Raw genomic sequence first — 57,671 nt, 5'->3', positions numbered from 1 at the left:
AATTAATGTCTTCTAATGATGATAGTGCTCAATTGAAATATTTACCAGCTCAACCGGATGCAAATCCAATTTATGAAACTGTCATTTTTGGTACACGAACTGAATATAAAGTGAGTTCTGTTTTGGTAAATAAATTACAAGCATTAGCAGATCCTAGATTAGCTGTATATGCACAAAAAAATAATGCTGGATTATATGTTGGAAATACCCCAGGTGTTGAAAATTCAGGGAATTATCTTGGATTTTCATCTATAGGGACCTTTTATCTAAATCCTACTTTCCCTGGTGTTATTTTATCTTACGCACAATCCGAATTTTTATTGGCTGCAGCAATCAACGAAGGATATGTTTCCGGAGGTAATGCAGCTGCATTACTTCATTATAAAAACGGCATCACTGCTAACTTTAAATTCAACGGGATTGAAGCAAGTGCCGCAGCTTATGTAGCGCTGCCTAACATCGAATTTAATAATCAGGCTGATGCGAGGATTAAAATTGGTGAACAAACTTGGTTTGCTTTGTTTGGTCAGGGTTTTGAAGCTTGGACAGAATGGAGAAGAACAGGGTATCCAGCTTTATCCCCGGTAGTTGAAGCAAAAGAAGCTAGTATTCCTTCAAGATTATATTTTAATTCACAGGAAATTTCACTTAACAGAGTAAATTATGATGCTGCAACTGCAACATTAACAGGTGGAGATAAATTAACATCTCGTCTTTGGTGGATGAAATAATAATATTTAAAAAGAAAAAAATGAAAAAATTTAAATTATATTCTTTAGCTCTTTTAGTCTTAGCTGGTCTTTTTTCATGTGAGAAAGACAGTGATGCACTAACAGGTGGAGCAGAAACTGGTGGCTTATTAACTGTAAATTCAGGATTAGTAGGATATGTGGTTGGAAACGGAAACGACTTCAAATATCCGGTAAAACTTACGGTTTTTCAAGGTGCGGTTTTAACTACAAAAATTGAAATTTACAAATCATTCACAAATGTGGCTGGCGTAAAAAGCAACGAAGTATTATTCAAAACAATCGATATTCCAGCTACACCAAAAAATCAAATTATTGATTTTAACGTTACATACAATGAATTAAAAACGGGTCTAACTGTAGGTGGTCAACCACTTCCAACAGATGACAGTTTATTAAAAATTGGAGATGCCTGGACTTTGAAATATGTAACGACAACTTCTGAAGGAACTGTCCATAATAATTCTAAAACTACAAAAATTGCTGTAGGAACCCGTTTTGCAGGAACTTACAGAGTTATTGAAAGTAATTACTGGAGACTTGGCGCGACTCCAAGTTCATGGAACGGAGATGTTCGTGTAATAGAATCTGTTGATGCAACAACATACAGATTTGTTGATTACGCTGGTCCTTTTCAAGCAGCTACCAATACACATTATTTTACAATTAGTCCTGCAGGTGTGGTTCAAACGCCACAATCTTACAAAGGAGCACTACAGTTGCTGAATGGCCAGCCATTAATTAACTGTGTGGAAAGCCCGACTTCATTCCTAAAAGCATGTGCATTTCCAGGGCCTCAAAACACGGTAACTAAAGATGATCTTACTAAAAAAGACAGAATCTACAGAACTTACGGTTACTTTACTGCTGGTTCTGGACCACGTGAATTTTATGAAGTTTTAGAAAGAATAGTCGAATAATATAAAAAAAACGATAATGAAAAAAATAACCAAACAATTTATATTTTCAGCACTTTCAATGACTGCACTACTTTTTGTAGGATGTCAGGAAGAGCCAGAACTTACAGGTCAAAGCACCATTGAAGTTGCTCAAAATGTTACGAGTACTGTTGCTTTTGTTGCGCCATTGGCGGCAACACAAACAGTAAATGAAAAAGCTGCAGGGAAATATCAGTATAAAGTTACTCTCTCTAATGCCCAACCCGTTGATATTTATTTACATGTGAAAGTAAAATCAGGTACAGCAACTGTACATACGGATTTTGAATTTGATGACATACTTTTAATTAAAGCGTATACTACATCTGTAACAGGAAATATTAGCATTTTAAGTGATGGTGTTTATGAGCCAACTGAAAATTTCGTCTTAGAAATAGGTGGTGGTGTAAACATTTCTAATGCTTCCGTTCCTGCAACTACTATATCATTTACTATAGTTAATGCTTTATCTGATAATCTAGACTTAAAGTTTAATTTTAGCAAAGCCTTTTCAGATGGAGCAGTAGCTAAAACTTTATGCGGTATCGGATATGACTTAGATTTCTATGTATTAAATGCAAATTTAGTAGATCTTGGAATATACCAAGCAGCTGCATCTGGATGTCCTGAACTATTAACAGTTACGCCTGCTAAATTCCCTAATGGTACTTATCATATCTATTATGACCTTTGGGATAATCATGGGCTTCATACAATGAACACTCCTCAATTCACCATTCCTATTACTGTAGATTACTCTAGGGGTGGTAGTAATGTTTCTGGAACATTCGCTCAAGAAGCTCAGTTTGCGCCAAATTCAAAAACTTTAGGTCATGAACAAGGAAATATAACTGCGCCATTAAAATATGTAGTAACTATAGTAGTTCTTAATGGAGTTTATACCTTGAAAAATAGCATTCCTACTACGATAGCTACTCTTAAAACAGCTAACACCCTACTAGATGCTACAAAACATGCACGATTAAATAATAAAAAATAGTAAGTTATACTCAGTTTTAGAAAACTATACTACTAATTAATTTTTTAAAAAACCATCACTTTCATTAGTGATGGTTTTTTTTTGTCTTTGAACCATGGAAAAAGAACTTCAAATATTGGGGATTATAGCTATAATCGACACTTTAAAATCCGGAAAAAAAATAGCAAAGAAAAAAAATCATTAGGAAAACCCAACCTCGTATGAATTTTAAATCGAAAAAGAGATAATTGATTTATAGTTTAATACTTTTGATAAATAAATTGTCTCTCTAAGAGAACCAAAATGAGTACAACCGAAATAAAACTTTACACCAAATATAAAAGCGAGTTGCAGTCTGACTTCCAAAAATGGAAATACAATTGAGAACTGAAAATAAAAGATACCAAAAACGATAAGATAAAAATAGTCTTTTGCTTTTGTTACATTGGTTTTATGATTTTAGTGTTATACGCAACCATAATTACTAAAATAAAAATTATTACATACTAATTAAGAACCGCTCCCATCTGGAGCGGTTTTTTTATACAAACCTTTTTTATATCTTTGCACCATGGAAAAAGAACACCAAATATTCGGGATTAGAGCAATAATTGAAGCCATACAAGCAGGCGCAACGGTAGACAAAGTATACATTCAAAAGGAAGCAAGCAGCGAACTGATGAAAGACTTAATGAAAGTGATGAAGCGTGGCAACATTAACTTCTCTTACGTTCCTGTTGAAAAGCTTAATAGACTTACGCCTAATAACCATCAAGGTGCAGTAGCAACCATTTCTCCTATCTCCTTTTTTGATTTAGAATCGTTGATAGAATCTGTAATTGAAAATGGAAAGAAACCTTTATTTTTAATTTTGGACCAAATATCTGATGCACGTAATTTTGGTGCTATAATCAGAACTGCCGAGTGTACTGGTGTAAATGGAATTATTGTGCAAAAGGCTGGTTCCGCTCCCGTAAATGGAGATACCGTAAAAACTTCAGCCGGAGCCGTTTTTAACATTCCTATTTGTAAAGTAGAACACATCAAAGATGCTATTTTTCTTTTACAGGCCAGTGGCATTAAAACAGTAGCCGCTACAGAAAAAACAGATCAAAATATCTATGACATTTCATTAAATGAACCTGTAGCGATAATTATGGGATCTGAAGATCGTGGTGTAAACCCATCGGTTTTAAAAATTGTTGATGAGAAAGCAAAACTGCCTATGTTTGGAACTATTGGCTCTTTAAATGTTTCGGTAGCTTGTGGTGCCTTTTTATATGAAGCAGTACGACAAAGAAGTTAAAATATTTTTTATTTTAAAAATAATCAATTTGTTAAAAAATGAATTAAGACTCCGGTTTTGATTCATTTTTTTTGTTTGAAACTATTGTATAATCTATAGGAAGCGATGAAGAATAATAAGCCCACAATTCTTCTGATTCTTCAGGTGGCGGAAGATTAACGAAATTTCCATCCGTATCAAAACGCTCCATGAAAGGGTCACCATCAGGGTTATAATCTGGTTTTTCCCAATCGTATTTGATTACCTTTTTATACTCCGGTGTTTTATAAAATAAAGATAAAACAAAACCAGTTATCAAGCCAGCCAAATGGCCTTCCCAAGAAATTGTCTTATCAACTTTTGGAAAAGCATACCAAACCAACCCCCCATAAATAATAATAACCGCAAGTGACAAAGCCACCAAGCGATAATATTTTGTTTGTAAGCCTTTAAAAAAAATAAAACTCACCAAGACATAAATCAAACCACTAGCACCAATATGATAATTGTCCCTGCCAATAACCCAAGTAATCATTCCCGAAAGCAAAATTCCAAATCCAATAACTTTGACAGATTGATTGGCATAAAAAAATTGTAAAGCCGCCAATAAAATCAGTAACGGAATTGAATTATTATAAAGATGCTCAATATCACCGTGAATAAATGGGCTAAAAAAAACACCTTGTAAACCCGAAAACGATCTTGGGTAAATCCCGTTTTCAACAAAATCAAAATCAAATCGGATTTCAAGCCAAAAAACAAACCACAGGAATACTACAAAAAAAAGGGGAAGTCCAACAACAGCATTAGTAAATTTGAAATGATTATCCATCAGTTTATGGTTTCGGGTTCTAGTGAATTAAGCTCAAAAATTTATCCAAAAGCAATTTAATGCTATTTTGTCATATTAAAACCAAAAGACATTTTAAAATACAGTCCTCTAGCCCAGATGATCCCGAAGTTTCGGGAGGTATCCTTTTTATCTCGTTTTTTTTAACGAGATAAAAAGATATAGTGGACAGCTGGAAATAGCTCCAAATAAAAATAGTAATTTTACAAAAGTCATATTTTCATTTATGATTGAAGAGTAACGATTTCAGATTTAAAATACAAATGGAAGCACCACTTGCAGAACGCATTCGACCTCAAAAATTAGAAGACTATATCAGTCAATCCCATTTGGTAGGACCAAGTGGCTCATTGACTCAACAAATTATAAAAGGAATAATTCCTTCTCTAATTTTTTGGGGACCACCAGGGACGGGAAAAACGACTTTGGCACAAATTATTGCGCAGGAATCAAAGCGACCGTTTTATATTTTAAGCGCTATCAATTCAGGTGTAAAAGACATACGTGATGTTATTGAAAAAGCAAAACAAAGTGGTGGTCTTTTTACTGCAAAAAACCCCATACTATTTATTGATGAGATTCATCGTTTTAGCAAATCACAGCAGGATTCCTTATTAGCAGCAGTGGAAAAAGGCTGGATTACACTGATTGGTGCAACCACAGAAAATCCTAGTTTTGAAGTTATCCCTGCATTACTTTCGCGTTGCCAAGTTTATGTTTTAAATGCTTTTACTAAAGCTGATTTGGAAAGCTTATTAGAGCGTGCCATGAAAACGGACGCCTTTTTGGCAACGAAAAATATTGTTTTAAAAGAAACGGAGGCACTTTTGCGACTTTCTGGAGGTGACGGACGCAAGCTATTAAATATTTTTGAACTTGTCGTAAACGCCTCTAATGAAGCCGAAATTATAATCACCAACAATCGCGTTTTCGAATTGGTACAACAAAATACCGTTTTGTATGACAAAAGCGGCGAACAACATTATGATATTGTTTCGGCTTTTATAAAATCAATTCGCGGAAGCGATCCAAACGGAGCCGTATATTGGCTAGCAAGAATGATTGAAGGTGGTGAAGATGTAAAATTTATAGCCAGACGAATGCTTATCCTAAGTAGTGAAGATATAGGAAATGCAAATCCTACCGCTTTTATCATGGCTAATAATGCATTTCAGGCAGTTTCAACAATTGGCTACCCTGAAAGCCGAATTATATTAAGCCAATGTGCTATTTACTTAGCAACTTCCCCTAAAAGTAATGCTTCGTATCTTGCTATTGGAACAGCACAACAACTAGTGAAACAAACAGGCGATTTGCCTGTTCCAATTCATTTGCGTAACGCTCCTACTAAATTAATGAAAGAATTAGGTTATGGCGAAGAGTATAAATATTCACACGATTTTGCCAATAATTTTGCTGAACAGGAATTCCTACCAAACGAACTAAGTAACAAGCCAATTTATAATCCAGGAAACAACTCCCGCGAAAATACCATGCGAGAATTTCTAAAAAACCGTTGGAAAAATAAATATGGATATTAAAAATAAAGCGATGCAGTGCATCGCTTTATTTTTAATATCTCTTTTAAATTCTAAAATTTTACGTTTATTTTTTCCGAAATTAATTTGTCATTTAGGTAATATTCAAAAAACCACTGATTACCAATTGCAATTAAAACACCTTGTGTATTTCCTTTTGTGGCAATGAAAGAATCTTTTCTAGAAGTATTATAGACTTTCATCATCACTTTTGGCGTGCTGTCTATTAATTGAAAACCCGTAGCTGTAGGTTGTGCATAAAACATTTTCGAATTATCAGCAATTGTATTCTGTGACGTTACAACTTGTTTTATAGGCTCTGGCGTTGGACTAACCTCGACTATTCCTTTAGAAACATTTGGTACATCTGGTTTAGGGACTGCAATTGAATTACTTATACCTGCAACATTATATTTATATTGCAAAGCATAAACAGATACAAAAGCCTTATTCAATGCTTCGGTGTAAGCCAGTTGATAGTCTTTTTCTTTACTTATACCAATATCCGATTTAAAAATAATTTTTCTATCACAATCCTTAAAAATAATATAGACTTTGGTTGTTAAAAATGATTTTTCTTTCACAACGTCAAAATACAACAAACTACATCTATCATTATTTCCTTTTGGCAATTGTTCATTATCATAATATGCTTGAAAACCGGCTTTATTTAAATTAAACTTAGATAAAGTAGCGAGTCTATATTGATTATCTGTTTTAGTGAAGTCAAATTTTAATGGAATAAGCACCGCCTTATAATCATTTACAGATTGCGAGAAACAGTAACTTGAAATTAATACTACTAGAAATAGGAATCTTGTTTTCATATATATAATATTTGTTTTTTAATGTAATATGGTATCGCCATTCTTCATTTATGATTGTTGTTTTTTTGAATCATGGAGATTTCAATTTATAAATATTTTTTTAGTTCTAATAAATGATTTACTTGTTTAATATTCTGTTCTACATCAACATTACTTTCATTAAAAAAAATGGCATCTAACCCCGCATTCAGCGCACCTTGAACATCTGCTTCAATACAATCCCCAATCATAACACTGCTTTCTTTTTTGGCTTTGGCCAAGTCAAGAGCATATTCGAAAATAATAGGATTTGGCTTTTTTACGCCTGCCATTTCAGAATTGGTAATCGTTTGAAAATAACTACCAATATTGGAATTACTTATTTTTTTAAATTGCACCTCCGCAAAACCATTGGTAATAATATGCAGTTTATATTTTTGATTTAAATATTCCAAAACCTCAAAAGTCCCGTCAAAAAGATGATTGTTCTCCGGCAATCGCTGAATGTATTCTTGAGCAATATCTTCAATCTGTTGATCGGAAATAGTATAATTTATTGCATCAAAAGAATGCTTCAACCGGTTGTAACGCAATTCAGCATGCGTAATTTTATCGTATTGATATAACTTCCAGCATGCTTGATTTATAGGCACATATTTTTCAATGAACTCTTTGGTTTCAATTGTTGGATGATTTTTATTGAAAATAGTATCAAACGTCAATTCAGAATTTCTGTCGAAATCCCAAAGTGTATGATCTAAATCAAAAAAAACGTCTTTTATAATGGTATGTTTCATTTTAAATTTTTAAAATATTCCCTCATCAACAAAGCTAAAATAACTAGTATCGGTCACAATAAGATGATCCAATACTTTTATTTCTAAGCTATCTCCTGCAAGTTTCAGTTTCCGTGTAATTTGTTTGTCGGAATCACTGGGAAGTAATGTTCCCGAAGGATGATTGTGACACAAAATCAATCCTGTTGCTCCCATTTCAAGTGCCGTTTTAAAAACCAATCTAACATCTACCAAAGTTCCAGTTATACCGCCTTTACTGAGTTGTGATTTTGAAATGACTTTGTTTGAATTATTCAAATATACAATCCAAAATTCCTCGTGTGGCAATTCACCAATAATAGGCTGCATGATTTCGAAAATTGTTTTGCTGGAAGTAATTTTTGTCAATTCAACAGCATCTTCTGCCCTTCTTCGTCTTCCTAGTTCTAAAGCTGCAATTATCGAAATAGCTTTGGCCTCTCCTATTCCTTTAAAATTTGTCAATTGAGAAATAGATAATTTCCCTAACGCATTTAGATTATTATTGACACTCCCTAAAATCCGTTTGCTCAAATCAACTGCTGATTCGTTACGACTTCCTGAACCAATTAAAATAGCAATCAGTTCCGCATCACTCAAAACACTTTTGCCTTTGAGCATTAGTTTTTCTCGTGGTTTGTCGTCTTCGGACCAGTTCGTTATTGGAAAAAAAGAATTTTCAGGCATAGGCTTGTCTCTTAAATTTGTTTTTTCATGCAAATGCTATTTTTTAAACCCACATAAGGTGGATAGTTATCAACAATAGTATAGCCTACTTTTTGATACAAACCAATCGCTTCTTTTTGTTTGTATAAGGTTTCTAAAACACAGACAGAAAAACCTAATTCATACGCCCAAAGTTCTAGTTCTTTCAATATTTTTTGGGCGAGCCCCATCCCTCTTGCTTCGGGAGAAACAAACATACGCTTTAATTCAATTGTATTTCTATCGTATTTCTTGAAACAACCACAGGCAACAGCTTTATCTTCGAGATAAATAATAACAACATTAGGATTTAATTCAATGACATTATTTCCCCAATAATTTGTTTTTAACTCTGGATAACGTTCCCATAAACTGGCATCTAATGCTGCAATGAGAGAAACAAAATCTGGATTCTCACTAGTCGTTTTAACAATTTTTATTTTGTTATTCATTCTACTTTACTATTCTACCAATTCCATTACTTCATCAAAATTCAATCCACCATAATTACCGGAACTCATCAATAATAAAGCTGAATTCTCAAGATTTAAATGAAACAAATAGTCTTTGAAATCTTTTGGATTCGTGTAAATGATTAAATCTTTTCTGTTGAATGCATTTGCTATCTGTTCATAAGTCACTTCTTCCAACTGTTTAATTTTTACTGCATCCGGAGAATAGAAAACAACTGCTTTATCGGCATATTCTAAGGCACCTTCATACTCTTTTAAAAATTCAGCATTCAAGCTGCTATATGTATGTAATTCTAAACAAGCTACCAAAGTTCTATTTGGATATTGCTCTTTTACAGCTTTTGTAGTTGCCGCCACTTTACTTGGTGAATGGGCAAAATCTTTATAAGCAACTTTAGTTTTACTTTCAGCGATTTTCTCCAATCGTTTTGAAGCCCCTTTAAAACTCGCGATAGCTTCGTAAAAATCGGCTTCATCAACTCCCATATTTTGGCAAATCCATTTGGCTCCAGCCAAATTATTAAGATTATGTGCTCCAAAAACTTCAATCGGCATGTCGCCTTCCGGAGTTTCGAGAAGCGTAATACCATCATTTACGGTATATTTTGGTGTATGATACGCTAATTTTCGGATTGGATTTGTAGCGGCTTCGGCAACACGTTTCACTTCGGAATCCTCTTCATTGTATACTAAAATCCCACCATTGGTAATTTTGCCAATAAAAATTTCAAACTGTTCCACATAATTTTCATACGTTGGAAAAACATTGATATGATCCCAAGCAATTCCAGAAATTAAAGCAATATTCGGCTGGTATAAATGAAACTTTGGTCTTCTGTCTATTGGCGAAGACAAATATTCATCTCCTTCCAAAACAATAAAATCATTTTCCTCAGTAAGATGCACCATCGTGTCAAATCCTTCCAATTGTGCGCCAACCATATAATCAACCGCTATATCATGGTAATGCATCACATGAAGAATCATTGAAGTTATGGTTGTTTTTCCATGAGAACCACCAATTACAACGCGCGTTTTATTTTTGGATTGTTCGTAAAGAAATTCAGGATAAGAATATATTTTCAATCCTAATTCCTGTGCTTTCAACAATTCCGGATTATCAGCTTTGGCATGCATTCCTAAAATTACTGCTTCGATATCGGAGGTAATTTTTTCAATAAACCATCCTAATTCCGGAGGCAAAATTCCTTTTTTATCTAATCTTGATTTTGATGGTTCAAAAATAGCATCATCACTTCCTGTAACTTGATACCCTTTGTTGTGTAATGCTAAAGCGAGATTGTGCATGGCACTTCCTCCAATAGCTATAAAATGTGTACGCATTAAGTTTGTGTTTTATAGTTGTTGAATTCGAAACAAATTAGAAATTAATCTTAATTTATTTATCCTTTTTTATTTTTATATTCTTCTAAAACTGATTTGGCTTTTTCAGGTTCGTTCATCTTATTTTTGTACAAATTGGCCAGCTTTTGATAGCTCATTTTTGAACCTCCTATCGCTATTGCTTTTTTGTAATTCTGTTCTGCTACTTTATATCTTTTAAAATATTCGTCAATATGTCCTTTAGATAAATAGCCGTCAATGGGTGACAACCGAAATAATTCATTCGAATATTTCACAGCCTTAGACTCGCTACCACCAATGATTCCTGGCAACTGAATATACAACTCTATCAATGCCCAACGCGCCTCAATATGCTTAGGATTGAGAACTATCGCTTTTTCAAAAGAGCTTTTAACTTCATCAATCATTCCAAGAGCCTTGAATTTACTAACCTGACTTGCTTTCATGCCAAGAGCCCCTCCATATTTATAATAATAATTAGCTTCCGAAGGTTTCAATTGCTTCAGTTTTTTATAATATCCAATGGCTGTATCCCATGCTTTATTTCGTCCTGCGATATCTCCCAGATATTCGATTGTTTTAAGACTAGACGGATTACTTTTTAGAAAATTTTCAAAAACAGGTCGCGCCTGATCAAATTTTTCCTCTTTGAATAATTTTTCTGCGACATCAAAACTGGATTGTGACCAAATCATCAAAGGAAGTAATAAAAAGAAGTATACCATTTTTTTCATCTTTCAAAAATAAGGAAATTTTGAAGTATTAAACAGATTTTTTAAGCTAAAAAGCCCCTCAATTAAAAAAGGAAATATAATGAATAAGAAACATTAACATAACATAGTGGTCTTACTTTCGTAAAAACTAAAAATGAAAAGAAAGAGAAAAATTCCTTTAGTAGTATTAAGCGATGTACACTTAGGAACATATGGTTGTCATGCAAAAGAATTGTTACAGTATTTAAAATCGATAAATCCTCAAACATTAGTTTTAAATGGAGATATTATCGATATGTGGAGTTTTAGTAAAAGCTATTTTCCAGCCTCGCATATGAATGTATTGAGACAAATTATAAAAATGTCTAATCTAGGTACTCGGGTAATCTACATAACCGGAAATCACGATGAAGCTTTACGAAAATACTCTGATTTTATTTTAGGAAATTTCGAATTGGCTGATAAATTAATTCTGGATTTAGATGGCAAAAAAACGTGGATTTTTCATGGAGATGTATTCGACTCTTCAACTCAGGGCTATGCCAAAATACTGGCTAAACTAGGCGGTAAAGGCTATGATTTATTGATTTTAATCAACAGTTTAATTAATTGGTTTTTGGGTGTTTTAGGCAAAGAAAAAAGAAGCTACTCCAAAATGATTAAAGACAGTGTCAAGAAAGCGGTTTCCTTCATCTCTAATTTTGAAACTACTGCCGCAGAAATAGCCATCCAAAAAAAATACAGTTATGTAGTTTGCGGACACATCCACAAACCTCAAATGAAGGAAATAGAAAATGAACACGGAAAAGTGATGTATTTGAATAGTGGTGATTGGATTGAAAACCTTACGGCATTAGAATATAAAAAGCAAAAATGGAGTCTTTATCATTATAAAACAGAGCACTACAAAGACACTGACACCCATGAAGAAAAAATAATCAATGACATTGTCAACAAAATTCTTTCCTAAAAACCGTATTCAGAAAAACACTAAAAACGTTCTTAAAATAAAAATATACAGTAATGAAAATATTTTATGCTATTCAGGCAACGGGCAATGGTCACATCAGCAGAGCTGTACAATTATATCCTTATCTTCAAAAATTTGGTGAAGTTGATTTTTTTATGAGTGGTAACAATGCCAGTCTGGATGTCAATTTACCTATAAAATTTAAAAGCGATGGCTGTAGCTTGCATTACAGTAAATGCGGCGGTTTGAATTATTGGGATATTGCCAAAAACATTAAACCAAAACAAATATATAAAGACGCAAATTCTTTACCGCTGAAAAACTATGATGTGGTCATCAATGATTTTGATTCCATTACTTCTTTGGCTTGCAAATTACAAAAGGTGCATTCAATCCAGTTTGGACATCAAGCCAGTTTTATATCTCCTTTGACTCCCAGACCTGAAAAAAAGAGTATTATGGGAGAAATGATTCTGAAACATTATGCGCCTTCTCCTCAATATATTGGCTTACATTTTGATAAATACGACTCCTTTATACGTCCTCCAATTATCAAAGATGAGATCCTAAATGCCAAACCCAAAAACAAAGGTCATATTACAGTTTATTTGCCTTCTTTTCAAAAGGATTGTTTAGAAAAAGCATTCAACAAGCTTCCTAACTTCTCTTTTCATTGGTTTTTAAATGATGTAAAAACCAAACACACCATAAAAAACGTTACTTATTTTCCCGTTAATCAAGAGTACTTCAATAAAAGTCTCATCAATTGTGAAGGGATTATTACTGGTGGGGGATTTGAAACACCTGCTGAAGCATTATATTTAGAAAAAAAAATACTCTCTATTCCTATTCGGAAGCACTATGAACAAGAATGCAATGCGGCGGCTCTCAAAAAAATGGGAATTCCTGTCCTTTATGATGTTGGGGATGATTTTTATTTAACAATAGAAAACTGGCTTGATTCTCCTATAAAATACCCGAAGATAGAAGCCAATAATATCCCTGAAACTTTGCAATTTTTATTTGACACTTATAATAAATAACGGAATCAAATAAATCATAAAAACAGAAAAGGTGCTCTTTGCAGAACACCTTTTGATATAATTTTTTAAAATGTTAGTCATTCAACATTTTCCATAATTTATCTTTCAATTCAGTCAAACCTTGTTGCGCAACTGAAGAAATAAACATATAAGGAATGTCTTTGAAAGCAACGTCTAATTCGACTTTCAATTCTGCTTTCAACTCATCATCGAGCATATCGCATTTTGAAATCACCAACAAACGCTCTTTGTCAAGCATTTCTGGATTGTATTTTGTCAATTCGTTTACCAAAATATCATATTCCGCTTTAATGTCTGGCGTATCCACCGGAACTAAAAACAATAACGTTGAATTACGTTCAATATGTCGCAAGAAATAATGCCCAAGACCTTTCCCTTCCGCAGCACCTTCAATAATTCCTGGAATATCAGCTATAACAAAAGATTGAAAATCTCTGTACGCCACGATTCCAAGATTTGGTTTTAGAGTAGTAAACGGATAATCAGCAATTTTTGGTTTAGCTGAAGTCAATACAGACAGCAATGTTGATTTTCCTGCATTAGGAAAACCTACTAAACCTACGTCAGCAAGTACTTTTAGTTCAAGAATAACATCCATCTCTGCACCTGGCAAACCTGGTTGTGAATATCTAGGCGTTTGATTGGTTGAACTTCTAAAGTGCCAGTTTCCTAAACCCCCTTTCCCACCACGAGAAAGTATTTGTTTTTCACCGTCTTCGGTAATTTCAAATAATATTTCTCCGGTTTCTTTATCTTTTACAACTGTTCCCAGCGGAACTTCAATGAATTTATCATCCCCATCAGCGCCCGTGCTTCTGTCTCCACTACCATCTCCACCATTACCAGCTTTAATATGTCGGGCAAATTTAAGGTGGAACAATGTCCAAAGACCTTTGTTACCAACTAAAAAAACATGACCACCACGACCACCATCACCACCATCAGGACCACCTTTTTCAATAAATTTTTCTCTATGCAAATGCGTAGACCCTTTTCCTCCTTTTCCGGAAGAAACATATATTTTAACGTAATCTACAAAATTCCCTTCAGTCATTTTTTTTAATTTCAGATTTCAGCTTTCGGATTTCGGATTGAAAAAAATTCAAACTGCTATCTGTCTCCTGCCCTCTATTTCTATTTTTATTATTTAAGTGCTTTCACCATCACTTTATCAATCTTCACGCCATCCATATCAATGACTTCTAACTCAAATTTTTGCCAAATTAATTTCTCCCCTTGTTTAGGTATATGAGAGAGTTCCGTCATTATTAATCCACTAACCGTAGTTACTTCGTAATCATTGATTAACTCATCTAATTCAAAGTACGTCAAGAAATCATGAAGTGAATAATGCCCGTCAACCAGCCAACTCCCATCTTCTCTTTCAATCAATTGAAAATCATCCTTGTAAAAATCAGAAGCATCTCCTACCAAGGCTTCCAGAATATCGTTCAAAGTAATTACGCCTTGAAAAACGCCATATTCATCAGAGACAAATGCATAATGAATACCTGTTTTTTTGAATCTTTCTAAGGCTATATAAGCAGTAGTTTGCTCCATCATAAAAGGAGCCTCAGTCATTATATCCGCTAAATTGAAGTTTTCATTTTCAAAATGAGCAAAAATATTTTTTAGGTTAACGACCCCAACAATATCATCATAATTCTCCCCATAAACAGGATAAATAGAATGCAGCTCTTTCAGCATAAATTCTTTAACCTGTTCTTTATCAGCGTGCAAAGGTAAAAAAACTACTGACTTTCTGTGTGTCATCAAGGAGTTTATTTTTCGGTCTCCAATATGAAAAACACGCTCCACAATATCTTGTTCTATTTCCTGTACTTCTCCACCTTCAGTACCTTCTTTGATAATCGCTTTTATTTCTTCTTCGGTTACTTTACCATCCGCGGTGGGTTTTATTTGTAAAATATTCAATAAAAAATCCGTTGAATGAGTTAACAACCAAATAAATGGTGCGGTAACGATAGAAACAATTTTCATGGGTAAAGCCACCGCTTTAGCAATGGATTCCGGGTGATTCAAGCCTATTCTTTTAGGCAACAACTCTCCCAATACTAAGGAAAAAAAAGTCAAAATCACAACAACTAAACCTACAGCAACAGAATGGGCATACGGTTTTACTATTTCAAACCCTATTATAAATGCCTCAACATCTTTGGTTATTTTATCACCACTATAAATACCGGTAAGAATCCCTATCAGAGTGATTCCTATTTGTACTGTTGACAAAAATTTATTGGGTGAATTCGCTAAATCCAATGCGATTTTAGCGCTTTTATTTCCTTTTTTTGCCGCAGTCTCTAATCTATTCTTTCGTGCTGAAATCAATGCGATTTCTGACATAGAGAAAACCCCATTTAATAGTATTAGAAAAAATATTATTAGTATTTCCAATTTTTTAGTTGATTCGTTTTTTATTTAAATTCTGATTCCTGCATTTTATTTTCTGAAACCTGCAATCCTGATTTTTAGCCCAGATGGGAATGAAAAGCCTGGAGTTAAAAAAGCTAATTTTTTTTGTCAAAAAAGAGCGACCAAAGGAAGCTCCTTTTAGGACTTAGAAAAATAGTTTTTTTAACGAGGACTTGTAATGTACAGCTGGAATTGCTCCTATAAATTATCAATAACGTTGCTTACTCTTTCGGTAATTTCAGCGATTGAACCTATTCCGTTTACTGCGTGAAATTTTCCTTGCTTCTGATAATAATCCATTAAAGGAGCTGTTTTTTCATTATATTCCTGATACCGATTTCTGATTTTTTCTTCGTCTTGATCGTCAATTCTACCACTTGTTTTTCCTCTTTCAAGTAATCTTGCCACCAAGATTTCATCATCGGCTTCAAGTGCTATTGTTGCGGCAACATTAGAACCTATTGAAGTAAGAAATACATCTAAATCCTTTGCTTGTGAAATTGTTCTTGGGTAACCGTCAAACAATATCCCATTAGTATCCGGGTGTTTATTTACCTCATCAATTAGCATTTTAGTAGTCAATTCATCTGGCACCAAATCCCCCGCATCCATATATACTCTTGCTTGTTTCCCAAGTTCCGTATCGTTTTTTAAATTAAAACGAAATACATCGCCCGTGGAGATATGCGTTAATTTGTATTTTTCTTTTAAAAATTCAGCTTGAGTTCCTTTACCTGCTCCTGGTTTTCCAAATAAAACAATGTTAGTCATGTTGTTGTGTAGTTATTCTTTTAATTTATATACTTCGGGTAAATTTCTTCCTAAACCATCATAATCCAAGCCAAAACCTACAATGAATTTATTTGGAATTCTAATTCCAACGTAATCTATTTTCAAGTCTTTTGTGTATGCTTCCGGTTTGAAAAAAAGCGTTGCTATTTTAAAATGTTTTACATTTTGTTTTTTAAATAATTCTTTCAGCTCTACCAAAGTATTTCCAGTATCTATAATATCTTCTATTATAATAACGGTGCGTCCAGTCAAATCCTGATTCAGTCCTATTAATTGTTTTACTTCGTTTGTGGAAGAAGTTCCCTCGTAAGAGGCCATTTTTATGAAAGATAGCTCACATGGTTTTTTATACAGTTTCATAAAATCAGAAACTACCATAAAGGAACCATTTAGGACGCCCACAAATACTGGTATTTCATCACCAAAATCATCTTCTATTTGCGCAACCATTTTTGCGATTGCAAAGTCAATTTCTTTGGCAGAAATAAACGGAACAAATTGTTTATCGTGAAGTTGTATCATTATTTTTGTGTTTAAAATAATGCGCAAAGATACAGAATTCGGATTTGACAATTGGTAAATGGGCATTAATTTGTAATTTTAAGTAAATTTCACAAAAAACAAACTTAAAATGTATTAAAAGCAATAAATGATGCAACATAAATTCCGAAGAAAATAAAATAGCATTTTCCTATTCAATCATTATGAAGTATCTTTGCTCTTCATAAACAACAACATAATGAATTATTTTTCTTCTGATTTTAAACTGGGAATTCTCGGTGGCGGACAACTCGGCAAAATGCTTTTGTTTGACACTCGAAAATTCGACATACAGACTTATGTGCTTGATCCAAGTGATGAAGCGCCATGTAAAATAGCTTGTGATAAATTCTTCAAAGGAGATTTAATGAATTTTGAAACCGTTTACAATTTTGGAAAACTGGTTGACGTATTAACCTTTGAAATCGAGTTGGTGAATCTTGAAGCTTTAATAAAACTGGAAGAAGAAGGCGTAAAAGTATATCCTTCCCCCCAAACATTGAAACTGATTCAAAATAAAGGAATCCAGAAAGATTTTTATACAAAACATGCTATTCCTACCGCAAATTATAAACGATTTGGCAATCTAAAAAGTGTAGTCGTTGCTATACTGGATTCTAAATTAAAATTGCCTTTTGTATGGAAATGCACTGAATTTGGTTATGATGGAAACGGTGTAAAAGTCATTCGACAAATTTCAGATTTAGACAATTTAGCCAATGTAGAATGCATTGCTGAAGAAATGGTCCCTTTCAAAAATGAGTTGGCGGTTATCGTTTGTCGCAATCCATCAGGCGAAATAAAGACCTATCCTGTGGTAGAAATGGAATTTCATCCAGAAGCAAACCAAGTAGAATATGTGATTTGTCCTGCTCGAATTGACGCTGCCGTTGCTAAAAAAGCAATCGAAATCGCATTAGATGTTTCGGATAAATTCAATCATGTAGGTCTTTTGGCAGTCGAAATGTTTCAAACAGAAGACGATGAAATTTTAGTTAACGAAGTCGCTCCTCGCCCACACAATTCAGGTCATTATTCCATTGAAGCCAGTTATACTTCGCAATTCGAAAATCATTTGCGTGCCATTCTTAATTTACCTTTGGGAAATACAGCCAGTAAAGTTGCCGGTATTATGGTAAATTTATCAGGCGCAGAAGGATATTCCGGGGATGTAGTTTACGAAAATATTGAAAAAATATTAAGTTGGGACGGTGTTACACCTCATATTTATGGCAAGAAAGAAACACGCCCCTTTAGAAAAATGGGACATGTTACCATTGTAAATAAAAATATTGATGAAGCCAGAAAAATTGCTGAAAAAGTAAAAAATACGATTCGAGTTATTAGTAATCGATAATCTATTTTCAGTCGCAGTCATTCACTTTAAAACACAAAATTAAAAAACATGAAAGTAGCCGTTATAATGGGAAGCATTTCTGACATGCCCGTAATGCAAGAAGCGATAGACATCCTAAAAGCATTTGATATAGAAACAGAAGTTGACATTGTTTCCGCTCACAGAACACCAGAAAAATTATTCGATTTTAGTAAAAATGCACATCATCGAGGGATTACGGTAATTATTGCCGGTGCTGGCGGTGCTGCACATTTACCAGGAATGGTCGCTTCGATGTCGCCACTTCCAGTAATCGGCGTTCCTGTAAAATCCAGTAATTCTATCGATGGTTGGGATAGTATTTTGTCTATTCTTCAAATGCCGGGTGGCGTTCCTGTAGCAACTGTTGCACTAAATGGAGCAAAAAACGCTGGAATTCTTGCCGCTCAAATCATAGGAAGTCATAACAAAAGTGTCCTTGACCGAATAATATTATATAAGACAGGATTGAAAGAAGCAGTAAATATTGCCTCCGAAACTCTTAACAAATAATAAAAAAAGCTCCATTAACGGAGCTTTTTTTATTTCAAATCAGGAATCATTTATTCTACACTTACTGATTCTTCCAAAACACCTTCAAATTCCGAAGCAATGATATCTTCCTTGTTTAACCAGTATTCGGAGGTAGTCAAAGTATAATTTACGTTATCAGAAGTTGACAAATCCCACAAAATATCTTCGGCTTCCGGAAAAGGTGCATTTTCATTCATCGCGTGATCAAACAATCTTTTGATAAGAGTACTGTCTGACAAACCATTGCTTAACAATTTTAAAACATTTTCTTTCGTCAATAAAGTTTGACTTTCACCTTCTGATGGTGTCATACTGCATTCGATAATTATGGCTTTTGCATTGGGAAATTTACCGTTGTACGCTTTAAAAAGCAATTGATTGACATGAAACAAAGTCGAATGCAAACCTATTTCAGGATATTCTTCACAGACTTTGTCTAAAAACATATCGTTTGAAATTTGCTGAATTTGACCTTCATTTAAATCCTCTGATAATTTATATTCCAATACAATTACGGCAGCATCTTTGGGTTCAAAATCAGAAATTGCCATAAACAACAATTCTCTTAAACTGGCCGCATCGGCATCTGAAGCATCCGGATAATCGAATTTTTCAAGCAGTTTGATATAATCATCATTAGTCCAATATTCCTCGATTTGATCTACAGTATTAGCGCTTTTTATTATAATTTGATAATTCATATTTTATTTATTTTTTTGATTCGTTTCTTCAAAAACCAATCTTTTTTTACAATTTAAGGCTTTATTACTGCCAAACGAAATAAATAACATTTAAATAACACAATCCATTCTAGCATTTTAGGATAAATCAATTCCTTTAGCAACCTCATTTTTTTCAATAAATCCATACCTTTGTTATCTTTAAACATCGAATTATTTTTATTAAAAAAATACAAATGAGCATCCTAACACACCATTTCAATACAAAATATAACACTGCCCCTTTTTCGAAAATAAAGAACGAAGATTTTCTTCCCGCTTTTCAAAAAGGAATCGAATTGGCAAAAGCCGAAATCGATGCTATCGTACGAAATCCTACAAAACCAACTTTCGAAAATACCATTGAAGCATTGGCTTTCAGTGGAGATGTTTTGGACAGAATTTCAAGTATCTTTTTCAACTTAAATTCAGCGGAAACGAATGACGAGATTCAGAAAATCGCTCAGGAAGTTTCTCCTTTATTGTCTGAATTTGGAAATGATGTTCGCCTTAACCCCGATTTATTCGCCCGAGTAAAAACGGTTTACGAGCAAAGAGATAAGCTGAACCTAAATCCGGAACAAACTACGCTTTTAGACAAAAAATACAAAAGCTTCTCCCGAAACGGAGCCAATTTACCAGAAGACAAAAAGAATCAATTGCGAGAAATCGACAAAGAATTATCGAAATTGAGTTTACAATTTGGCGAAAATGTTTTGGCCGAAACGCAAGCCTATGAATTGCACATTACAAACGAATCTGACATAGCTGGTTTACCGGAAGGAACTATAGAAGCCGCTCATTCTTTGGCTAAAAGCCAAGAAAAAGAAGGATGGATTTTCACGTTGGATTACCCCAGTTATGTTCCGTTTGTAACCTATGCGGACAATCGCGAATTGCGCAAGAAAATGGCAATCGCTTTTGGTGCCAAAGGGTTTCAAAACAACGAATTTGACAATCAGGAGATTGTGCTTAAAATTGCCAAATTACGTTTTGACAGAGCACAAGTTTTAGGATATGCTTCGCACGCTCATTTTGTACTTGAAGAAAGAATGGCAGAAAGTCCGGAGAAAGTAAAAACATTTTCAAATGACTTATTGGAAAAAGCCAAACCGGCAGCTTTGAAAGAATTTGCCCAATTGACTGCTTTCGCAAAAGAGTTAGACGGAATCGAACAACTGGAAAAATGGGATGGCGCTTATTATTCGGAGAAATTGAAGCAACAATTATTCAATTTGGATGATGAAATATTAAAACCATATTTTCAATTAGAAAAAGTCTTGGACGGTGCTTTTGCAGTAGCGCAAAAATTATATGGAATCACTTTCGAAGAAATTTTCGAAGTGGATAAATACCATGAGGAAGTAAAAACATACGAAGTAAAAGACGAAGAAGACCAATTAGTTGCCGTGTTTTATGCAGATTTCTTTCCAAGAAAAGGCAAACGCAACGGAGCCTGGATGACGTCATTTAAATCGCAATACATAAAAAAAGAAATCAACGAAAGACCCCACATTTCAATTGTATGTAATTTCACAAAACCTACTGAAACGAAACCATCATTATTAACTTTTAATGAAGTGACAACTTTGTTTCATGAATTTGGTCATGCGTTACACGGCATGTTAGCCAACACGACATATCCAAGTTTATCAGGAACTTCTGTGTATTGGGATTTCGTAGAATTACCGAGTCAAATTTTGGAAAACTGGTGTTACGAACCAGAAGCATTGGCTTTGTTCGCATACCATTATCAAACTGGCGAAATAATTCCAATGGAATTAGTACACAAAATTAAAGAAAGTGCCAGTTTTCAAGAAGGGATGGCAACGATGCGCCAATTGAGTTTTGGGTTGTTAGACATGGGTTGGCATGCACAAGATCCATCTAATATCAAAGACATCAAAGCTTTTGAAACCGAACAATTTGCAGCCACACAACTCTATCCTGATGTAAAGGAAAATGCGATGAGTACTTCCTTTTCCCATATTTTTCAAGGTGGATATTCGTCTGGTTATTACAGCTACAAATGGGCCGAAGTTCTGGATGCTGATGCTTTCGAATATTTCCAGGAAAAAGGGATTTTCAATAAAGAGGTCGCAACTAAATTCAAAGAAAATGTACTTTCTAAAGGCGGAACGGAACATCCGATGATTTTGTACAAACGCTTTAGAGGACAGGAACCAAAACCGGAAGCGTTGTTGAGAAGAGCAGGATTGGTGTAATTTTTTTGAATAAAAATTAACTATATAATATTTTAGGACCGAAGTTTAAAAGCTTCGGTTTTTTTTATTAAAATAAAATCAATAACGACCACCAAACAATTGGCACGCTTTCCACCCAAAAAGAAGTATAATCTTTCGAACTACTTTAAAAACTCCCTGAAATTTTCCTTGCTTACTACCAAAAAACTGGGTTGATACGCTTCTTGAAATGATTTAGGCAACTTAGCTTTTTTAGCGGAAGACCATTTGAATTCAAAAGCACTGACTGTATCAGCATTAGTTTCAATGTAATCTATTTCCTGTTGTTGTGTAGTTCTCCAAAAGTAAGGTTTTGATAAACTTTGAGAATAGGACAGCTGTTTAAATCGCTCTGAGACTAAAAAATTTTCCCACAATGCCCCTTTATCCTGTCTAAAGTCTAAAGAATTGAAATTTCCAATCAACATATTCCGAACTCCGTTATCATAGAAATAGATTTTTCTGTTTGCCTTTATTTCATTTCTCAAGTTTTTGCTAAAACTATTTAATCTAAAAATCACAAAAGCTTTCTCCAACAAATCTATATAATTATTAACCGTATTTTTATCTACACCAACTAATTGTGCTATTTCATTATAACTTACCTCACTACCAACTTGAAAAGCTAATGCTTGTAAAATCTTTTCTAAAACTTCCGATTTCCTGATGCCCGCTAAACTCAAAACGTCTTTATATAAGTAGCTGGAAACAAGGTTTTTTAAAATTTCATATTCATTACCAAAATTATTGATCACATCAGGATACATTCCATATAACAATCGCAATTCCAATTGTTGTTGCGCTTTCATATAACCTACATTTCCTTCAAATTCATTCCAGGAAATGGGATACAAACGGTATTCAAATTTGCGTCCCGTTAATGGTTCTTGTGTAACATGATTAATATCAAAAGCCGAAGAACCACTCACAATCACTTGCACATCTTTGATTTGATCAACAATAATCTTTAGTTTTAAACCAATAGCAGGAATACGCTGTACCTCATCAATAAAAACGTATTTATAATTTCCAATAATATTTTTTAAGGTTTCGGTATTTGCATTTGCTAAAGTATCAGCTACAACGGCATCATCACCATCAAGAAATAGAAACGAAATATCCTTTAATAAAGCGTTAATCAATGTAGTTTTACCAACTTGTCGCGGACCTATTAATACAATAATTTTTCCCTTCCCTAAATTCTTCTCTATTATTGGCGTTAAATCTCTACTAATCATAACTATAAATTTTAAACAAATATAGTACAATTAAATAATATTCACCAAATTTATACTGTTTTTGGTGAATACATTCACCAAATTTATGCTGTTTTTGGTGAACGTATTCACCAATATTAGTGTTTTTAAAGAACCAAAACTAGCAACCACCAAACAATCGGGACGCTTTCCACCCAAAAAGAAGTATAGTATTTAGAGCGTTTTTCATTGGCAAAAAGCAGAAATAACGAAATCAGAATCACTACTATCAAGTTGACAATTAATTGATTTTCATCAAAATTACTTTTCAGCAATTCCAGAAAATAAAACGGAAGTAAAAGCGACAATCCCAATATTTTTGTTCGCTTCACTCCTATTTGTTGTGGTACGGTTTGCAAATGTGGATCATCATTCGCCAAATCAATAATTTCAAAAATAAGTACCAATACAAAAATCAGGATAAATCGCTGTATACATTTCAGATAGAAATCAAGCGTTATCGAAACATCGGCATTCAAAATAGGCAAAGCCAGAGTCACTCCTACCCAACATAGCGCCACAATATAGATTTTTATACCAGCCCAGTTTCTGGCATTTTTTTTATTTGGAAAAAATGGAAGCGTATACAACAAAGTGATACTCAAAAAAGCAATTGCTACGATTTGGGTAATCCGCTGCAACTGAAAAAAATAAAAACCAACCAAAAGAAGCGCGAAAAAACTAAATATAGCAATGATTTTCAACTCCTTGCGCATCTTTAATTTTTTGGCTCTGGCCAAAGCATCATATTTTACGAAATTATATCCTACAATTGTTCCAAAAAAAACAAAATTAGCTATTGGTGCATCCGAAGAAATGTGGAACATGTGCTGCGTCATTCTCACTAAGGCATAACACGATAATCCCACGTGAATACTGCTATTGATATAAAAATTGAATAGTTGTTTAAAAATCTTCATTAGACAAAATTAATCAATTGTGAACAAACACATCATTTAGTTGAAAAATCAATAAAAAAGGAGACCCAAAATACCTTTTAGATTATTAATAATACCTAATTTTGCACCACAAAAAAAACAACACTTTTATTTCTATATGAAAACAGATGCTTTTGCTTTAAGACACATTGGTCCAAGAGAAAACGACCTTCAACATATGTTGAAAACCATTGGAGTTGAATCTATTGAACAACTCGTATATGAAACACTTCCAGATGACATTCGCTTAAAAGCACCTCTAGATTTAGATCCGGCAATGACCGAATATGAATTTGCAAATCATATTCAAAAATTAGGAAATAAAAATAAAGTTTTTCATTCTTATATTGGTTTGGGTTACAATGCAGCTATTATTCCTGCAGTTATTCAAAGAAACGTTTTTGAAAACCCAGGATGGTACACTGCATATACGCCTTATCAAGCCGAAATTGCCCAAGGGCGTTTGGAAGCAATTTTGAATTTCCAGACTATGGTAATCGAATTAACCGGAATGGAAATCGCCAATGCTTCTTTATTGGACGAAGGAACAGCTGCTGCTGAAGCAATGGCATTACTTTTTGATGTTCGTTCTCGTGACCAAAAGAAAAATAATGTTTGTAAATTCTTCGTTTCCGAAGAAATATTACCTCAAACTTTATCGGTTTTACAAACGCGTTCTACACCAGTTGGTGTTGAATTAGTAATTGGAAACCATGAAGATTTCGATTTTTCAACTGATTATTTTGGAGCTATTCTTCAATATCCCGGAAAATTCGGACAAGTTCATGACTATGCTGATTTTATAGCTAAAGCTGCCGCAAACGAAATAAAAGTAGCTGTTGCTGCTGATATTTTGAGTTTAGCAAAATTGACTTCTCCGGGAGAAATGGGTGCTGCAGTTGTCCTTGGAACGACACAACGTTTCGGAATTCCGTTAGGTTATGGTGGCCCACATGCTGCTTATTTTGCTACAAAAGACGAATACAAAAGAAGTATGCCGGGAAGAATCATCGGTGTAACTGTTGATACGAATGGCAATCGTGCATTGCGTATGGCGTTGCAAACCCGTGAGCAACACATTAAACGCGATAAAGCCACTTCGAACATTTGTACAGCACAAGTTTTATTGTCTGTTATGGCAGGAATGTATGCCGTTTATCACGGACCAAAAGGCTTGCAATATATCGCTAATAAAGTGCATGCTTCGGCAGCTACATTGGCAAATGAGTTAGAAAAATTAGGTTTACAACAAACCAATACCGCTTTCTTTGACACGATTGTTATTAAGGCTGATGCCAAAAAAGTAAAAGCTATTGCTGAACAAAACGAAATCAACTTTTATTATATTGACGAAAATACCGTTTCTATTTCTTTGAATGAAACGACAAGTATTGCCGATTTAAATATCATAATTTCTGTTTTTGCTTCCGCAAAAGAAACTCAGGCAACGCCAATTGAAAGTTTATCAGAAACCAATCATTTTCCAGAAAACGTAAACAGAAAATCCGCTTTTTTAGAACATGATGTTTTCAACAAATACCATTCGGAAACCGCTTTGATGCGTTACATCAAAATGTTGGAACGAAAAGATTTGGCTTTGAATCATTCCATGATTTCATTAGGTTCTTGTACCATGAAACTGAATGCAGCTTCCGAAATGTTGCCTTTAAGCATGCCACAATGGAACAACATTCACCCATTTGCACCATTGGACCAAGCACAAGGATACCAAGAAATGTTAGCTAAACTAGAGCAACAGTTAAATGTTATTACAGGTTTTGCAGGAACAACGCTACAACCCAATTCAGGTGCTCAAGGCGAATATGCAGGATTAATGGTTATTCGTGCATATCACCAGTCAAGAGGAGATCATCATAGAAATATTGCATTAATTCCATCATCGGCTCACGGAACAAACCCGGCTTCAGCTGCTATGGCAGGGATGAAAGTAATTGTTACCAAAACATTGGAAAACGGAAATATCGACGTGGAAGATTTACGTGAAAAAGCAATTTTACACAAGGATAATCTTTCTTGTTTAATGGTAACATATCCGTCAACTCACGGTGTTTTTGAAAGTGCAATTAAAGAAATCACACAATTGATTCACGATAACGGTGGACAAGTTTATATGGATGGTGCCAACATGAATGCGCAAGTAGGATTAACAAATCCCGCTACTATTGGTGCTGACGTTTGTCATTTGAATTTACACAAAACATTCGCTATTCCTCATGGTGGAGGTGGACCAGGCGTTGGACCAATATGTGTTGCTCCACAATTAGTTCCATTTTTACCCTCAAACCCTGTAATTCCTACAGGAGGAGAACATGCAATCACAGCTATTTCTGCAGCTCCTTGGGGTTCCGCTTTAGTTTGTTTGATTTCTTACGGGTACATTTCAATGTTGGGTGCTGAAGGTTTGAAACAATCCACTCAATATGCGATTTTAAATGCAAACTACATTAAAGAGAAATTAAACGGTCATTATGATACGTTGTATTCAGGAGAAATGGGTCGTGCAGCTCACGAAATGATTTTAGAATGCCGTCCTTTCAAACAAAAAGGAATTGAAGTGACTGATATTGCAAAACGTTTGATGGATTATGGTTTCCATGCGCCTACCGTTTCTTTCCCAGTTGCAGGAACCTTAATGATTGAACCTACGGAGAGCGAAAACTTAGAAGAGTTAGACCGTTTTTGTGAGGCGATGATTTCAATCCGTAAAGAAATTGAAGCTGCTACTATTGAAGACAAAAACAATGTTTTGAAAAATTCACCCCATACATTAGCCATGCTAACTACAGATGCTTGGGACTTCCCTTACACTCGTGAACAAGCAGCTTTCCCATTAGATTATATAGCTGAAAATAAATTCTGGCCAACTGTTCGTCGCGCTGACGATGCGTATGGCGATAGAAATTTAGTTTGTTCTTGTGCTCCAATTGAAGCGTATATGGAAAACTAATTTTTAAATTAATACAATAAAATGTCTCGAGAAATCGGGACATTTTTTTTACGCCTCTAATTTTATACAAAATTCAGAAAATAACATAATGCAAATTATTAAAACATCCCTTTTACCAATTGCAACAATTAGCAAAGAAATATCGCATCGATTTTTGCAGTTTGTAAAAAAATAATCAATATTTTTGCCAATAAATTATTATTTCACAATTATATGCGTGCATAGTAAATATTGTGACTATAATAACTTTTTAATCATTAAATTAGCCTGAATTTTTGGATAAATAACCCGATGAAAATAAAAATAACTGGAATAGGAAGTTATATTCCTGAGAAAAAAGTAAGCAACACAGACTTTGGCGAACATGTTTTTTTAAACGAAGATGGAACCGCCTTTGGTTATCCTAACGAAGTTGTCATTAATAAATTTAAAGGAATAACCGGAATCGAGCACAGACGTTATGCCGAAGATCAGCACAACTCATCTGATTTAGCTTTTTTTGCTTCTCAAAAAGCAATAGAAAATGCTGGTATTGACCCGGAAACAATAGATTATATTATCTTCGCACACAATTTTGGAGATGTAAAATACGGCACAACGCAGTCGGATATGATTCCAAGTTTGGCCACCCGTGTGAAACACAAGCTACAAATAAAGAACCCAAAATGTGTCGCCTATGATATCCTTTTTGGGTGTCCAGGCTGGATAGAAGGAGTCATGCAAGCCAATGCTTTCATCAAATCAGGAATGGCAAAACGCTGTCTGGTAATAGGCGCTGAAACCCTTTCGAGAGTAGTTGACGCACATGACAGGGATTCCATGATTTATTCTGATGGCGCTGGTGCTTCAATCATAGAAGCTTCAGATGATGAAACAGGAATGTTATCTTATGAAAGTGCTACATATGCGAATGATGAAGCAAATTATTTGTTTTTTGGTAAATCATATAATCCTGATTTAGATCCAGACACACGATATATAAAAATGTATGGTCGCAAGATTTATGAATTTGCATTAAGCCAAGTTCCTGCTGCAATGAAAAGTTGTTTGGACAAAAGCGGAATAGGCATTGATGACGTAAAAAAAATCCTTATCCATCAAGCCAATGAAAAAATGGACGAAGCGATAATCCAACGTTTTTACAAATTACACGACAAACCCGTCCCTGAAAACATCATGCCAATGAGCATTCATGAACTTGGAAATAGCAGCGTAGCAACCGTGCCTACGCTTTATGATTTGTTAATTCGTGGAGAAATAGAAAATCAATCCATAGAAAAAGGTGACGTTCTTATCTTTGCATCTGTTGGAGCAGGAATGAATATCAACGCATTTGTTTACCGATATTAAGCGTCTAAGGAATTTTGCAATCAGGAGCTAATCCGGCTGTACATTACAATTCCTCACTACAAAACTTGTTTTTCTAAGGTGCAACAAAGCTTCTTTTAGTCGCTTTTTGCACCTTGAAAAACTACATTTTGAAGCTCCGGGATTTTCATTTCCATCCGGGCTAAAAAACAATGCCCAAAAACACATTTATTACTATATTTGTGCCTTCGTGCCCTTGTGGCAAAATCAAAAAAACATGTACGAAAAAACGTTTCCCAATAAAAGATTCAAACACACTTTAGAATTTCTAAAAAAACACATCTCCACAGATCAAACTATACTAGATTTAGGCGTAGAAAACCCCTTCTCTAAAATCATGAAATCAGAGGGATTTGTAGTTAAAAACACCACAGGAGAAGACTTAGATACTGACCAAACTGTACTTTCAAATGAAAAACAGGATGTGGTAACTGCTTTCGAAATCTTTGAACATTTGCTCAATCCGTTTACTATTTTAAAAGAAATAAAATCCGATAAGCTTTTTATATCCATCCCAATGCGTTTGTGGTTTTCACCGGCCTATAGAAGTAAAACTGATATGTGGGACAGACATTACCATGAATTTGAAGATTGGCAATTAGACTGGTTATTGGAAAAAACAGGTTGGAAAATAATCGACAGAGAAAAATGGACCAATCCGGTTAAGAAATTTGGCCTTCGTCCATTATTGAGAAAGTTCACCAACCGATATTATATTGTATACGCTGAAAAAATCCCCACCCCTCCCGGACTCCCCGAAGGGAAGGAAGCCTAGACTCTACAATTTTTAAGCTTAAAATTTTAGCCTCTTAGAAACTTAGTCCCTCAAGAAAAATGAAGTATTACATTGTTATTCCGGCTCATAACGAAGAAGCATTTATTGCTTTAACTTTGGAATCTTTGATTTCTCAAACCGTTTTACCTAAAAAAGTGGTTGTTGTCAATGACAATTCTACTGATAAAACTGCCGAAATTGTTACAGCTTTCGCCAAAGAAAATCCGTTTATCACTTTAGTAAACAAAACTTCAAGCGCCATACATTTACCCGGAAGCAAAGTCATACAGGCTTTTCACAAAGGCTTTGAAAAATTGGATGAAGACTATGATGTAATCGTAAAACTGGATGCCGACTTAATTCTACCTAACAATTATTTTGAGACCGTTCTAAACATTTTCGAAAAAGATGCAACGATAGGAATGGCTGGCGGATTTGCCTACATCGAAAAAAATGGTGACTGGATCCTGGAAAACCTAACCGATAAAGACCATATTCGTGGCGCATTCAAGGCGTATAGAAAAGCATGTTTTCAACAAATAGGCAATTTAAAACCGGCTATGGGTTGGGATACTGTTGATGAATTATTGTCAAAATTTTACGGATGGAAAGTAGTTACCGATGCCTCACTAATCGTAAAACATTTAAAACCTACAGGTGCTAATTATAACAAAACAGCCCGTTACAAACAAGGCGAAGCATTTTACACTTTGGGTTACGGATTTTTAATCACATCGATTGCTTCAGCAAAACTGGCAATGATGAAGAAAAAACCTTTACTTTTTTTGGATTACATTAAAGGTTTTTGGAAAGCCAAAGCAGCAAAAACTCCTTTATTGGTAACGGCAGAACAAGCAAAATTCATTCGAAAGTATCGTTTAAAGAAAATGAAAGAAAAGCTTTTTTAGGTTCCGCAATCAAAAAAGTATAAACGGTAAAGTATAAACTGCTAACTAATCCTTAATTTAGCCCATAATCGCAAAACTATGATGCTCATTCGATATATAACGCAGATAGGAAGATACTTCTTAATGCTGAAAGAAATTTTCAATAAACAGACGAAATGGTCCGTGATGAGAAATCTAATTTTCAAGGAAATTGATGATTTAATTATTGGCTCCCTTGGTATTGTGGCTTTCATCTCATTCTTTGTTGGAGGTGTTGTTGCCATTCAAACGGCATTAAATTTAACTAATCCTTTAATCCCAAAATATCTTATTGGTTTTGCCACTCGACAATCTGTAATATTAGAATTTGCACCTACGTTTATCTCAGTGATTATGGCAGGAAAAATGGGTTCTTTTATTACGTCAAGCATAGGAACCATGCGAGTTACAGAACAGATTGACGCACTGGAAGTGATGGGAGTCAACTCTTTAAACTATTTGGTTTTTCCAAAAATTATCGCTTTATTATTGTACCCATTCCTTATTGGGATCGCCATGTTTCTAGGAGTTTTGGGCGGCTGGATGGCTGGTGTTTATGGCGGTTTTACATCAAGTTCGGAATTTATAAACGGTGCCCAGATGGAATTCATTCCGTTTCATATCGTGTATGCTTTCATTAAAACATTAATATTTGCGATGTTATTAGCCACAATCCCTTCTTTTCATGGGTATTACATGAAAGGTGGCGCACTTGAAGTGGGTAAAGCCAGTACGGTCGCCTTTGTTTGGACATCGGTTTCGATAATACTATTCAATTATATATTAACACAATTGTTACTTGGCTCATGATAGAAGTACAAAACATAGAAAAATCATTTGGCGGTATCAAAATTCTTAAAGGAGTTTCGACGGTTTTTGAAACTGGAAAAACAAATTTGATTATTGGACAAAGCGGATCTGGAAAAACGGTTTTGCTTAAAAGTCTTTTAGGCATTCATACCCCAGAATCAGGAACGATTTCATTTGATGGTAGAATTTATTCTGAATTAACTCCCGATGACAAACGAGATTTACGAACTGAAATAGGAATGGTTTTCCAAGGAAGTGCTTTATTTGACTCCATGACTGTAGCTGAAAATGTTGGCTTTCCGTTAAAAATGTTCACCAAAGACAATAGAGCAAAAATTCAGCAGCGTGTTGACTTTGTACTAAAAAGAGTCAACCTTACTGACGCGCATAAAAAATTACCATCGGAGATTTCAGGAGGTATGCAAAAAAGGGTAGCCATTGCTCGCGCTATTGTAAACAACCCAAAGTATCTTTTTTGTGATGAACCCAACTCCGGTTTAGACCCAAACACGGCTATTTTAATTGATAATCTTATTAAAGAAATCACGGAAGAATACAATATCACTACGGTTATAAACACGCACGATATGAACTCCGTTATGGAAATTGGAGAGAAAATCTTGTTCTTAAAAGATGGTTTAAAAGCTTGGGAAGGTACGAAGGAAGAAATTTTCAGAACCGATAATGAAGCTGTTGTAGCCTTTGTTTATTCTTCGAATTTATTCAAAAAAGTACGGGAAGCTTATTTGAAAGAATAATTTTTTTAAAAAAATTTAACTGGTTTTCAATAACTCTACCTCTGCATTAGGGTTGAATAAATACGTTTTCCCAGAACTTATTTCAAGGCATTCAAAACGTTTGGTTCTAATCGCTATTTTCTTGAAAATCTTTCCGTTTTGGATTCGGAAAACACTGCCATACGGAATTTCAAATACATAATTTTTATCATTTTGTTGGTCAAATTGTTTCAAGGCCAATGCCAAAGTCGCATCGGTATCGCTACTGGCTGTTGGGTTTTTAAAATGTCGAGCCAACAACGGCAACAAATGATTTGGAAAAATCTCCGGACGAATATAGGGAATCATCAACCGTTGAAAGGAATACTTCCACTCGTTTCCATGAGGTTTAATATGTCGCCCAAATTTCTCAAACGCAACCAAATGCGAAATTTCATGAATAAGCGTAATCAAAAACTTGTATTTATTCAGGTTTGAATTTACCGTGATTTCATGCTTGCCATTCAAGCCTTTTCGATAATCACCATGACGGGTTTGACGCTCGTTTACAATCTTAAGATGTACTTGATGGTCCACAATTAGTTCAAAAACTGGTTTTACGGCATGTTCCGGTATGTATCTTGAAAGTGTTTCGCTCATAATTTATAACTCTTACGGATTTGTAGAAGACACTTGCAACACTTTTCCGTTGAAATATTTATTTCCCGTCAACGTAAAATTAAAAATATAATCTGCCATTTCGCTTGCAGAAATAGGCGCTTGATAGCCCGGAAAAGCTTCCGCCAACATTTCTGTTTGAACCGAACCTAATGCCAAAACATTAAAAGCAATGCCCCGCTCTTTATATTCCTCTGCTAATAACTCTGACAGTGTAATAACTGCGCCTTTACTTGAACTGTAAGCTGCAAGTCCGGCAAACTTTAAACTTCCCTGAATTCCGCCCATAGAACTTATCGTTACGACATGGCTTCCTTTTTGTAAATAAGGCAAGCAAATTCGGGTCAAATTAGCAACCCCAAAAACATTGACTTTATAGATATTTTCAAAATCTTCCTGTGACGTTTCTGAAAAGGGTTTCAACAATAAACTTCCTGCATTATGAACGACAGCATCAATTTGTTTCCAAGATTTAGAAAGAAAATCTTGAACTTTTTCCAATTCGGACTCATGAGACAAATCAACCGAAAGACAAGTGATATTTTCATTCCCTAATAAGCTTTGAGGAATTTTTCTGGAAATAGCCAGAACCTGATGTCCAGCCTTGGCAAATTGCAATGCCAACTCATATCCTATACCTCTGCTCGTTCCTGTAATAATAATATTTTTCATGTAGCAAAAATAAACAAAAACACTAAAAAAAACATCATTTTAGCCGTAGGTATTGTTTCGAATATAAAAATAAGGTTTTCTATAATTTTGTTTAATTTTGCCAAAACAAAATACAATTTGAAGTAGCATAAAATGATAGCAAACATACAATTTGAAGTAGCAAAATTGAGTGATATTGATGGAGTATTAGCATTACAGGAATTATACCTTGTCTCTAACTTATCTGAAGAGGAAAAAGAATTTGGCTTTGTTACCACACCGTTTACAATTCCCCAATTAACTGAAGTAATAGAACAACAAGGCTTATTTCTTGCTAAAGACAATAATAAAACCATTGCCTACATATTTTCTGGAAGCTGGGATTTTTTCAATCAATGGCCCATATTCAATTACATGATTACGCTATTACCTGATCTTAAATTTTTAGATTTCGACATTACTACAACCAATAGCTTTCAATACGGTCCTATTTGCATCGATAAAAAATACAGAGGAAAAGGATTGATAACGCCTCTTTTTGAATTCATGAGAAAACACGTTGTTAAAAAACATCCATTGGCTTTGACTTTCATTAACAAAACTAATATACCATCGACAAAAGCGCATACAGAAAAACTAAATTGGTCTATTATTGGTGATTTTCAATTCAACAATAACAACTATTTTATTTTGGCTTATGATATGAATCAGCCTGTTTCTATTCGTTAATTCATATGAATTTCATGTGTTAGCGTATTGGCCATTTGCGTTACGGCAGGTAATAATTCCTGAATAAACGAAGTCATGTGAGGTAAATCCATGGCTTTGAATTCATCTGAAACATGATGGTAAAATTCGAAATTTTCAAAATCGAAAGTACTCACAGACTGGCACGGAACCTTGAAAACATTGTAAAAAGAATAATTATCTGATCTGTAAAATAATTGATATTCAGCTTCTTTTGGTAGAAAACCAATCGTGTTTTTTCCTGTATATTCATTGATTTTACCCGCCATATTCGACTTGTCAAAACCGGTAATATACGCCAGATAATCCCTTTTCATTGGCACACCTATCATCTCAATATTGAATTGCGCGTACAAATTAAAGTTTTGAGCTTTCAGCTTTTTGGCTAAATGTTTAGAGCCCAACAATCCCTTTTCTTCACCAGCAAAGAATACAAAAAGAATGCTTCTTTTATTGTTTTTAGCACTACTGAAATATTTCGCTATTTCAGCAACTGCGGTTGTTCCCGAAGCATCATCATTGGCACCATTATTTATAAAATCTCCATTTACTCCTTTTTTATCAATTCCAATATGATCATAATGCCCGCTAATAATAACGAATTCTTTTTTTAGCACAGGATCATTTCCTTCAACAAAACCTACGATATTAAAAGCGGGTACTTTGAAATTAGACAACGTATCGCGATACGTGGAAAAATAAGGTTTGACATTATTGTCTTTGAAAAACTGTTCCAAATAATCTGCCGCTTTGACCATTCCTTTTGTCCCGGTTTCTCTGCCTTCCAATTCATCCGAAGTCAAGTATTTCAATGTTTCTGCAACATCACTCTCTTTGACTTTATATTCTGCTTCAATTAGTTTTAATCGGGTATCGTTTGTGGCTTGTGCTGTGATAGGAGAATTTCGTACACAACCGAATAGAACGAACGGTAGCAGTAAAAAGGTGTTTTTCATAGTCAATAATTCTTTGGTTAAAAGGAGCAATCTTATTTTATTAATAGAATCAAAATCTTATTTCTTATAATATTTTTTGTAGACGGTGTACATTTGAATGAAAGCTAAAACTACAAAAAATAACGGAATAATTACAGGTACTATATATCTTGAGAAACTCGCTGTGTTTTGGGAAAACAAATTTAGAATAGTTACCAAAGCTAACATACCAAAAAAAGTCCCAACTAAAGTCCCAAAAACATAATAGTATTTGAGTCTTTTTTCAATGGCAATATAATTTCCATTAATCAAATAGAGATTCCATCCTGTCCAGAATGGCACTTGCAGGAAATTGATACCATTCAAAAAAACACCGATAAGAAAAGGCGAATACTTTACAAATCTTTCTAAATCATTATGATTTCCTACTGCTTGATTCGAATGCGCATAAAAAGAATACCCTAAAAACAGCAAAAAAAAGACCGCAAAAAAATCAATTATTTTCATCAATTTTTTATTATTTACCAATTGATTCGCAAAAATCAACGTGAAGTAAATTACAAAAACCTCAACCGAAATAACGCCCAACAAATAAAAAATCAAACTATTAATTCCTAATTCAGTATAAATTTCGAATCCAATAATATTTAAATATCCCAGTGGAACTGAGCCTATAAAACTCACTAAGAAACCAACGAGAATATTTTTTATAATTTTCATTTTATTAGAAATTTATAATTCTTTTGCTTTGCTCTAAATGTAAACGATATTCTTTCATTCCTTCCTTGTGGGACAAATACGTATTTCCAGCTTTATGATTTTCAACACTTATTTCATACATATACGTAATATGTCGGGCAAGTTCTTTCCAAGCAAATAGCAACGAATGTTTTGGATCATAGATATGCGTGGGTTCACTCGCAGCTCCATTCAACTCCACAATAGCGCAATTTTTTCCTTGTTCCAAATCTTCGAAAGTAGTGTACATAACATCCAATCTTCCAAAATAGAATCCCGGAATTTGCAAACACATTTCATTAATGGTTTCAGTTAATTTTGGGGTTATCCAATGGCTTCCATCAATAAATTTTGCACCTCGTGCATGATTCCCGTATGGAACCAAATTTAGTTTTTCTCCTTTTGCAAGAATTTCAAATAATTTCTTACCGTATTCTTGTTGTAAAACTTTAAGTTGCAATTCGTAACGCGGGTTTTTCTTGATTAACTGTTCAATAGTTGCAATTCCATCTCCTGTAATTATCAGAAATTCTTTGGAAACTATCCCTGTAATTTTACCCGTTTTCTCATGTGGATAACGTACGTAAAAAATGCCAACTTCATTTTCGAAAGGAATTAAATCTTGTACTATATAATCAAAATTCGCCTTTTCAGCGTATCTTTTTAAGTCGGTGATTGTATCTATTTTCTTGACTCCGGAACCACGCAAACCAATATCAGGTTTTGCAATCAGTGGATAATTTATTCCTGAAAATTCCATTATTTTTAGAATTTCTTCCAGTGAAGTTCCTTCGATTATGAGTTCAGTTTTGGGATAATACCGTTGTGGAATCAAATCGTAAATTGCTTTTTTGGACTCCATCATAAATCCTCCGTTTTTTATCGTTGGATTAACCGCATTAAAGAAAAAAATCGATTTTGCTTTAAGTGAATAAAATGCCCAAAGAAAATAAATTGGAATATAAACTATCTGAAACGGCCAATATTCCCAATGCGTAATCTTATGAAAAAGTAATTTCAATTGAGAAAATTTTAAATAGTTATAAATGATGTCTTGTACTCTTCTTGTGCAATCAAATCGCAATGCAAGATAGCAACTTTATTTTTTTCGATTACAGATTGCGTAATACTCAAGGTTTTCATTTCGTCATTTCGATTGATAACCAATCCGTTTTCCTGATTTTTATCTTCGGTATAGCGATGAAAATGAAGCATCTCTGTTTCTGATATTTCAGGATTTACATCCAAAAAAGTATAAAACCAATTTGTACGTTTCTCCCGAATTACAGCTGGATACAGGGTTGAAGACGACCAAATATGATTTTTATGACTATCTAAAAGAGTCATTTTTTTCTGATTCCCATTCCATCGCAATTGAAAAAGTTCCTTATTTTGAAATAAAACCAATGTAAAAGGTTCCATATTTTCCAAATCAATTTCGTTCCAAAAATCCTTTGGCGATAAGCTGCTAATAATCTCTAGCACAATTAGACCGCGACTTTTTCTGTAAGGGAGCACTACTCTGTGTTTTTCGTCAGCGCCATTTAACAAAACCAAAACAGTTCCATTTGCATCGACAACAAACCAAGTTCCACCAGCTTTTGGATCTTTTGGAAAAATGACATTCTTACCGTTTATAGTATAATCCCTTGGCGGTATTGCTGAGGGTCTAATTATTTTTTCATCTCGATTTGAGGTAATGATAATCCTATCATGGACATGGACAAAACTTACTGTGCACATTGATTCCTGTATTCAATTGTAGAACGGGCAACTCCAAAATTCTCATCGACCGTGATATTTTCACATTTTAAAATAGCCACTTTTATCAGTGCCTGATGATGAATGCAATGTTCTAAATTATAAAGCAATTCTCTATAATAATTACTTTGAATTCGGATTTCTTCACCGTCAATCACTTGTTTCAAATCGATATTTTTATTCTCTTTTTCAAGATTATTTTTAATTTCTAAAATATGATCAATCGCATAATTCGTATCAGTTTGAATTAACACATTACGTTCTCTTTTATCGTAATTCACAATCCCTAAATCGTATTGGTTTTCGAGACATTGAAACATTTCGATAATATGCCTTGTGTGTTCACCTATACTGGCATTACTCAATTCAACACATGGATTTGAGTAATCCTTTTTCGACAATTGATGGAGCAAATCAATCAATTCGTTTAGACTATTTTTAATAGAAGGTATCAGCATATTATAGTTTTAATTTTAATAAATTTGGTAGTTTATCTCTATTTAAAAAAATTAAAGTAAGACAACTAAATAAGGTTATGTGAGCCAACGCAAATAGCGTTCCACCATCACCATTCATTTCAATTCCCAGAACAAAAAGATGGGAAAGAATGGCGCCTACCATTATTACAGAACCCAATAATGCCCCCAGCAATGTAGTTCTGGGCACTAAAATTAGAATTACAGTAATCAATTCTAAAATTCCGGTACCAATTCTTCCATAAGGTTCCACTCCCAAAGCAGTAAAAATATAAATACTTTCCTCGGCACCAGTAAATTTAAAATATAACGTTTGTGATAAAATTACTGCAACTGCAACTCTTAAAATCCAAGATAAAATACTTATTTTCATGATTACTGTTTTATTTGATTGTTTTTTTCCAATTACTCTCTGCTTTTGACTTTAAATTGGCTTGGTCTTTATTCCAACTTTTCACTGTATTATTGAAATAAGCATTATAAAATAAATATAATTTTTCGTCAACAATTTTAAAAGTTTGTGGGTTTATCTCCACTTTTTCTCCTGAATCCCCCATCGCATAAGCACACCAACCCCCAAATTGGGGTTCATATTTCAAAGGGTTTTTTAAGAAATACGCTCTATTTATAGGCATTGAAAAATTATACGTCACCCCTTCGTATGTTACTGCTAGTTCTTTTTTTCCCTTTACGGCTTTCCCTTGTTTAAAATAAGCTACAGGATCATACCCTTGTAAGGCAACTTTATGTTCTAAATTAAAATGAGTTAATCGACTATTTTCAGTCTGTGCAACTGTTGTCAGCGAAATAAAAATAACCAATAGACAAAGAATCTGTTTTTTACTTCCAAGTTTAAAACTATTTTTTTTGTGTTCTTGAATTTTGGATTTCATTGTGTTTTAATTTAAAAATGATACTTCGTTTATTTCTTAAACAAAGATATTTAGAATCAAAAAAAACATTTGTCAGGTAGTTTACAATACGTACGAAATAATTGAAACTACAGTTTTGAAATATCCGAGATAACGATTTCTTTCCGGTTATAAATCAGCGTCCCGTTAGTTTCCATTTCATTGAGCAATTGAGTCGCAGTCTGTCTTGAAGTACAAATAATCTGCGCAATATCATTTTGTGTCAGATAATTTTCAATCACTACTTTATTGTCCACTCTTTTACCTTCTTTTTCAGCCCAATCTTTTAGAAACTGAAACAATCTGGTTTTTGCATCCTTAGAAATCAAATTAGAATAACTGTTCTTGATACGTTTCATTTTTAAACCTACAAATTTGGTATAAGAAAGTGCCAAACTCGGATTTCGCAACAATAGATCTTCAAAGTCAGCCATTAGAAAGCTACATATAGCCACGTCATCAGAAAGCACTTTAGCGTATTCATTCGTTTGATCATCGGTTTCTAAAGTCAGTTCCCCGAATAAATCTCCTTTTTGAATAATATCTTTTATCGTTTCATTTCCTTCTTCATCAACTGCTACAATTTTGATATTCCCTTTTTTCAGCAGAAAAATCCTTGGCACATCTAAAGAAGAAAAATAAATAATTTCGCCTTTTTTCGCTTTTTTAAAACCAGTAATAATACACAATTGTTTGATTTGTCCAAAACTCAATGTTCGAAACAATTTGTGATCGCGCAAATACCAATATTTTAAATCTTCGTACATGAAAGTAATTCTTTCAGTAAATGTATTAAAAAAATGACTTAAAAAACAAAACCCTTTCAAATCAAGACTTGAAAGGGTTTGAAAATTTAATACAATTTTATTTATGAAACTAATGTTCTTGAAATCACAATACGCTGAATTTCAGAAGTTCCCTCATATATTTGAGTGATTTTGGCATCGCGCATCATACGTTCCACATGATACTCGGCAACATAGCCGTTTCCACCATGAATTTGAACTGCTTCAATAGCCGTATCCATAGCCGTTTGGGAAGCAAACAATTTCGCCATTGCTCCAGATTGAGAAATATCCATTCCCAAGTCTTTTTCAGACGCAGCTTTAAAACACAACATTCTGGCAGCCATAATTTGAGTAGCCATATCGGCTAATTTAAAAGCAATCGCCTGATGTTTGAAAATTTCTTTTCCAAAAGCTTTACGCACTTGAGAATATTTTAAGGCCAACTCATATGCACCGGTCGCAATACCTAAAGCTTGAGAAGCAATCCCTATTCTTCCACCGTTTAGTACACTCATCGCAAAATTAAATCCAAATCCATCTGCTCCAATTCGGTTTTCCTTTGGTACTTTAACGTCATTAAACATTAAGGAATGCGTATCCGAACCACGAATTCCCATTTTTTTCTCTTTTGGACCAATATCAAAACCAGCCCAACCTTTTTCAACTATAAATGCATTAATACCTTTATGTCCCTTTTCAACATCAGTTTGAGCAATTACAATATAAGTAGATGCTGAAGATCCATTAGTAATCCAGTTCTTAGTTCCATTCAATAAATAATAATCTCCTTTATCGATTGCAGTTGTTTTTTGTGAAGTCGCATCGGAACCTGCTTCAGGCTCAGACAAGCAAAAAGCACCAATTACGTCTCCTTTGGCAAGAGGAACTAAATATTTCATTTTTTGTTCTTCGTTGCAATACTTTTCTAAACCTGCACAAACCAAAGAGTTATTTACAGACATTATAACAGCTGAAGACGCATCTATTTTAGCAATTTCAGTAATCGCCAAGACATAAGAAACGCTGTCCAATCCGGAACCGCCATATTTAGGGTCAACCATCATTCCTAAAAAACCAAGTTCCGCCATTTTTTTTACCTGCTCCGTTGGAAATTTAGAGAATTCGTCTCTTTCAATAACACCCGGCAATAATTCGTTTTGAGCAAAATCTTTAGCTGCTTGCTGAATCATTAACTGCTCTTCGGTTAGATTAAAATCCATAACTATATTTTGTTTTTTATTAAAATTTTAACTCTACAAATAAAAGTAAAATTACTCAATTACAATCCTTAAATTTACAGCTTTAGAAAATTTTTTATATTTTTTACTTTTCACCACAAAGTTGATTATTGTTATAAATTACACCTATTAAACTACTTTTTATTTAAAAAAAGTATTCAAAGATACTTTAATATTATGAAATTATCAATTTTGATTTAGAAATTAGCTCAATGAAAGAAGATTACTATAACGTTATCGGAGTAATGTCAGGAACTTCGCTTGATGGTGTTGATTTAGCACACATTAGATTTAGTGTAAAGGACAATAAATGGGCTTTTGAAATTCTTGAAAGCGAAACGACAGCCTATAGTTCAAATCGGATACAAAGCCTAAAATCTGCGGTGGATTATTCTAAGGTACAGCTCGAAAAATTAAATCAAGACTATACACAACTTCTCGCTTTGATTATTACAGCTTTTATCAAAAAACATAAAATTGAAAACCTGGATGCCGTCTGTTCGCATGGCCACACTATTTTACATCAACCACAGCATGGGTTTACACTTCAAATTGGTAATTTACCCGAAATCGCTTCTTTAATTAAGCAAACGGTAGTCTGCGATTTTAGAGTACAAGATGTTCAACTTGGCGGTCAAGGTGCACCTTTGGTTCCTATTGGCGACCGAATATTATTTCCTGCATACGATTATTGCATGAATTTAGGTGGTTTTTCGAATGTATCTTTTGAACAAGACGAGCAACGAATCGCCTTTGATATCTCACCGGTAAATACCGTTTTGAATTTTTACGCCAATCAATTGGGATTCGATTATGATGATAAAGGCATCATTTCTAGAACTGGAAAAATCGACACTAACTTGCTACAGGAATTAAATGCTTTAGATTTTTACCAAAAAAAATATCCTAAATCACTGGGTTTTGAATTTGTAAAAGAAACCGTTTTGCCTTTAATCGAAAGTTTCGAAATTACTATTGAAGACAAATTATGCACGTTCACTGAACATGTAGCACTACAGATTGCTTTGGCTTTACCTAATAAAAACGGAAGTCTTTATATAACCGGCGGTGGCGCCTACAATGATTTTCTTATGGAACGTATTCAGTCCTATTTACCGGAAATGGAAATCATAATTCCGTCAGCTAAAATTCTGGAATTCAAAGAAGCGTTGATTTTTGCTCTGCTTGGGGTATTAAAATTGCGAGGAGAAATCAATGTTTTGAGCAGTGTTACGGGTGCTAAAATGGATCACAGCTCTGGAAATGTTTATTACTCAAAATAATATTAAAAATACATAATTCGCATTATTCTATTTTTTATATTTGTCAAAATTAAACATATCGCAATAAATGAAAGATTTATTAAAGAAATTCGAAAATAAAGAACCTGAGATAGTTTTCCATTGGAAAGATGCTGAAACCGAAGCTGAAGGTTGGACTGTAATTAATTCTCTTCGTGGTGGCGCTGCTGGCGGTGGAACTCGTATGAGAAAAGGATTGGATATGAATGAAGTTTTGTCTTTGGCAAAAACAATGGAAGTGAAATTTTCGGTTTCAGGACCTGCTATTGGCGGTGCTAAATCGGGAATTAATTTTGACCCAAATGATCCCAGAAAAAAAGGCGTTTTACAACGTTGGTACAAAGCGGTTTCTCCGTTATTAAAAAGTTATTACGGAACCGGGGGTGATTTGAATGTGGATGAAATTCATGAAGTAATCCCCATGACAGAAGAATGTGGCGTTTGGCACCCACAAGAAGGTGTTTTTAACGGACATTTCAAACCTACCGAAGCGGATAAAATCAACAGAATTGGTCAATTGCGTCAAGGTGTGGTTAAAGTAATCGAGAATCCGAAATTCTCTCCAGATGTTTCTCGAAAATATACCATTGCAGACATGATTACCGGTTTTGGCGTTGCCGAAGCAGTTCGTAATTATTATACTATTTATGGCGGAGATGTAAAAGGCAAGAAAGCCATTGTCCAAGGTTTTGGAAATGTAGGTTCTGCAGCAGCATTTTATCTGGCAGAAATGGGAGCAAAAATCATCGGCATCATTGACAGAGATGGCGGATTGATAAATGAAGAAGGTTTTACTTTCGAAGAAATAAAAACATTATTCCTTGCTAAAGACGGAAACAAACTGGTTGTCGAAAATATGATTCCTTTTGAAGAAATCAACCAAAAAATCTGGACAATCGGCGCTGAAATATTCACTCCTTGCGCAGCTTCCAGATTAGTGGCTCAATCTCAAATTGACAGTTTGATTGCCAATGGTCTTGAAGTAATTTCATGTGGCGCGAATGTTCCTTTTGCCGACAAAGAAATATTTTTCGGTCCAATTATGGAAGATGTAGATCATAAAGTAAGCTTAATTCCTGACTTTATTTCTAATTGTGGAATGGCTCGCGTTTTTGCTTATTTCATGGAAAAGAAAGTGCAAATGACCGATGAAGCTATCTTTCAAGACACATCGGAAACGATTAAAAAAGCAATCGAAAAAGCACATGATTTGAATCCAAGCAAAACAAACATTAGTGCTACTGCCTTTGAAATTGCTTTGAAACAACTTACTTAAAATATAGCATTCATAAACATATTGGAACTGGGATTAAGTAGATTATTCAAAATCTATTTAATCCCTTTTTCTTATTCTCAGTTTTAAATAAAAGCAATCTTATTTATATTCTCCCAGTAGCTTTTTACTCTTGACAATTTTTAGTACTTTTCAACGTTTTTTAGTAATACACTTTTTTAAATTTAAAATACAAATGAGTTCCACCATTTCATCAGACCAAAAGAAATCTTTAGTAATATCCATTCTTTTGTATGCTACAATGTTGTTAATTTTATTTTTCATCCGATTTTGGCCACCAGCAAACTTGGCTGAACTTGCAGGCGGAGGAGGTGGCGGAGGCGTTACCGTGAATTTCGGAGACAGCGATCTTGGTTCTGGTTTGAATTATAAAAGTGAAGTTTTGCAAGTTAAAAACCAAACGAGACAAACGCCAGCAAAAGCAACTCCTGACGAAGCTATTTTATCGCAGGAAAACAGCACCGAAGAAAGTGTTGTCATTCCCCAAAAAGAAAAAACTACAAAACCTATTATTGTTGTAAAAGAGAAACCAAAACCGGTGGTTGTAAAACCTAAAGTTTCCAACAATACAAATGATGCATTATCCAGCATTCTAAAAGGTTCCAATAAAGGCGGTGATGGCGATGACAAAGCAGCTGGTAATAAAGGAAAATCAAACGGAAGTTTAAGTTCTAATGGCTATTATGGAACTGGAGGTTCCGGGGGCGGAACAGGTGGTGGAAATGGCACAGGAACCGGAATAGGAACTGGAAGCGGATACGGCTCCGGTAGCGGTGGAGGAAGCGGAAGTGGCTCTGGCGGCGGTACTGGTTACTCTCTGGGAAACAGAAAAGCAGTTTCGAAACCAGCACCAAAATACACTTGTAATGAAGAAGGGAAAGTTGTTGTAGAAGTTTCTGTAGATAGAAATGGACGAACAATAAATGCAATTGCCGGCATAAAAGGAACAACGAATACTGCAAGATGTTTATTAGACCAAGCAAGAATCGCGGCGATGAATACGAAATGGGATGCCAGCAGTGATGCCCCAGAAAAACAAGTGGGAAAGATTGTTTATAATTTCAATTTGAATTAAAAAATAAATACAGAATCAAATTATCGAGGCGTTTTTATTTTTTCTGTTTGCCCAAGAATTCAGTGGTTTCGGGATTTGCGTGAGGGATAGGAGCAAGTACCGAAGTACTGCGGATAGCCCGACCGCAATAGAAAAAGGGGCTAATCAACTTTATGCTGATTAGCCCCTTTTTCTATTGTGGTCACGCCCAAATAATGAAATTGCTTCGTAAAAACTCGCAATGACACTTATTTTGGACTGGTGGCAATCACAAACTTCAAATTATTTTTTACTCCTATTTGCAATACATCAACTAAATCCTGGACTTGCAAATTAAACGGGATTCTCACCACAACGGTTTGATCCTTTTCACTATTCATTTTAGACATTAAAGTTGTTTCTAACTCCTCAAATGCTACCGATTGCTTGTCGATATAGAACTTCTTGTCTTCGGTAACAGACAAACTGATGTATTGTTTGTTCGTTTTCTCATTAGCTTTTGCTTTTGGCAATGTCATTTTTATAACATTTGGATTAGCCAAAGTGGATATAATCAGAAAAAACAACAACAAGAAAAACATAATATCACTTAATGACGAAGTAGCCACTTCGGCATGAAATCTTCTTTTTCGTTTTATAGACATGTTACGATCTTTGAATAATATTTACGAATTCCAGTATCTGTTTTTGAATTTTTAAAGCAAAATTATCAATTTTTCCGTTTAATAAATGGTACGCGCTATACGCAATAATACCAACTAACAACCCAGAACCGCTACTGATCATTTTCTCATATAAACCTCCAGAAATATTACCAATACTAATATTTTCAGTAACTGAAATGCTATAAAATATTTTAATTACTCCAGAAATAGTTCCAATAAATCCTAATGTAGGCGCAATCCCTGCAATAAGACCTAATTGTCCCAAATGTTTCTCCATTTCTCCAATTTCAATGTCTGCAGCGCGATCCATATTAGATTCAATCTCGGCAATAGGTCTACCAATAACAAGTATTCCTTCTTTAATAATGTTCCCGGAAGACGTGTTGCTTCTTTCGGCTATGGATCGAGCCAATTCCAGATTACCTGAATTTAGATTATCTCTGACATCTAACATCAATCGATGATCCATTTTAGATGCTCTATTAATATACAAAGTACGTTCTATAATTAAATAAAAAGTATAGAATAATAAGATTGAAATTGGGATTAAGAAGAACCCTCCTTTTAAAATAAATTCCAAAACAGAGATTTCAGTATTTGGAGCAATTTTCTCGATTACTACGTTTGACGCAGCATTAGCAATAGTGTCGGCCTGTAATTGTATAAAACTAAACATATATTATTATTGATTTTTACTCATTAATTCTAAAAATTATTTCAATTTTGCAATAAAGATACTTTTCGATGTACTATTAAACTAAAAAAATCGAAAAATATTTTAAACAACGACTATTTTATTCAAAAATGAACTATCAGGAAACTATAAATTGGCTGTTTAATCAACTTCCGATGTACCAACTTCAGGGCGCTTCGGCCTATAAAAAAGATTTAACCAACACGCATTTACTAATAGATCATCTTGACAATCCTCAAGAAAAAATAAAATGCATTCATGTTGCAGGAACTAATGGAAAAGGTTCTACCTCACACATGCTAGCTTCTATACTTCAGGAAGCGGGCTATAAAGTGGGATTGTATACTTCGCCTCATTTAAAAGATTTCCGGGAGCGCATCAAAATTAACGGAATTGAAATTTCTGAAGCATTTGTTACTGATTTCACCAATAAGCATAAAGATTTTTTTGAAGCAAACGACATGAGTTTCTTCGAAATGACTGTTGGATTGGCTTTTGATTATTTTGCAAAAGAAAAAGTGGACATCGCCATTATAGAAGTTGGAATGGGCGGAAGATTAGACGCTACCAATGTCATTACGCCACTTGTATCCGTTATAACGAATATTGGGTTGGATCATACCCAATTTCTTGGCAACACACTGGAATCAGTTGCTTTTGAAAAAGCGGGAATCATAAAACCAAACATTCCGGTAGTGATTGGAGAATATACTACTGAAACCAAGCCCGTTTTTTTGGCGAAAGCCAAAGAATGCAATTCAGCAATCTACTTTGCTTCTGAATTGGTTTCAGAAACCTATCCTTCGGATTTAATTGGCGATTATCAGCTGCACAATAAAAAAACCGCGATACAAACAATTGCTATTTTAAATGCGCAAAAAGAATTTAAAGTCTTCCAGGAAGATATCAAATCTGGTTTACTCCTGGTTGTAAAAAACACAGGACTTCAAGGAAGATGGCAACAACTAGGCGAATCCCCTAAAGTTATTTGTGACACCGCACACAACAAGAACGGATTAGAGATTGTCATGAACCAAATTCAAAAAGAAACGTTCGAAAAACTACATATTGTACTTGGAATGGTAAATGACAAAGATTTGGACGAAGTTTTACCTTTATTTCCAAAAAATGCAATTTATTATTTCTGTAAACCAAATATTCCCCGTGGTTTAGACGCTGCCATTTTACAAGAAAAAGCAAAAAAATACCATCTTAACGGAAACACATACCGCTCTGTAACAGACGCTTACGTATATTCTAAGAATAATTCTACAAAAAATGATTTTATCTTTATTGGCGGCAGTACGTTTGTAGTGGCTGAATTGCCTTTAAATAAAGGGATTTAACTTTGAGCAATAATTACCTTCAAAAATAAATTGTTTATCTCCGCAACTAATTGACTCATAATTAGTTAAATTTATGTGACTAATTTTATTTATTACTCACTTAATCCTTAAACTATTATGAAAAAGAAAGACAATTTAGTATTGAGACTGTTAATTTTAACATTCCTGTCAAGCATCGGAATGTTTGCTCAAGAAGACCCAAAACCTATATTTATTACAGTAACTACATTACACAGGAATCTGGATACGGATAGGAAAGAATGGAAACAAACTGAACAAGAGTATTTTGATAAAGTTACCAGCAAGAACGATTTAATTATTGGCTCCGAAATTCTTAATCATTATTATACAGAAAACAGTTCTGAGGTTTTACAGGTTTCCGTCTTTAAAACCTGGGAAGACATCGAAAAGTCTAATGATGTTTCTAATGAATTAATTAAAAAAGGTTGGCCAGACGAAAAAATCAGAAAGGATTTTTTTGATAAACACAACACTTATTATTCCAAAATGCATTCCGATGAAATTTACTCTTCTATTGCAGGATCTAAAGAATTCAAACCTACTTCAAAACAACCTATGATTGTTTATATAAGAAAATCACAAATGTCCTTGAATGGACAAGGAAAAGGAATGAAGGAATTTAATGAAAAAATAACCATGAACAACCCTTTTATCAAAGGATATTACCCGAATCGTCATGCTTGGGGCGCTGACAGCAGGGATTTTCTCGAAGCTTATTATTATGATTCCTTATCCGATTTAGAAAAATCCAGCGATAAACAAGATGAATTAATAAAAACTGCTTGGCCAAAAGAAGAGGACAGAAAAGTGTTTTTTGATGGATTAAATAAAGCTTTTACTGGCATTCATGGTGATTTCATTTACCATAATGAACCCACGCTATCCAAATAAATTATAAATTTTCAAATAAACTCTGTTTATATATTGTAAGATGGAGTTTATTTGAAAATTCTATCAAACCTAATAAACTAAACACCAATTAAATATAAACTCTTTCGAAAAAATATTAAAATTTGTGCAGAAATATTTTGGATAAGCGAAAAACAAGCTTATATTTGCACTCGCAATAAGGTAATGAAAATCACTGAATTGTAATAGGGCGATTAGCTCAGCTGGTTCAGAGCACCTCGTTTACACCGAGGGGGTCGGGGGTTCGAACCCCTCATCGCCCACTGTGAGGGATAACAGAAATGTTATCCCTCTTTTTTTTGTATATAAGATACCCCTTTTCCTCCATTTTACTGGCATTATGTGAAAATATATCCAGCATTGTAGGTGTTCGATAGATACCCTGTTCATAGTATAAATTGCCATCGAACACCATGTTTACAAATTCACGTTTCTGTAAAATGTCTGACTTTGTATAAATGTGTTTAATATCACCCAATAAATCCAGCTTCCTGTCTAAAACATCAAAGGCTTTTCCTTGATTAATACTGAATCTTTCTATTGCAGCAGAAAGTGTTAATATATGATCTGAATAAGTAGAATACCATCTTTCATAGGTATCTTTATTTATTTCATCCTTAAACCATTTTTCTTCTACTGCATTTAATCGCTGCTGTACTTCATCCAGTTCATGTTTTTTATCTTCTGCTTTTTTCTTGTTTTCTTTGATTCCCTGTTCGATTGAACTGTAAGTTTTATTTCTTATTTCTTTAATTCGTCTTTCAGAAACGCTCATAAGATCACAAGCGTTCAGAAACTGCTCATGTGCTTTGATAGCACTTATGTTATTATGCTTTGAATGCTTGCATTTATAATAATAGAAATATTTACCAGATTTACCCCTGGAAGGCGCACCTGTAAGCGGAACTCCACAATGGCATTTCACAACACCTCTTAACGGTATTTCAGAATCGATAGTTACTTTTACTTTATCAGCCTTTTTCATTTTGGACTGTACCATTGTCCATGTTATCTTGTCAACTATTGGTTCATGAATAGCAGGAAAGAGACCTCCCGGCAAATCCTTGAATGGCTCAACCCTTACAAGCCCGGCATACACGGGATTTGCAAGTACACGATCAATAGCCATATTGCCTTTCCTGTCAAAACCTGCCTCGTAAGCCATTTCTTTTATTTTATATAATGGCACATCCCTCAGGAACATATCATAAATCAGTCTAACAATTTTAGCTTCTATTTCATTTACCTCAAGGTGACGCTGTTTTCCTTCTCCGACCTTACTGTAGCCGAAAGGTTTTTCTCTGGTAAGAAAACGCCCTTCTTTTGCACGGGCTGTATAGAGACCGCCACGCACTTTGATACTCCTGTTTATATTGTCTTCTTCAGCAAGCAGTAATTGCAAACCCGCCCTAAAAAAACTTCCCGGAGTATCATAATCAAAGACTATTCCTTCGGTCACGCTGATAATCTGGATACTGTATTTTTTTTGAAATTGTTTGACTAAACTCATAGCTTCGCCTGCATCCCTGCTAAAGCGGTCAAGCTGATCTACAAGCAGGTAATCCACTGTTTTATAATGCTTAGCAATAAATACCTGAAGCTTTATAAAATCCGGACGGTCAAAAGTTTTAGCACTTTTACCCCTGTCAATAAAAGAATCTACCAATTGTATATTATTATATTGCAGGTACTGATCAGTATACAATTCCTGCCTTTCAATAGAGCCATTGCTTTGACCCAACTGACTAAATCTTAAATATCTAATCGCCCTCTTCATATAATTCTTTCCATGTTAATGATACAATAATTTCAATCAATAAATTTACGATTTTTTGTTCTTTTTCTTGTTCTAACTCTTCAAGTTTTTTTGATATAATTTCATCATTTTCAAAGGGTTCACTATTTACATTCTCCATACCACAGATCATTAACTTAGTTATGCACCATGACTCTCATAGCATCACAATAAATTTAAAAAGCAATAGAGTGTTTCTGCTTTTTATTACTTTCTATGGAATTAGATGACTGTATTTGGCGTGCTTTTAAAAAAATATTGAAACATTTTTAAGCCTCATTTTTTAAGGTGATTTTTTCAAATTCCTCAGTCAGAATTATGATTTTTTGACACAATACCGCCATTTCAGTCGTCTGTTTTTCCAATTTGTATAAAAATGCAGATGCTTTTTTATCGGAAAAACGGCTGTACAAAAGTTTAACAACCTGATTATAATTAACCCCGATAGCCCTAAACTGGCTGTAAAAAGAGGTCAGGCGCATATAATAATCCATTGTCGCTTTATCGATCTTAACTGTTTTTATCCCTTTTTGGAAAACACACGCTGTAATAAAATGAGCCATTACATGCATTCCTGATGTTTCAAAAAGAGTGAGGAAGCGGACATTTTCTTCCGCAGTAAGACTGATAGAATAGCGGTGGATTGCGGGATCTATTTTGGAAGGTCTGCCTCCTTTATGCGGGTTCTTTTTTTCTTCATTTTCCATGACTTCTTATTTCAATTACTTAAAAACTAATATATCTTATAATCAGTACTTACACTCTAATTTGGAAGTGCTTGGAAGCATTTGGCTTATTTGTTCCTAACCCAGTCTTAAACCTTTAGGATTGGGCATCCGCTGTCAAGTAAAGCCATCACAAGACACTTTAAAAGAGCAGGCCTTTTTCAGGATTAATTTTCTGAAAAACATGAAATTATGCTCTGCAAAGAAACAGTTACCCGGGAGATGTGGGAACTCCTCCAAAGACTTATGAAAGATGAAAAATTGAAAGAACATGTACTGGTCGGCGGTACGGCGCTAGCCTTACGATTAGGACACCGCTTATCGGTGGATATAGATCTTTTTACGACAAAAGATTTTGATTCGCAGATGATGCTCAAATATCTGCATAATACTTACGGTGTAAATGTAGAGGAAAGCCAGTTCTTCCCGAACACCGTTCTTACCTACATCGATGATATAAAAGTCGATATTGTTACCCATGATTATCCTCTTCTGAATTCTGTGGAAACAGTTGAAGGAGTCCGCATGATTTCCAATGAAGACATTGGGGCAATGAAACTACACGCAATTCATCAGAGCGGTAACAGATACAAGGATTTTGTCGATATGTACTTTATGCTTGAACAAGAACCCTTAAAGTTCTATCTTCAAGCCTATCAGAGAAAATATAATAAAGACCCATATTGGGCTTGTATAGGTCTGAATACATATGACAAGATTACCACCTTTGAAGGCGTAGATATGTTAAAACAAAAAGAGCAGAACTGGAAAAACATCCAAAAACGACTGGAACTGGCAGTAAAAAATCCTTTATATAAATTTAAATCAGAAAGCCAGGATTTACCGATTAACTCTAATAAAAAGAGAGGTTTTCGCAGGTAATTCAGCAGAAATTGCTTATATTTGATACTAACCTTATTGAAAAACAATGAAAGCATCAGCTAAACATATACCTAATCTTCACCATAAATTCTTCTGGGATTTTAGATTCGACAGTATTGACTGGGACAGGGGATATAAAATGGTAATTGCCCGTATTATTGAGCGTGGAGGTCATGATCAAATTGACGAAATCGTCCGTTTTTATGGTCATGAAAAAGTAATTACAGCTGTTCGTGACGAGATTTCCTTTCTTCCCAACTATGCCATTGAAAATGCCCTTAAATTCTTTCCCGAACTCAAAAGGGAAGACATGTACTGCTATTTGAACCGTAAGGACAAACCGTATCACTGGATTTAGTTTTACTCTGAAAAATAGTAGTAAAAAGAGATTCTTTGCTTATTTTTATTTATTAAACTGGACGTGTTGGACTTTATATTTTGATCAAAGAAATAATAAAAAGAAAACCAAGGTAGGGCGGGCTTGCTTAGCCTGTCCAAAAGACTACGGCATAATGTTTTGCTCGTTCCTCACAAACCACCCTTCGGGACTTATTCCGTTTCCTTTTGGCCTGTCTGCATCCCGTCCTGTAAAATTGCTTTCTTTTTCTTTTTTTCGGTTTTTCTGTTTCTTTTGAAAATATATTTATGTTTTTAGATATGAATATACGAGTGTATCTGAAAGTCTATTTATTTACTTATTTAGATAAGGGAGCATTTATGTCTATGCGTAACAGCATACCTATGTAAAAGAGTAAAATTGTAAAAACGTATGTACATACATACAGCTATACAAGCGCATTTACTTATAGGATTAAATACTTCTGTAAAACTGTGCGTCCATACAGAATTGCATTTGTGCTTAAATAGGCATGAGAATATATATCTAAATACTTATATTTTAACGTACACCTCTGTAGATTTGCAAATTCGGCAGAGAATTGCAGTTAAATCTCTGCCAAATTTATGGAGGTTAACACAATAAAACCAAGGCTGCCAATACTATCCTATTTCTACACAGCCCTATCAAGGCTGATTTTGATCAAACTAATTACAACACATAACATTCGTAAATATCCGCAAAACAAAAAAAAGGGCATCAAGCCCTTTCAATTAAAACCATCGGTAATAATGTTTTCGAAAGAAAACAGCAAGTTGTGTTTTGAGATGCTTGAAATGAATTCAGCATCTCAAAACCACTTGCCCTTGCAGGGGGCTGGAAAATGCCTCCAAAGTCGGCGTTTTATTAAAATTAGAATTAGAAACAGGTTAGTTAACAATGTGATTATTACTTATTAATAATCTCATGTTCATTTTTAGAATCAGCAGGAAATAATATGCTTATTTCATTTAGCAGTTCGAATTCATCAATTGGAAATAACTGCAAGGCAATCCCAAGAATAAGCCCAACATCGATCGACTTATTTTCGATAGTATTAGGAACTTCAGCGCCATCATGATCCAGAGCCACTATACATAACTTCATCAGATTTCTAATAACTGAGGCAAGTTCATAATAATCATATACTTTTATTTCAGCACTATGAATCTTTCTTTTATCATCAACTGGTCTCAACGTACTGAGACAATTGGAAGTTAATCTTTTAATGGTCTCTAGCTTTTCAATTTCATTTGTTTCCATGATTTTTATTTTTAAATCGATTAATTTTATTAAATGATAAATTGTCAATCGTGTTCAGATTTCAATAGTAACCCTCCTTCAATAACCAAATCATGTAATTCATACATCAGTTTTTCAACAATAACATTCATCTGATCAACCTCTTTTTTATTGAGTATTGATAATTTATGATAAAGGTTCCTATGTTTATCTAAATAAGGAAAGAAATCAGTCCAGAACTGTTCTGTCAAATAATTGTATTTTCTTATATCGGCATCTGCATAAATACACAGTTCCCACAATGCTTGACTTGACAGATAATGAGTTAAGTAGAAGGTTTTGACAAAAATATATGTTCTACAAAAGGACAGGAAAAATAATGTAAAAAGAGCATCTAAACCGCAGTAATTCTCTTCAGTATTATTGGCTACCGCACAAAATTGCATAGCACTATCTTTGGCTGATTTATAATAAAAATACAAATCAGCGTGGTAAGGATTGTGAGGAACCTCCCAATGAAATTCTGGGTGGTACTGACTGGATGAATATATCAGGTATTTATCTTGTATAATATTAGAAAAGAAACTCTGACACTGATAGAGGCTCTTTTGAATCCAGTTGCGGTTATGACTTATCAAAACAAAATCATATTTTCCGACTATTTTGCTTTTCAGGGATTGAATGATTGATATCAATTTTTCATTACCTATACCATTACCTATAATCAGTAGATAATAGGTTGCTTTTTCACCGTACACAATTTGATGATATAAGTAGATCTGTTCAACTTCTGACATCTCTAATATAGTTTTTATTGCAGTATTTATAATTTTATTCCCCGGCTTCTTTTCAATTTCATATACAGCCTCACTGCTTTCATGCAGTCCTTTCTTGATTAGCTTCTTTAATTCGGCAAGCCTTTTTTCTATAAGACAATAGAGACTTCGCTGGGCAATTCCAACAGCTTCATACATTTCTTCCTTATAGATTACATCATCTTCGGCAGACGCTTCTTTTGCTTTTGTAAATAAATCAGTGAGGTAAAATTTGTTGCGGTTGTTTCTCACGAAGTATTTCTGAATATCAGGTATGTATTGGATAAGATTATTGATCCTTTCATCTAAGCTCACCAAAGCAAATTTACTTCCTAAGTACAGTTCTTCTAAATAGTCAAGATCATATCCAACAAGTCTTGCATAGGATATAAAAACGCTGTTTGAAGAACCTTCTGAAATGAGATTTTTAATCTGCCACGCATGAAGATCGTGATCGTGGTAAAAATTGTTTTCATACTCATTGAATCTCTTCTTGAATTTTTGCCATTCCTCTGTTCTAAAAATAGAATTTTCGAACTCATTATTCTGGTAGATAACCGCAGACTCACGACAGTAAAACGCAAGGAAAGGAGAACCTAAAGAATAGTGATGACGAAGTTTTGATGAGAAGATAAAAGCTATATTAATCTGAAGGTGTTCTTTAACTTTTCTTACCCACTTACTCTGCTGAAGTTTTTGAGCATCTATATTGCTTTCAATATTGATAATAAGACAACTAAATTCCGAATACTGTTGTCTGGTAAAAAACATTTGAATAACATTATACTGACGGACTAATTGTCTGAGAATGTTTTCCAAATAATCGTTTTCGAGTTTTGGAAATTTAAGTTTTTCTAGAGTTTTCATAATAATGTGTTTTTGAAGATTAGATAATGGATATTTTATTCCGTTGCAGGTTCAGCCTGATCAGTTTTCTTTATTCTCTCAACACCTCTTTCTCTCATTAGTTCCCCTGCATCGAGCATTTTGATTAAATGAATATAAGGTGTCGTAAGGTCGGAGTCAGGATCTCCAGAATAGGGAGACAATGAAAGCTCTGTGATTTCACATAAGAAAAATTCAAACTGTTGCAGTGTTCTCTCCTCAAATGCATTTTGAAGCACTAAAAAAGGATTTTCATATTCTTCCTTGGTAAGTGAAGAAAGATGAAATACCGTTTCACAACGGGCTGAATCTTTTACTTTCCATTTTTTACTTTTCCTTTTCAGGCAGTAACAGACTTTGAGAAAAGAGCATACAGCAGTATAAAAGACAAAAACATTGCAAGGGGTTTCCTGCTTATAGACCTTTCTCTTAAAGCAGTGAAGTACCGCTTCACTTAAATTCTGTTTATAATAATCAAGATGTGCAAAGTCAAAAATGGCGTCAAATGCCTCAAATGGATTTCCTGCCACAAAACCTGCCCAAAACCTTGTTTCGAAGGATATTTTATTCTTTTTCATAGTAGCGAGATTTAAAATTCACAAGCGAAGTTGCATTCTTTCAAAAGGATAATCTATTCGCAAAGCGGATATAATATCTGACAAAAGGGATATTTTACAGGATATTTTTTTATCTTTGAAACTCAGAATTTTTAATCCAAATGGCTTTATCTTTGAGCCAAAAAATTGATACTCATTATGGAACAGAAAATACATCAGGGAAGAAACGTAAAACGCTTCAGAGAAATGCTTGGAATCAAACAGGAAGCATTGGCTTATGATCTGGGAAATGACTGGAATCAAAAGAAAATTTCTATGCTAGAGCAAAAAGATATAATTGAAGATGATATACTTAATCAAATCTCAGATGCATTAAAAATTCCCGTTGAAGCTTTTCAAAATTTTGATGAGGAGCAGGCTATAAATATTATTTCGAATACTTTTCATGATACCCAAGGGTTGATAAACTATAGCCCAACTTTCAATAATAATCCAGTCGAAAAATTGATCCAACTTCACGAAGAAAAAATTGCTTTATACGAGCGTATGTTGAAAGAGAAAGATGAAATGATGGCAAGGCTTGAAAAACTAATCAATAAATAATTTCGGGATAATTCTTATTCATAATTAAGGCTCAACTAATTAGTTGAGCCTTTTTAATTGCATGATTATTATCTTTTACTAAAAAATGATTATTCGTTGTATCCATAAGTCATAACACCAAAAGTTTATTACATTAGTGCCTTCTTAAGGATTATTAATCCCTAATTATAATAAACAATTATTTAAAATGTCAGAAGAACAGAAAAAAATATTGGAGCAACAGCTTTGGAATATAGCGAATACTTTACGAGGAAAGATGAATGCGGATGAATTTAGGGATTATATACTAGGTTTCATATTCTATAAATATTTGGCTGAAAAAATGGAGATTTTCGCCAACTCCATTTTGGAAAAAGATAATATTCAATTCAGGAATATTGAAGAAAACACAAAAGAGGGTCAAGAATATATTGAAGCAGTCAGAGAGGAATCCCTTGAAAATCTAGGTTACTTTTTGAAACCATCTGAACTTTTTAGTGAAATTGCAAAAAGAGGAAACAGCGGTAGTAATAATTTCATTCTGGAAGATTTACAAAAAATCCTAACCAATATTCAGTTGAGTACAATGGGAACTCAAAGTGAAGAAGATTTTGAAGATCTTTTTTCAGATATGGATTTGAACAGTAATAACTTAGGAAGAACAGCTGATGCAAGAAATGCAATAATAGTAAAAGTTTTAGTGCATCTTGATGAAATTGATTTTAAGTTGGAGCATACTGAACTAGATGTATTAGGTGATGCTTACGAATATCTGATTGGTCAGTTTGCCAGTGGTGCAGGTAAAAAAGCAGGAGAATTTTACACACCGCAAGAGGTTTCTAAAATTCTTGCAAAAATTGTCACAACAGGTAAGAATAGATTAAAATCAGTATATGATCCAACCTGTGGTTCTGGATCGCTGCTATTGCGTGTTGCCCGTGAGGTAAAAGATGTCAATAATTTTTACGGGCAGGAAATGAACCGAACAACATACAATCTTGCCCGCATGAATATGATACTGCACGGAGTACATTATCTAAAATTCAACATAAAGCAAGAGGACACTTTAGAACACCCGCAACATTTAAATAATATGCCATTTGAAGCTATAGTGGCAAATCCTCCTTTTTCCGCTAATTGGAGTGCGAACCCCTTATTTCTAAATGATGACCGTTTTAGTCAATACGGCAAGTTGGCACCGGCAAGTAAAGCCGATTTTGCTTTCGTGCAACATATGATTTATCATTTAGCGGAAAACGGTACCATGGCAATTGTACTGCCACACGGCGTTTTGTTCCGCGGTGCAGCAGAATTACACATTCGGAAACATCTAATCGAACAGAAGAATTACTTAGATGCAGTAATTGGTTTACCTGCTAATATTTTCTATGGCACCAGTATTCCTACATGTATTTTGGTTTTCAAAAAATGCCGAGAAACACCGGATGATATTTTATTTATAGATGCCAGCAAAGAATTTGAAAAGGTTAAAAATCAAAATATGTTGCGAGACGATCACATCACTAAGATTGTAGAAACCTATCGTAATAGAACAGTAATTGAAAAATATAGTCATTTGGCTAGTCTTGCAGAAGTTGCGGGGAACGATTATAATTTAAATATTCCTCGCTATGTGGATACATTCGAAGAACAAGAAGAAATTGATATCCAAAAGGTAATGTTCGAAATTAAAGAACTTGAAGCTAAAAGAGCCAATCTCGATAAGGAAATAGATGTTTATTTAAAAGAACTAGAGCTAGTCTTTTAAATTTTTAAATCCTTAATGTTTTTAATAACGAAAATTAAATAATCGAGATGGCAAATAAAAAATTAAAAGTAGGTAACGTTCCTAATTTGAGATTTCCTGGGTTTAATGAGGAGTGGGAAGGTAGAAAGATGGGGGAAGTAGCTACATTTTCAAAAGGGAAAGGAATATCAAAAAGTGATATTGAAGAAGGCGGT

At 34.2% G+C, this 57,671-nt stretch carries 59 protein-coding genes and 1 tRNA gene (1 of these 60 running past the window's edge); 27 read left to right on the top strand and 33 right to left on the bottom strand.

The genetic code is table 11. The features are described 5' to 3' along the window. From ACNQGG_RS07885 to rlmB, 4 genes are all read left to right on the top strand, one after another. On the top strand, nt 1-731 hold the 3' portion of the coding sequence (locus ACNQGG_RS07885) for a SusD/RagB family nutrient-binding outer membrane lipoprotein (protein WP_417962809.1). 691 nt of this gene lie to the left of the window's left edge; only the last 731 of its 1,422 coding nucleotides appear in the window; its start codon lies beyond the left edge, outside the window; its stop codon occupies nt 729-731. A gap of 20 nt (nt 732-751) precedes the next feature. Continuing rightward, a complete protein-coding gene (locus ACNQGG_RS07880) occupies nt 752-1,669 on the top strand; it encodes a hypothetical protein (protein ID WP_417962807.1) in 918 nt (305 codons plus the stop codon). Nucleotides 1,670-1,685: 16 nt separating this feature from the next. Continuing rightward, entirely contained in the window at nt 1,686-2,687 is a 1,002-nt protein-coding gene (locus ACNQGG_RS07875) for a hypothetical protein (protein WP_417962805.1), read from the top strand. Between the two features lie 550 nt (nt 2,688-3,237). Continuing rightward, nucleotides 3,238-3,972, top strand: a complete 735-nt coding sequence (gene rlmB, locus ACNQGG_RS07870) for a 23S rRNA (guanosine(2251)-2'-O)-methyltransferase RlmB (RefSeq protein WP_035668140.1) — start codon at nt 3,238-3,240, stop codon at nt 3,970-3,972. A 43-nt stretch (nt 3,973-4,015) separates the two neighbouring features. On the opposite strand, the gene ACNQGG_RS07865 is transcribed toward rlmB, so the two are convergent. Then, entirely contained in the window at nt 4,016-4,783 is a 768-nt protein-coding gene (locus ACNQGG_RS07865) for a rhomboid family intramembrane serine protease (protein ID WP_417962803.1), read from the bottom strand. Between the two features lie 281 nt (nt 4,784-5,064). On the opposite strand from ACNQGG_RS07865, the gene ACNQGG_RS07860 reads away from it, so the two are divergent. Beyond that, the gene (locus tag ACNQGG_RS07860) at nt 5,065-6,342 is read left to right on the top strand and encodes a replication-associated recombination protein A (RefSeq protein ID WP_417962801.1); all 1,278 of its coding nucleotides are present in this window, start codon (nt 5,065-5,067) and stop codon (nt 6,340-6,342) included. Between the two features lie 50 nt (nt 6,343-6,392). Here ACNQGG_RS07860 and ACNQGG_RS07855 read toward each other — a convergent pair whose 3' ends face one another. The 6 genes from ACNQGG_RS07855 to ACNQGG_RS07830 all read right to left on the bottom strand — a co-directional run bounded on the left by ACNQGG_RS07855 (nt 6,393) and on the right by ACNQGG_RS07830 (nt 11,237). Beyond that, nucleotides 6,393-7,166 carry a hypothetical protein gene (locus ACNQGG_RS07855; protein ID WP_417962799.1) on the bottom strand — a complete coding sequence of 258 codons (774 nt, stop codon included), beginning with the start codon at nt 7,164-7,166 and terminating at the stop codon, nt 6,393-6,395. A gap of 86 nt (nt 7,167-7,252) precedes the next feature. Then, nucleotides 7,253-7,942, bottom strand: a complete 690-nt coding sequence (locus tag ACNQGG_RS07850; protein ID WP_416857321.1) for a YjjG family noncanonical pyrimidine nucleotidase — start codon at nt 7,940-7,942, stop codon at nt 7,253-7,255. A 9-nt stretch (nt 7,943-7,951) separates the two neighbouring features. After that, nucleotides 7,952-8,647 (bottom strand): RadC family protein, encoded by a 696-nt coding sequence (radC, locus tag ACNQGG_RS07845; RefSeq protein ID WP_417963022.1) that lies wholly within the window; start codon nt 8,645-8,647, stop codon nt 7,952-7,954. An 11-nt stretch (nt 8,648-8,658) separates the two neighbouring features. Continuing rightward, the gene (locus ACNQGG_RS07840) at nt 8,659-9,117 is read right to left on the bottom strand and encodes a GNAT family N-acetyltransferase (RefSeq protein ID WP_417962796.1); all 459 of its coding nucleotides are present in this window, start codon (nt 9,115-9,117) and stop codon (nt 8,659-8,661) included. A gap of 9 nt (nt 9,118-9,126) precedes the next feature. Further along, nucleotides 9,127-10,482, bottom strand: coding sequence for a UDP-N-acetylmuramate--L-alanine ligase (locus tag ACNQGG_RS07835; RefSeq protein ID WP_417962794.1), 1,356 nt, complete (start codon nt 10,480-10,482; stop codon nt 9,127-9,129). Nucleotides 10,483-10,541: 59 nt separating this feature from the next. Next, entirely contained in the window at nt 10,542-11,237 is a 696-nt protein-coding gene (locus ACNQGG_RS07830) for a tetratricopeptide repeat protein (protein WP_417962792.1), read from the bottom strand. A gap of 133 nt (nt 11,238-11,370) precedes the next feature. Between ACNQGG_RS07830 and ACNQGG_RS07825 the strand changes: the two genes are divergently transcribed. Together ACNQGG_RS07825 and ACNQGG_RS07820 are read left to right on the top strand one after the other, a co-directional pair. Next, nucleotides 11,371-12,186 carry a UDP-2,3-diacylglucosamine diphosphatase gene (locus tag ACNQGG_RS07825; protein WP_416850265.1) on the top strand — a complete coding sequence of 272 codons (816 nt, stop codon included), beginning with the start codon at nt 11,371-11,373 and terminating at the stop codon, nt 12,184-12,186. Between the two features lie 53 nt (nt 12,187-12,239). After that, a complete protein-coding gene (locus ACNQGG_RS07820) occupies nt 12,240-13,229 on the top strand; it encodes a glycosyltransferase family protein (RefSeq protein ID WP_417962790.1) in 990 nt (329 codons plus the stop codon). Nucleotides 13,230-13,302: 73 nt separating this feature from the next. Here ACNQGG_RS07820 and obgE read toward each other — a convergent pair whose 3' ends face one another. The 4 genes from obgE to hpt form a co-directional block, all read right to left on the bottom strand. Beyond that, nucleotides 13,303-14,304: a GTPase ObgE gene (obgE, locus tag ACNQGG_RS07815; RefSeq protein WP_416850267.1), complete on the bottom strand. Its 1,002-nt coding sequence runs from the start codon at nt 14,302-14,304 to the stop codon at nt 13,303-13,305. Between the two features lie 89 nt (nt 14,305-14,393). After that, the gene (locus ACNQGG_RS07810) at nt 14,394-15,665 is read right to left on the bottom strand and encodes a hemolysin family protein (protein ID WP_416857314.1); all 1,272 of its coding nucleotides are present in this window, start codon (nt 15,663-15,665) and stop codon (nt 14,394-14,396) included. A 216-nt stretch (nt 15,666-15,881) separates the two neighbouring features. Beyond that, nucleotides 15,882-16,454 carry an adenylate kinase gene (locus ACNQGG_RS07805; RefSeq protein WP_417962787.1) on the bottom strand — a complete coding sequence of 191 codons (573 nt, stop codon included), beginning with the start codon at nt 16,452-16,454 and terminating at the stop codon, nt 15,882-15,884. A gap of 12 nt (nt 16,455-16,466) precedes the next feature. After that, the gene (hpt, locus tag ACNQGG_RS07800) at nt 16,467-16,997 is read right to left on the bottom strand and encodes a hypoxanthine phosphoribosyltransferase (protein ID WP_417962785.1); all 531 of its coding nucleotides are present in this window, start codon (nt 16,995-16,997) and stop codon (nt 16,467-16,469) included. Between the two features lie 217 nt (nt 16,998-17,214). Between hpt and ACNQGG_RS07795 the strand changes: the two genes are divergently transcribed. Beyond that, nucleotides 17,215-18,372 (top strand): 5-(carboxyamino)imidazole ribonucleotide synthase, encoded by a 1,158-nt coding sequence (locus ACNQGG_RS07795; protein ID WP_417962783.1) that lies wholly within the window; start codon nt 17,215-17,217, stop codon nt 18,370-18,372. A 48-nt stretch (nt 18,373-18,420) separates the two neighbouring features. Next, a complete protein-coding gene (gene purE, locus ACNQGG_RS07790; protein ID WP_156129461.1) occupies nt 18,421-18,903 on the top strand; it encodes a 5-(carboxyamino)imidazole ribonucleotide mutase in 483 nt (160 codons plus the stop codon). A 50-nt stretch (nt 18,904-18,953) separates the two neighbouring features. Here purE and ACNQGG_RS07785 read toward each other — a convergent pair whose 3' ends face one another. After that, nucleotides 18,954-19,625, bottom strand: coding sequence for a hypothetical protein (locus ACNQGG_RS07785; RefSeq protein ID WP_417962781.1), 672 nt, complete (start codon nt 19,623-19,625; stop codon nt 18,954-18,956). Nucleotides 19,626-19,840: 215 nt separating this feature from the next. Between ACNQGG_RS07785 and ACNQGG_RS07780 the strand changes: the two genes are divergently transcribed. Next, nucleotides 19,841-21,868, top strand: coding sequence for a M3 family metallopeptidase (locus ACNQGG_RS07780; RefSeq protein WP_417962779.1), 2,028 nt, complete (start codon nt 19,841-19,843; stop codon nt 21,866-21,868). A gap of 140 nt (nt 21,869-22,008) precedes the next feature. Here ACNQGG_RS07780 and ACNQGG_RS07775 read toward each other — a convergent pair whose 3' ends face one another. Further along, nucleotides 22,009-23,124: an ATP-binding protein gene (locus tag ACNQGG_RS07775; protein ID WP_417962777.1), complete on the bottom strand. Its 1,116-nt coding sequence runs from the start codon at nt 23,122-23,124 to the stop codon at nt 22,009-22,011. A gap of 125 nt (nt 23,125-23,249) precedes the next feature. Then, entirely contained in the window at nt 23,250-24,062 is an 813-nt protein-coding gene (locus tag ACNQGG_RS07770) for a UbiA prenyltransferase family protein (RefSeq protein ID WP_417962775.1), read from the bottom strand. Nucleotides 24,063-24,198: 136 nt separating this feature from the next. Here ACNQGG_RS07770 and gcvP point away from each other — a divergent pair, with 136 nt between their 5' ends. From gcvP to ACNQGG_RS07740, 6 genes are all read left to right on the top strand, one after another. Further along, a complete protein-coding gene (gene gcvP, locus ACNQGG_RS07765; RefSeq protein WP_417962773.1) occupies nt 24,199-27,048 on the top strand; it encodes an aminomethyl-transferring glycine dehydrogenase in 2,850 nt (949 codons plus the stop codon). Between the two features lie 291 nt (nt 27,049-27,339). Then, complete coding sequence (locus ACNQGG_RS07760; RefSeq protein WP_417962771.1) at nt 27,340-28,398, top strand: 3-oxoacyl-ACP synthase III family protein; 1,059 nt, start codon at nt 27,340-27,342, stop codon at nt 28,396-28,398. Between the two features lie 235 nt (nt 28,399-28,633). Beyond that, nucleotides 28,634-29,191 (top strand): class I SAM-dependent methyltransferase, encoded by a 558-nt coding sequence (locus tag ACNQGG_RS07755; RefSeq protein WP_417962769.1) that lies wholly within the window; start codon nt 28,634-28,636, stop codon nt 29,189-29,191. 59 nt (nt 29,192-29,250) lie between these two features. Next, nucleotides 29,251-30,099, top strand: coding sequence for a glycosyltransferase family 2 protein (locus ACNQGG_RS07750; RefSeq protein WP_417962767.1), 849 nt, complete (start codon nt 29,251-29,253; stop codon nt 30,097-30,099). A gap of 78 nt (nt 30,100-30,177) precedes the next feature. Further along, nucleotides 30,178-30,927, top strand: coding sequence for an MlaE family ABC transporter permease (locus ACNQGG_RS07745; RefSeq protein WP_416851085.1), 750 nt, complete (start codon nt 30,178-30,180; stop codon nt 30,925-30,927). After that, nucleotides 30,924-31,685: an ABC transporter ATP-binding protein gene (locus ACNQGG_RS07740; protein WP_416857295.1), complete on the top strand. Its 762-nt coding sequence runs from the start codon at nt 30,924-30,926 to the stop codon at nt 31,683-31,685. The genes ACNQGG_RS07745 and ACNQGG_RS07740 overlap by 4 nt, the downstream gene beginning before the upstream one ends. 15 nt (nt 31,686-31,700) lie before the next feature. Here ACNQGG_RS07740 and ACNQGG_RS07735 read toward each other — a convergent pair whose 3' ends face one another. Both ACNQGG_RS07735 and ACNQGG_RS07730 read right to left on the bottom strand, forming a co-directional pair. Next, nucleotides 31,701-32,303 (bottom strand): SprT-like domain-containing protein, encoded by a 603-nt coding sequence (locus ACNQGG_RS07735; RefSeq protein WP_417962764.1) that lies wholly within the window; start codon nt 32,301-32,303, stop codon nt 31,701-31,703. A gap of 12 nt (nt 32,304-32,315) precedes the next feature. Then, nucleotides 32,316-32,993 carry an SDR family NAD(P)-dependent oxidoreductase gene (locus tag ACNQGG_RS07730; protein ID WP_417962762.1) on the bottom strand — a complete coding sequence of 226 codons (678 nt, stop codon included), beginning with the start codon at nt 32,991-32,993 and terminating at the stop codon, nt 32,316-32,318. A 132-nt stretch (nt 32,994-33,125) separates the two neighbouring features. Here ACNQGG_RS07730 and ACNQGG_RS07725 point away from each other — a divergent pair, with 132 nt between their 5' ends. Next, entirely contained in the window at nt 33,126-33,701 is a 576-nt protein-coding gene (locus ACNQGG_RS07725) for a GNAT family acetyltransferase (protein WP_416857292.1), read from the top strand. Here ACNQGG_RS07725 and ACNQGG_RS07720 read toward each other — a convergent pair. The 9 genes from ACNQGG_RS07720 to ACNQGG_RS07680 form a co-directional block, all read right to left on the bottom strand. Beyond that, on the bottom strand, nt 33,698-34,675 hold the full coding sequence (locus ACNQGG_RS07720) for a M20/M25/M40 family metallo-hydrolase (protein WP_417962759.1): 978 nt from the start codon (nt 34,673-34,675) through the stop codon (nt 33,698-33,700). The two genes, ACNQGG_RS07725 and ACNQGG_RS07720, sit on opposite strands and share 4 nt — an antisense overlap. A 57-nt stretch (nt 34,676-34,732) precedes the next feature. Beyond that, a complete protein-coding gene (locus tag ACNQGG_RS07715) occupies nt 34,733-35,374 on the bottom strand; it encodes a hypothetical protein (RefSeq protein WP_417962757.1) in 642 nt (213 codons plus the stop codon). 4 nt (nt 35,375-35,378) lie between these two features. Beyond that, the gene (locus tag ACNQGG_RS07710; protein WP_417962755.1) at nt 35,379-36,413 is read right to left on the bottom strand and encodes an ATP-grasp domain-containing protein; all 1,035 of its coding nucleotides are present in this window, start codon (nt 36,411-36,413) and stop codon (nt 35,379-35,381) included. A gap of 11 nt (nt 36,414-36,424) precedes the next feature. Beyond that, nucleotides 36,425-37,135, bottom strand: a complete 711-nt coding sequence (locus ACNQGG_RS07705) for an NRDE family protein (protein ID WP_417962753.1) — start codon at nt 37,133-37,135, stop codon at nt 36,425-36,427. Then, the gene (locus ACNQGG_RS07700; RefSeq protein WP_417962751.1) at nt 37,123-37,611 is read right to left on the bottom strand and encodes a DinB family protein; all 489 of its coding nucleotides are present in this window, start codon (nt 37,609-37,611) and stop codon (nt 37,123-37,125) included. The genes ACNQGG_RS07705 and ACNQGG_RS07700 overlap by 13 nt, the downstream gene beginning before the upstream one ends. A 1-nt stretch (nt 37,612) precedes the next feature. Next, nucleotides 37,613-38,002 (bottom strand): DoxX family protein, encoded by a 390-nt coding sequence (locus ACNQGG_RS07695; protein WP_417962749.1) that lies wholly within the window; start codon nt 38,000-38,002, stop codon nt 37,613-37,615. A gap of 10 nt (nt 38,003-38,012) precedes the next feature. After that, the gene (locus ACNQGG_RS07690) at nt 38,013-38,522 is read right to left on the bottom strand and encodes a YHS domain-containing (seleno)protein (protein WP_417962747.1); all 510 of its coding nucleotides are present in this window, start codon (nt 38,520-38,522) and stop codon (nt 38,013-38,015) included. A 107-nt stretch (nt 38,523-38,629) separates the two neighbouring features. Then, nucleotides 38,630-39,307: a Crp/Fnr family transcriptional regulator gene (locus ACNQGG_RS07685; protein ID WP_417962745.1), complete on the bottom strand. Its 678-nt coding sequence runs from the start codon at nt 39,305-39,307 to the stop codon at nt 38,630-38,632. Nucleotides 39,308-39,408: 101 nt separating this feature from the next. Next, entirely contained in the window at nt 39,409-40,548 is a 1,140-nt protein-coding gene (locus tag ACNQGG_RS07680) for an acyl-CoA dehydrogenase family protein (RefSeq protein WP_417962743.1), read from the bottom strand. Nucleotides 40,549-40,778: 230 nt separating this feature from the next. Here ACNQGG_RS07680 and ACNQGG_RS07675 point away from each other — a divergent pair, with 230 nt between their 5' ends. The 3 genes from ACNQGG_RS07675 (at nt 40,779) to ACNQGG_RS07665 (ending at nt 44,236) form a co-directional block, all read left to right on the top strand. Continuing rightward, nucleotides 40,779-41,849, top strand: coding sequence for an anhydro-N-acetylmuramic acid kinase (locus tag ACNQGG_RS07675; protein ID WP_417962741.1), 1,071 nt, complete (start codon nt 40,779-40,781; stop codon nt 41,847-41,849). Nucleotides 41,850-41,916: 67 nt separating this feature from the next. Further along, the gene (locus tag ACNQGG_RS07670) at nt 41,917-43,143 is read left to right on the top strand and encodes a Glu/Leu/Phe/Val dehydrogenase dimerization domain-containing protein (RefSeq protein ID WP_417962739.1); all 1,227 of its coding nucleotides are present in this window, start codon (nt 41,917-41,919) and stop codon (nt 43,141-43,143) included. A 193-nt stretch (nt 43,144-43,336) separates the two neighbouring features. Beyond that, nucleotides 43,337-44,236: an energy transducer TonB gene (locus ACNQGG_RS07665; protein ID WP_417962737.1), complete on the top strand. Its 900-nt coding sequence runs from the start codon at nt 43,337-43,339 to the stop codon at nt 44,234-44,236. Nucleotides 44,237-44,463: 227 nt separating this feature from the next. On the opposite strand, the gene ACNQGG_RS07660 is transcribed toward ACNQGG_RS07665, so the two are convergent. Next, nucleotides 44,464-44,859 carry an ExbD/TolR family protein gene (locus ACNQGG_RS07660; protein ID WP_417962735.1) on the bottom strand — a complete coding sequence of 132 codons (396 nt, stop codon included), beginning with the start codon at nt 44,857-44,859 and terminating at the stop codon, nt 44,464-44,466. A 1-nt stretch (nt 44,860) separates the two neighbouring features. Continuing rightward, nucleotides 44,861-45,556, bottom strand: coding sequence for a MotA/TolQ/ExbB proton channel family protein (locus ACNQGG_RS07655; protein ID WP_417962733.1), 696 nt, complete (start codon nt 45,554-45,556; stop codon nt 44,861-44,863). Nucleotides 45,557-45,684: 128 nt separating this feature from the next. On the opposite strand from ACNQGG_RS07655, the gene ACNQGG_RS07650 reads away from it, so the two are divergent. The 3 genes from ACNQGG_RS07650 (at nt 45,685) to ACNQGG_RS07640 (ending at nt 48,113) form a co-directional block, all read left to right on the top strand. Then, nucleotides 45,685-46,920 (top strand): bifunctional folylpolyglutamate synthase/dihydrofolate synthase, encoded by a 1,236-nt coding sequence (locus ACNQGG_RS07650; RefSeq protein ID WP_417962731.1) that lies wholly within the window; start codon nt 45,685-45,687, stop codon nt 46,918-46,920. Nucleotides 46,921-47,037: 117 nt separating this feature from the next. After that, nucleotides 47,038-47,832, top strand: a complete 795-nt coding sequence (locus ACNQGG_RS07645) for a hypothetical protein (protein WP_417962729.1) — start codon at nt 47,038-47,040, stop codon at nt 47,830-47,832. Between the two features lie 206 nt (nt 47,833-48,038). Further along, nucleotides 48,039-48,113, top strand: a tRNA-Val gene (locus tag ACNQGG_RS07640). Here ACNQGG_RS07640 and ACNQGG_RS07635 read toward each other — a convergent pair. The 3 genes from ACNQGG_RS07635 to mobA form a co-directional block, all read right to left on the bottom strand. Then, nucleotides 48,104-49,627, bottom strand: a complete 1,524-nt coding sequence (locus ACNQGG_RS07635) for a recombinase family protein (protein ID WP_417962727.1) — start codon at nt 49,625-49,627, stop codon at nt 48,104-48,106. The genes ACNQGG_RS07640 and ACNQGG_RS07635 overlap by 10 nt on opposite strands. Then, a complete protein-coding gene (locus tag ACNQGG_RS07630; RefSeq protein WP_417962725.1) occupies nt 49,611-49,766 on the bottom strand; it encodes a hypothetical protein in 156 nt (51 codons plus the stop codon). Before ACNQGG_RS07630 ends, ACNQGG_RS07635 begins: the two co-directional genes overlap by 17 nt. Nucleotides 49,767-49,914: 148 nt before the next feature. Continuing rightward, nucleotides 49,915-50,352 (bottom strand): conjugal transfer protein MobA, encoded by a 438-nt coding sequence (mobA, locus tag ACNQGG_RS07625; protein ID WP_417962723.1) that lies wholly within the window; start codon nt 50,350-50,352, stop codon nt 49,915-49,917. 210 nt (nt 50,353-50,562) lie between these two features. On the opposite strand from mobA, the gene ACNQGG_RS07620 reads away from it, so the two are divergent. Together ACNQGG_RS07620 and ACNQGG_RS07615 are read left to right on the top strand one after the other, a co-directional pair. Further along, nucleotides 50,563-51,252, top strand: coding sequence for a nucleotidyl transferase AbiEii/AbiGii toxin family protein (locus ACNQGG_RS07620; RefSeq protein ID WP_417962721.1), 690 nt, complete (start codon nt 50,563-50,565; stop codon nt 51,250-51,252). Nucleotides 51,253-51,298: 46 nt separating this feature from the next. Further along, on the top strand, nt 51,299-51,610 hold the full coding sequence (locus ACNQGG_RS07615) for a DUF6922 domain-containing protein (protein WP_417962719.1): 312 nt from the start codon (nt 51,299-51,301) through the stop codon (nt 51,608-51,610). A gap of 927 nt (nt 51,611-52,537) precedes the next feature. Here ACNQGG_RS07615 and ACNQGG_RS07610 read toward each other — a convergent pair. The 3 genes from ACNQGG_RS07610 to ACNQGG_RS07600 are packed head-to-tail and all read right to left on the bottom strand — an operon-like array spanning nt 52,538 to nt 55,148. Continuing rightward, on the bottom strand, nt 52,538-52,891 hold the full coding sequence (locus ACNQGG_RS07610; protein ID WP_417962717.1) for a hypothetical protein: 354 nt from the start codon (nt 52,889-52,891) through the stop codon (nt 52,538-52,540). A gap of 44 nt (nt 52,892-52,935) precedes the next feature. Then, nucleotides 52,936-54,552: a hypothetical protein gene (locus tag ACNQGG_RS07605; protein ID WP_417962715.1), complete on the bottom strand. Its 1,617-nt coding sequence runs from the start codon at nt 54,550-54,552 to the stop codon at nt 52,936-52,938. 35 nt (nt 54,553-54,587) lie between these two features. Further along, the gene (locus ACNQGG_RS07600; protein WP_417962713.1) at nt 54,588-55,148 is read right to left on the bottom strand and encodes a hypothetical protein; all 561 of its coding nucleotides are present in this window, start codon (nt 55,146-55,148) and stop codon (nt 54,588-54,590) included. A gap of 177 nt (nt 55,149-55,325) precedes the next feature. On the opposite strand from ACNQGG_RS07600, the gene ACNQGG_RS07595 reads away from it, so the two are divergent. After that, nucleotides 55,326-55,730 (top strand): helix-turn-helix domain-containing protein, encoded by a 405-nt coding sequence (locus ACNQGG_RS07595; protein ID WP_417962711.1) that lies wholly within the window; start codon nt 55,326-55,328, stop codon nt 55,728-55,730. Between the two features lie 187 nt (nt 55,731-55,917). Next, nucleotides 55,918-57,477, top strand: coding sequence for a type I restriction-modification system subunit M (locus ACNQGG_RS07590; RefSeq protein WP_417962709.1), 1,560 nt, complete (start codon nt 55,918-55,920; stop codon nt 57,475-57,477). Nucleotides 57,478-57,671: the final 194 nt, after the last annotated feature.

Origin of the sequence: Flavobacterium esculini (assembly GCF_048284325.1) — a bacterium.
Lineage (GTDB): Bacteria > Bacteroidota > Bacteroidia > Flavobacteriales > Flavobacteriaceae > Flavobacterium.
This window is presented reverse-complemented; position numbering and strand designations above follow the sequence as displayed.

Coding starts and splice junctions, on each gene's coding strand:
- ACNQGG_RS07880 (WP_417962807.1), top strand. CDS start 752: ATGAAAAAATTTAAATTATATTCTTTAGCTCTTTTAGTCTTAGCTGGT.
- ACNQGG_RS07875 (WP_417962805.1), top strand. CDS start 1,686: ATGAAAAAAATAACCAAACAATTTATATTTTCAGCACTTTCAATGACT.
- rlmB (WP_035668140.1), top strand. CDS start 3,238: ATGGAAAAAGAACACCAAATATTCGGGATTAGAGCAATAATTGAAGCC.
- ACNQGG_RS07865 (WP_417962803.1), bottom strand. CDS start 4,783: ATGGATAATCATTTCAAATTTACTAATGCTGTTGTTGGACTTCCCCTT.
- ACNQGG_RS07860 (WP_417962801.1), top strand. CDS start 5,065: ATGGAAGCACCACTTGCAGAACGCATTCGACCTCAAAAATTAGAAGAC.
- ACNQGG_RS07855 (WP_417962799.1), bottom strand. CDS start 7,166: ATGAAAACAAGATTCCTATTTCTAGTAGTATTAATTTCAAGTTACTGT.
- ACNQGG_RS07850 (WP_416857321.1), bottom strand. CDS start 7,942: ATGAAACATACCATTATAAAAGACGTTTTTTTTGATTTAGATCATACA.
- radC (WP_417963022.1), bottom strand. CDS start 8,647: ATGCCTGAAAATTCTTTTTTTCCAATAACGAACTGGTCCGAAGACGAC.
- ACNQGG_RS07840 (WP_417962796.1), bottom strand. CDS start 9,117: ATGAATAACAAAATAAAAATTGTTAAAACGACTAGTGAGAATCCAGAT.
- ACNQGG_RS07835 (WP_417962794.1), bottom strand. CDS start 10,482: ATGCGTACACATTTTATAGCTATTGGAGGAAGTGCCATGCACAATCTC.
- ACNQGG_RS07830 (WP_417962792.1), bottom strand. CDS start 11,237: ATGAAAAAAATGGTATACTTCTTTTTATTACTTCCTTTGATGATTTGG.
- ACNQGG_RS07825 (WP_416850265.1), top strand. CDS start 11,371: ATGAAAAGAAAGAGAAAAATTCCTTTAGTAGTATTAAGCGATGTACAC.
- ACNQGG_RS07820 (WP_417962790.1), top strand. CDS start 12,240: ATGAAAATATTTTATGCTATTCAGGCAACGGGCAATGGTCACATCAGC.
- obgE (WP_416850267.1), bottom strand. CDS start 14,304: ATGACTGAAGGGAATTTTGTAGATTACGTTAAAATATATGTTTCTTCC.
- ACNQGG_RS07805 (WP_417962787.1), bottom strand. CDS start 16,454: ATGACTAACATTGTTTTATTTGGAAAACCAGGAGCAGGTAAAGGAACT.
- hpt (WP_417962785.1), bottom strand. CDS start 16,997: ATGATACAACTTCACGATAAACAATTTGTTCCGTTTATTTCTGCCAAA.
- ACNQGG_RS07795 (WP_417962783.1), top strand. CDS start 17,215: ATGAATTATTTTTCTTCTGATTTTAAACTGGGAATTCTCGGTGGCGGA.
- purE (WP_156129461.1), top strand. CDS start 18,421: ATGAAAGTAGCCGTTATAATGGGAAGCATTTCTGACATGCCCGTAATG.
- ACNQGG_RS07785 (WP_417962781.1), bottom strand. CDS start 19,625: ATGAATTATCAAATTATAATAAAAAGCGCTAATACTGTAGATCAAATC.
- ACNQGG_RS07780 (WP_417962779.1), top strand. CDS start 19,841: ATGAGCATCCTAACACACCATTTCAATACAAAATATAACACTGCCCCT.
- ACNQGG_RS07775 (WP_417962777.1), bottom strand. CDS start 23,124: ATGATTAGTAGAGATTTAACGCCAATAATAGAGAAGAATTTAGGGAAG.
- ACNQGG_RS07770 (WP_417962775.1), bottom strand. CDS start 24,062: ATGAAGATTTTTAAACAACTATTCAATTTTTATATCAATAGCAGTATT.
- gcvP (WP_417962773.1), top strand. CDS start 24,199: ATGAAAACAGATGCTTTTGCTTTAAGACACATTGGTCCAAGAGAAAAC.
- ACNQGG_RS07760 (WP_417962771.1), top strand. CDS start 27,340: ATGAAAATAAAAATAACTGGAATAGGAAGTTATATTCCTGAGAAAAAA.
- ACNQGG_RS07755 (WP_417962769.1), top strand. CDS start 28,634: ATGTACGAAAAAACGTTTCCCAATAAAAGATTCAAACACACTTTAGAA.
- ACNQGG_RS07750 (WP_417962767.1), top strand. CDS start 29,251: ATGAAGTATTACATTGTTATTCCGGCTCATAACGAAGAAGCATTTATT.
- ACNQGG_RS07745 (WP_416851085.1), top strand. CDS start 30,178: ATGATGCTCATTCGATATATAACGCAGATAGGAAGATACTTCTTAATG.
- ACNQGG_RS07740 (WP_416857295.1), top strand. CDS start 30,924: ATGATAGAAGTACAAAACATAGAAAAATCATTTGGCGGTATCAAAATT.
- ACNQGG_RS07735 (WP_417962764.1), bottom strand. CDS start 32,303: ATGAGCGAAACACTTTCAAGATACATACCGGAACATGCCGTAAAACCA.
- ACNQGG_RS07730 (WP_417962762.1), bottom strand. CDS start 32,993: ATGAAAAATATTATTATTACAGGAACGAGCAGAGGTATAGGATATGAG.
- ACNQGG_RS07725 (WP_416857292.1), top strand. CDS start 33,126: ATGATAGCAAACATACAATTTGAAGTAGCAAAATTGAGTGATATTGAT.
- ACNQGG_RS07720 (WP_417962759.1), bottom strand. CDS start 34,675: ATGAAAAACACCTTTTTACTGCTACCGTTCGTTCTATTCGGTTGTGTA.
- ACNQGG_RS07715 (WP_417962757.1), bottom strand. CDS start 35,374: ATGAAAATTATAAAAAATATTCTCGTTGGTTTCTTAGTGAGTTTTATA.
- ACNQGG_RS07705 (WP_417962753.1), bottom strand. CDS start 37,135: ATGTGCACAGTAAGTTTTGTCCATGTCCATGATAGGATTATCATTACC.
- ACNQGG_RS07700 (WP_417962751.1), bottom strand. CDS start 37,611: ATGCTGATACCTTCTATTAAAAATAGTCTAAACGAATTGATTGATTTG.
- ACNQGG_RS07695 (WP_417962749.1), bottom strand. CDS start 38,002: ATGAAAATAAGTATTTTATCTTGGATTTTAAGAGTTGCAGTTGCAGTA.
- ACNQGG_RS07690 (WP_417962747.1), bottom strand. CDS start 38,522: ATGAAATCCAAAATTCAAGAACACAAAAAAAATAGTTTTAAACTTGGA.
- ACNQGG_RS07685 (WP_417962745.1), bottom strand. CDS start 39,307: ATGTACGAAGATTTAAAATATTGGTATTTGCGCGATCACAAATTGTTT.
- ACNQGG_RS07680 (WP_417962743.1), bottom strand. CDS start 40,548: ATGGATTTTAATCTAACCGAAGAGCAGTTAATGATTCAGCAAGCAGCT.
- ACNQGG_RS07675 (WP_417962741.1), top strand. CDS start 40,779: ATGAAAGAAGATTACTATAACGTTATCGGAGTAATGTCAGGAACTTCG.
- ACNQGG_RS07670 (WP_417962739.1), top strand. CDS start 41,917: ATGAAAGATTTATTAAAGAAATTCGAAAATAAAGAACCTGAGATAGTT.
- ACNQGG_RS07665 (WP_417962737.1), top strand. CDS start 43,337: ATGAGTTCCACCATTTCATCAGACCAAAAGAAATCTTTAGTAATATCC.
- ACNQGG_RS07660 (WP_417962735.1), bottom strand. CDS start 44,859: ATGTCTATAAAACGAAAAAGAAGATTTCATGCCGAAGTGGCTACTTCG.
- ACNQGG_RS07655 (WP_417962733.1), bottom strand. CDS start 45,556: ATGTTTAGTTTTATACAATTACAGGCCGACACTATTGCTAATGCTGCG.
- ACNQGG_RS07650 (WP_417962731.1), top strand. CDS start 45,685: ATGAACTATCAGGAAACTATAAATTGGCTGTTTAATCAACTTCCGATG.
- ACNQGG_RS07645 (WP_417962729.1), top strand. CDS start 47,038: ATGAAAAAGAAAGACAATTTAGTATTGAGACTGTTAATTTTAACATTC.
- ACNQGG_RS07635 (WP_417962727.1), bottom strand. CDS start 49,627: ATGAAGAGGGCGATTAGATATTTAAGATTTAGTCAGTTGGGTCAAAGC.
- ACNQGG_RS07630 (WP_417962725.1), bottom strand. CDS start 49,766: ATGGAGAATGTAAATAGTGAACCCTTTGAAAATGATGAAATTATATCA.
- mobA (WP_417962723.1), bottom strand. CDS start 50,352: ATGGAAAATGAAGAAAAAAAGAACCCGCATAAAGGAGGCAGACCTTCC.
- ACNQGG_RS07620 (WP_417962721.1), top strand. CDS start 50,563: ATGCTCTGCAAAGAAACAGTTACCCGGGAGATGTGGGAACTCCTCCAA.
- ACNQGG_RS07615 (WP_417962719.1), top strand. CDS start 51,299: ATGAAAGCATCAGCTAAACATATACCTAATCTTCACCATAAATTCTTC.
- ACNQGG_RS07610 (WP_417962717.1), bottom strand. CDS start 52,891: ATGGAAACAAATGAAATTGAAAAGCTAGAGACCATTAAAAGATTAACT.
- ACNQGG_RS07605 (WP_417962715.1), bottom strand. CDS start 54,552: ATGAAAACTCTAGAAAAACTTAAATTTCCAAAACTCGAAAACGATTAT.
- ACNQGG_RS07600 (WP_417962713.1), bottom strand. CDS start 55,148: ATGAAAAAGAATAAAATATCCTTCGAAACAAGGTTTTGGGCAGGTTTT.
- ACNQGG_RS07595 (WP_417962711.1), top strand. CDS start 55,326: ATGGAACAGAAAATACATCAGGGAAGAAACGTAAAACGCTTCAGAGAA.
- ACNQGG_RS07590 (WP_417962709.1), top strand. CDS start 55,918: ATGTCAGAAGAACAGAAAAAAATATTGGAGCAACAGCTTTGGAATATA.